This is a genomic window from Rhizobium aureum (assembly GCF_030182495.1).
Taxonomy (GTDB): Bacteria; Pseudomonadota; Alphaproteobacteria; order Rhizobiales; family Rhizobiaceae; genus Rhizobium; species Rhizobium tropici_C.
This window is the reverse complement of record NZ_JAQJCI010000007.1, coordinates 224,137-280,024: the sequence shown is the minus strand read 5'-3', so window position 1 is coordinate 280,024 and position 55,888 is coordinate 224,137. Positions and strand designations below refer to the sequence as shown.

The 55,888-nt window shown below is 61.5% G+C and carries 54 protein-coding genes and 2 pseudogenes (2 of these 56 running past the window's edge); 16 read left to right on the top strand and 40 right to left on the bottom strand.

Annotated features, from left to right (window positions below; genetic code table 11):
- The 4 genes from PH552_RS19145 to PH552_RS19130 form a co-directional block, all read left to right on the top strand.
- Window positions 1–1,047, top strand: partial view of an adenine deaminase gene (locus tag PH552_RS19145; protein WP_113250865.1) — the 3' portion only. The gene continues 831 nt to the left of window position 1, outside the view; 1,047 of the gene's 1,878 nt are visible here — the last part of the coding sequence; the start codon falls outside the window, past its left edge; the stop codon is at window positions 1,045–1,047.
- A gap of 226 nt (window positions 1,048–1,273) precedes the next feature.
- Window positions 1,274–2,110 (top strand): sugar phosphate isomerase/epimerase family protein, encoded by an 837-nt coding sequence (locus PH552_RS19140; protein ID WP_285166240.1) that lies wholly within the window; start codon window positions 1,274–1,276, stop codon window positions 2,108–2,110.
- A gap of 334 nt (window positions 2,111–2,444) precedes the next feature.
- Complete coding sequence (locus PH552_RS19135) at window positions 2,445–3,233, top strand: EAL domain-containing protein (protein ID WP_113250867.1); 789 nt, start codon at window positions 2,445–2,447, stop codon at window positions 3,231–3,233.
- A 211-nt stretch (window positions 3,234–3,444) separates the two neighbouring features.
- Complete coding sequence (locus PH552_RS19130) at window positions 3,445–3,894, top strand: Ros/MucR family transcriptional regulator (protein WP_285166239.1); 450 nt, start codon at window positions 3,445–3,447, stop codon at window positions 3,892–3,894.
- A 109-nt stretch (window positions 3,895–4,003) separates the two neighbouring features.
- On the opposite strand, the gene PH552_RS19125 is transcribed toward PH552_RS19130, so the two are convergent.
- A complete protein-coding gene (locus PH552_RS19125; RefSeq protein WP_113250869.1) occupies window positions 4,004–5,611 on the bottom strand; it encodes an inorganic phosphate transporter in 1,608 nt (535 codons plus the stop codon).
- A gap of 238 nt (window positions 5,612–5,849) precedes the next feature.
- Here PH552_RS19125 and PH552_RS19120 point away from each other — a divergent pair, with 238 nt between their 5' ends.
- On the top strand, window positions 5,850–6,152 hold the full coding sequence (locus PH552_RS19120; RefSeq protein WP_113250870.1) for a GCG_CRPN prefix-to-repeats domain-containing protein: 303 nt from the start codon (window positions 5,850–5,852) through the stop codon (window positions 6,150–6,152).
- Between the two features lie 48 nt (window positions 6,153–6,200).
- On the opposite strand, the gene PH552_RS19115 is transcribed toward PH552_RS19120, so the two are convergent.
- The 3 genes from PH552_RS19115 to PH552_RS19105 are packed head-to-tail and all read right to left on the bottom strand — an operon-like array spanning window position 6,201 to window position 7,824.
- A complete protein-coding gene (locus tag PH552_RS19115) occupies window positions 6,201–6,827 on the bottom strand; it encodes a hypothetical protein (protein ID WP_285166237.1) in 627 nt (208 codons plus the stop codon).
- Window positions 6,828–6,861: 34 nt separating this feature from the next.
- Window positions 6,862–7,602, bottom strand: a complete 741-nt coding sequence (locus tag PH552_RS19110; protein ID WP_113250872.1) for a CbtA family protein — start codon at window positions 7,600–7,602, stop codon at window positions 6,862–6,864.
- A gap of 12 nt (window positions 7,603–7,614) precedes the next feature.
- Window positions 7,615–7,824 carry a CbtB domain-containing protein gene (locus PH552_RS19105; RefSeq protein WP_113250873.1) on the bottom strand — a complete coding sequence of 70 codons (210 nt, stop codon included), beginning with the start codon at window positions 7,822–7,824 and terminating at the stop codon, window positions 7,615–7,617.
- 244 nt (window positions 7,825–8,068) lie between these two features.
- Here PH552_RS19105 and PH552_RS19100 point away from each other — a divergent pair, with 244 nt between their 5' ends.
- Complete coding sequence (locus PH552_RS19100; protein ID WP_112341795.1) at window positions 8,069–8,635, top strand: histidine phosphatase family protein; 567 nt, start codon at window positions 8,069–8,071, stop codon at window positions 8,633–8,635.
- 61 nt (window positions 8,636–8,696) lie between these two features.
- Here PH552_RS19100 and PH552_RS19095 read toward each other — a convergent pair whose 3' ends face one another.
- The 5 genes from PH552_RS19095 to cyoA form a co-directional block, all read right to left on the bottom strand.
- The gene (locus PH552_RS19095; RefSeq protein WP_113250874.1) at window positions 8,697–9,461 is read right to left on the bottom strand and encodes an SURF1 family protein; all 765 of its coding nucleotides are present in this window, start codon (window positions 9,459–9,461) and stop codon (window positions 8,697–8,699) included.
- Window positions 9,462–9,649: 188 nt separating this feature from the next.
- Window positions 9,650–10,054, bottom strand: a complete 405-nt coding sequence (gene cyoD / locus PH552_RS19090) for a cytochrome o ubiquinol oxidase subunit IV (protein WP_285166236.1) — start codon at window positions 10,052–10,054, stop codon at window positions 9,650–9,652.
- A complete protein-coding gene (cyoC, locus tag PH552_RS19085) occupies window positions 10,051–10,680 on the bottom strand; it encodes a cytochrome o ubiquinol oxidase subunit III (RefSeq protein ID WP_113250875.1) in 630 nt (209 codons plus the stop codon). The genes cyoD and cyoC overlap by 4 nt, the downstream gene beginning before the upstream one ends.
- Before the next feature lie 4 nt (window positions 10,681–10,684).
- The gene (gene cyoB, locus PH552_RS19080) at window positions 10,685–12,688 is read right to left on the bottom strand and encodes a cytochrome o ubiquinol oxidase subunit I (RefSeq protein ID WP_113250876.1); all 2,004 of its coding nucleotides are present in this window, start codon (window positions 12,686–12,688) and stop codon (window positions 10,685–10,687) included.
- Between the two features lie 47 nt (window positions 12,689–12,735).
- The gene (gene cyoA / locus PH552_RS19075; protein WP_113250877.1) at window positions 12,736–13,854 is read right to left on the bottom strand and encodes a ubiquinol oxidase subunit II; all 1,119 of its coding nucleotides are present in this window, start codon (window positions 13,852–13,854) and stop codon (window positions 12,736–12,738) included.
- Window positions 13,855–14,246: 392 nt separating this feature from the next.
- On the opposite strand from cyoA, the gene PH552_RS19070 reads away from it, so the two are divergent.
- Window positions 14,247–15,584, top strand: a complete 1,338-nt coding sequence (locus PH552_RS19070; protein WP_112341802.1) for an MFS transporter — start codon at window positions 14,247–14,249, stop codon at window positions 15,582–15,584.
- A gap of 57 nt (window positions 15,585–15,641) precedes the next feature.
- On the opposite strand, the gene PH552_RS19065 is transcribed toward PH552_RS19070, so the two are convergent.
- Both PH552_RS19065 and PH552_RS19060 read right to left on the bottom strand, forming a co-directional pair.
- The gene (locus tag PH552_RS19065) at window positions 15,642–16,346 is read right to left on the bottom strand and encodes an LrgB family protein (protein ID WP_113250878.1); all 705 of its coding nucleotides are present in this window, start codon (window positions 16,344–16,346) and stop codon (window positions 15,642–15,644) included.
- Window positions 16,333–16,740, bottom strand: a complete 408-nt coding sequence (locus tag PH552_RS19060; protein WP_112341804.1) for a CidA/LrgA family protein — start codon at window positions 16,738–16,740, stop codon at window positions 16,333–16,335. Before PH552_RS19060 ends, PH552_RS19065 begins: the two co-directional genes overlap by 14 nt.
- Window positions 16,741–16,838: 98 nt before the next feature.
- Here PH552_RS19060 and PH552_RS19055 point away from each other — a divergent pair, with 98 nt between their 5' ends.
- From PH552_RS19055 to PH552_RS19035, 5 genes are all read left to right on the top strand, one after another.
- Window positions 16,839–17,723: a LysR family transcriptional regulator gene (locus PH552_RS19055; protein WP_112341805.1), complete on the top strand. Its 885-nt coding sequence runs from the start codon at window positions 16,839–16,841 to the stop codon at window positions 17,721–17,723.
- Window positions 17,724–17,842: 119 nt separating this feature from the next.
- Window positions 17,843–18,859, top strand: coding sequence for an iron ABC transporter substrate-binding protein (locus PH552_RS19050; protein WP_112341896.1), 1,017 nt, complete (start codon window positions 17,843–17,845; stop codon window positions 18,857–18,859).
- A 217-nt stretch (window positions 18,860–19,076) separates the two neighbouring features.
- Entirely contained in the window at window positions 19,077–20,630 is a 1,554-nt protein-coding gene (locus tag PH552_RS19045) for an ABC transporter permease (RefSeq protein ID WP_285166242.1), read from the top strand.
- Window positions 20,627–21,688, top strand: coding sequence for an ABC transporter ATP-binding protein (locus PH552_RS19040; RefSeq protein ID WP_113250879.1), 1,062 nt, complete (start codon window positions 20,627–20,629; stop codon window positions 21,686–21,688). Before PH552_RS19045 ends, PH552_RS19040 begins: the two co-directional genes overlap by 4 nt.
- Before the next feature lie 26 nt (window positions 21,689–21,714).
- On the top strand, window positions 21,715–22,896 hold the full coding sequence (locus PH552_RS19035) for a M20 aminoacylase family protein (protein ID WP_112341808.1): 1,182 nt from the start codon (window positions 21,715–21,717) through the stop codon (window positions 22,894–22,896).
- A 107-nt stretch (window positions 22,897–23,003) separates the two neighbouring features.
- Here the strand turns inward: PH552_RS19035 and PH552_RS19030 are convergent, their stop codons facing one another.
- From PH552_RS19030 to PH552_RS19020, 3 genes are all read right to left on the bottom strand, one after another.
- Window positions 23,004–24,788 carry an adenine deaminase gene (locus tag PH552_RS19030; protein ID WP_285166235.1) on the bottom strand — a complete coding sequence of 595 codons (1,785 nt, stop codon included), beginning with the start codon at window positions 24,786–24,788 and terminating at the stop codon, window positions 23,004–23,006.
- Complete coding sequence (locus tag PH552_RS19025) at window positions 24,785–25,708, bottom strand: nucleoside hydrolase (RefSeq protein WP_285166234.1); 924 nt, start codon at window positions 25,706–25,708, stop codon at window positions 24,785–24,787. The genes PH552_RS19030 and PH552_RS19025 overlap by 4 nt, the downstream gene beginning before the upstream one ends.
- Before the next feature lie 132 nt (window positions 25,709–25,840).
- Entirely contained in the window at window positions 25,841–27,229 is a 1,389-nt protein-coding gene (locus PH552_RS19020; protein ID WP_285166233.1) for a M20/M25/M40 family metallo-hydrolase, read from the bottom strand.
- A gap of 197 nt (window positions 27,230–27,426) precedes the next feature.
- Here PH552_RS19020 and PH552_RS19015 point away from each other — a divergent pair, with 197 nt between their 5' ends.
- Window positions 27,427–29,769: a bifunctional diguanylate cyclase/phosphodiesterase gene (locus PH552_RS19015; protein WP_112341812.1), complete on the top strand. Its 2,343-nt coding sequence runs from the start codon at window positions 27,427–27,429 to the stop codon at window positions 29,767–29,769.
- An 89-nt stretch (window positions 29,770–29,858) separates the two neighbouring features.
- Here the strand turns inward: PH552_RS19015 and PH552_RS19010 are convergent, their stop codons facing one another.
- A complete protein-coding gene (locus PH552_RS19010; RefSeq protein ID WP_112341813.1) occupies window positions 29,859–30,275 on the bottom strand; it encodes a MarR family winged helix-turn-helix transcriptional regulator in 417 nt (138 codons plus the stop codon).
- A 439-nt stretch (window positions 30,276–30,714) separates the two neighbouring features.
- On the opposite strand from PH552_RS19010, the gene polA reads away from it, so the two are divergent.
- Window positions 30,715–33,717, top strand: a complete 3,003-nt coding sequence (gene polA, locus PH552_RS19005) for a DNA polymerase I (RefSeq protein WP_113250883.1) — start codon at window positions 30,715–30,717, stop codon at window positions 33,715–33,717.
- 237 nt (window positions 33,718–33,954) lie between these two features.
- On the opposite strand, the gene phnN is transcribed toward polA, so the two are convergent.
- The 15 genes from phnN to phnG form a co-directional block, all read right to left on the bottom strand.
- Window positions 33,955–34,560 (bottom strand): phosphonate metabolism protein/1,5-bisphosphokinase (PRPP-forming) PhnN, encoded by a 606-nt coding sequence (gene phnN, locus PH552_RS19000; protein ID WP_112341815.1) that lies wholly within the window; start codon window positions 34,558–34,560, stop codon window positions 33,955–33,957.
- Complete coding sequence (locus PH552_RS18995; protein ID WP_112341816.1) at window positions 34,557–35,696, bottom strand: alpha-D-ribose 1-methylphosphonate 5-triphosphate diphosphatase; 1,140 nt, start codon at window positions 35,694–35,696, stop codon at window positions 34,557–34,559. Before PH552_RS18995 ends, phnN begins: the two co-directional genes overlap by 4 nt.
- A gap of 15 nt (window positions 35,697–35,711) precedes the next feature.
- On the bottom strand, window positions 35,712–36,398 hold the full coding sequence (locus PH552_RS18990; protein ID WP_112341817.1) for a DUF1045 domain-containing protein: 687 nt from the start codon (window positions 36,396–36,398) through the stop codon (window positions 35,712–35,714).
- 188 nt (window positions 36,399–36,586) lie between these two features.
- A complete protein-coding gene (gene phnE, locus PH552_RS18985; RefSeq protein WP_112341818.1) occupies window positions 36,587–37,933 on the bottom strand; it encodes a phosphonate ABC transporter, permease protein PhnE in 1,347 nt (448 codons plus the stop codon).
- A gap of 8 nt (window positions 37,934–37,941) precedes the next feature.
- A complete protein-coding gene (phnE, locus tag PH552_RS18980; protein WP_285166231.1) occupies window positions 37,942–38,922 on the bottom strand; it encodes a phosphonate ABC transporter, permease protein PhnE in 981 nt (326 codons plus the stop codon).
- Window positions 38,923–39,005: 83 nt separating this feature from the next.
- Window positions 39,006–39,917, bottom strand: coding sequence for a phosphonate ABC transporter substrate-binding protein (gene phnD, locus PH552_RS18975; protein ID WP_285166229.1), 912 nt, complete (start codon window positions 39,915–39,917; stop codon window positions 39,006–39,008).
- Window positions 39,918–40,012: 95 nt separating this feature from the next.
- Window positions 40,013–40,867, bottom strand: coding sequence for a phosphonate ABC transporter ATP-binding protein (gene phnC / locus PH552_RS18970; RefSeq protein ID WP_145645943.1), 855 nt, complete (start codon window positions 40,865–40,867; stop codon window positions 40,013–40,015).
- 224 nt (window positions 40,868–41,091) lie between these two features.
- Entirely contained in the window at window positions 41,092–41,646 is a 555-nt protein-coding gene (locus tag PH552_RS18965; RefSeq protein ID WP_145645946.1) for a pyridoxamine 5'-phosphate oxidase family protein, read from the bottom strand.
- 93 nt (window positions 41,647–41,739) lie between these two features.
- Window positions 41,740–42,357: a DapH/DapD/GlmU-related protein gene (locus PH552_RS18960; protein ID WP_112341823.1), complete on the bottom strand. Its 618-nt coding sequence runs from the start codon at window positions 42,355–42,357 to the stop codon at window positions 41,740–41,742.
- A complete protein-coding gene (phnL, locus tag PH552_RS18955; RefSeq protein WP_113250892.1) occupies window positions 42,354–43,061 on the bottom strand; it encodes a phosphonate C-P lyase system protein PhnL in 708 nt (235 codons plus the stop codon). Before phnL ends, PH552_RS18960 begins: the two co-directional genes overlap by 4 nt.
- A 9-nt stretch (window positions 43,062–43,070) precedes the next feature.
- On the bottom strand, window positions 43,071–43,847 hold the full coding sequence (phnK, locus tag PH552_RS18950; RefSeq protein ID WP_015338361.1) for a phosphonate C-P lyase system protein PhnK: 777 nt from the start codon (window positions 43,845–43,847) through the stop codon (window positions 43,071–43,073).
- Window positions 43,844–44,740, bottom strand: a complete 897-nt coding sequence (locus PH552_RS18945; protein ID WP_169643984.1) for an alpha-D-ribose 1-methylphosphonate 5-phosphate C-P-lyase PhnJ — start codon at window positions 44,738–44,740, stop codon at window positions 43,844–43,846. Before PH552_RS18945 ends, phnK begins: the two co-directional genes overlap by 4 nt.
- Entirely contained in the window at window positions 44,737–45,846 is a 1,110-nt protein-coding gene (locus PH552_RS18940; protein ID WP_285166228.1) for a carbon-phosphorus lyase complex subunit, read from the bottom strand. The genes PH552_RS18945 and PH552_RS18940 overlap by 4 nt, the downstream gene beginning before the upstream one ends.
- Window positions 45,847–45,849: 3 nt before the next feature.
- Window positions 45,850–46,476 carry a phosphonate C-P lyase system protein PhnH gene (phnH, locus tag PH552_RS18935; RefSeq protein WP_113250895.1) on the bottom strand — a complete coding sequence of 209 codons (627 nt, stop codon included), beginning with the start codon at window positions 46,474–46,476 and terminating at the stop codon, window positions 45,850–45,852.
- The gene (gene phnG, locus PH552_RS18930; RefSeq protein WP_112341828.1) at window positions 46,476–46,952 is read right to left on the bottom strand and encodes a phosphonate C-P lyase system protein PhnG; all 477 of its coding nucleotides are present in this window, start codon (window positions 46,950–46,952) and stop codon (window positions 46,476–46,478) included. The genes phnH and phnG overlap by 1 nt, the downstream gene beginning before the upstream one ends.
- A gap of 101 nt (window positions 46,953–47,053) precedes the next feature.
- Between phnG and phnF the strand changes: the two genes are divergently transcribed.
- Window positions 47,054–47,788 carry a phosphonate metabolism transcriptional regulator PhnF gene (phnF, locus tag PH552_RS18925; RefSeq protein WP_183765496.1) on the top strand — a complete coding sequence of 245 codons (735 nt, stop codon included), beginning with the start codon at window positions 47,054–47,056 and terminating at the stop codon, window positions 47,786–47,788.
- 7 nt (window positions 47,789–47,795) lie between these two features.
- Here the strand turns inward: phnF and PH552_RS33770 are convergent.
- The 10 genes and pseudogenes from PH552_RS33770 to PH552_RS18880 form a co-directional block, all read right to left on the bottom strand.
- Window positions 47,796–47,945 (bottom strand): annotated as a pseudogene (locus PH552_RS33770) (type II toxin-antitoxin system RelE/ParE family toxin); the annotation flags it as partial.
- A gap of 69 nt (window positions 47,946–48,014) precedes the next feature.
- A pseudogene (locus tag PH552_RS33765) lies at window positions 48,015–48,091 on the bottom strand (type II toxin-antitoxin system mRNA interferase toxin, RelE/StbE family); the annotation flags it as partial.
- Window positions 48,088–48,378, bottom strand: a complete 291-nt coding sequence (locus tag PH552_RS18915) for a CopG family ribbon-helix-helix protein (RefSeq protein ID WP_112341830.1) — start codon at window positions 48,376–48,378, stop codon at window positions 48,088–48,090. The gene PH552_RS18915 and the pseudogene PH552_RS33765, both read right to left, overlap by 4 nt.
- 99 nt (window positions 48,379–48,477) lie before the next feature.
- Window positions 48,478–49,113: a 2,3-bisphosphoglycerate-dependent phosphoglycerate mutase gene (locus PH552_RS18910; protein WP_112341831.1), complete on the bottom strand. Its 636-nt coding sequence runs from the start codon at window positions 49,111–49,113 to the stop codon at window positions 48,478–48,480.
- A gap of 121 nt (window positions 49,114–49,234) precedes the next feature.
- Entirely contained in the window at window positions 49,235–50,059 is an 825-nt protein-coding gene (dapB, locus tag PH552_RS18905) for a 4-hydroxy-tetrahydrodipicolinate reductase (protein ID WP_112341832.1), read from the bottom strand.
- A 14-nt stretch (window positions 50,060–50,073) separates the two neighbouring features.
- On the bottom strand, window positions 50,074–51,813 hold the full coding sequence (locus tag PH552_RS18900) for an ABC transporter ATP-binding protein (RefSeq protein WP_432421999.1): 1,740 nt from the start codon (window positions 51,811–51,813) through the stop codon (window positions 50,074–50,076).
- A 264-nt stretch (window positions 51,814–52,077) separates the two neighbouring features.
- A complete protein-coding gene (locus tag PH552_RS18895; protein WP_112341897.1) occupies window positions 52,078–53,100 on the bottom strand; it encodes a glucokinase in 1,023 nt (340 codons plus the stop codon).
- A 33-nt stretch (window positions 53,101–53,133) separates the two neighbouring features.
- Window positions 53,134–53,514, bottom strand: a complete 381-nt coding sequence (locus PH552_RS18890; protein ID WP_112341834.1) for a methylglyoxal synthase — start codon at window positions 53,512–53,514, stop codon at window positions 53,134–53,136.
- Window positions 53,515–53,613: 99 nt separating this feature from the next.
- Window positions 53,614–54,672: a penicillin-insensitive murein endopeptidase gene (gene mepA, locus PH552_RS18885; RefSeq protein WP_112341835.1), complete on the bottom strand. Its 1,059-nt coding sequence runs from the start codon at window positions 54,670–54,672 to the stop codon at window positions 53,614–53,616.
- Window positions 54,673–54,829: 157 nt separating this feature from the next.
- Window positions 54,830–55,399 (bottom strand): isochorismatase family protein, encoded by a 570-nt coding sequence (locus PH552_RS18880; protein WP_285166227.1) that lies wholly within the window; start codon window positions 55,397–55,399, stop codon window positions 54,830–54,832.
- Window positions 55,400–55,435: 36 nt separating this feature from the next.
- Here PH552_RS18880 and PH552_RS18875 point away from each other — a divergent pair, with 36 nt between their 5' ends.
- Window positions 55,436–55,888, top strand: the 5' portion of a protein-coding gene (locus tag PH552_RS18875) for a TetR/AcrR family transcriptional regulator (RefSeq protein ID WP_112341837.1). Its footprint extends 183 nt past the window's final position; 453 of the gene's 636 nt are visible here — the first part of the coding sequence; the start codon lies at window positions 55,436–55,438; the stop codon falls past the right edge of the window.

Below are 55,888 nucleotides of genomic sequence, written 5' to 3'. Positions count from 1 at the left end.
GAGGTGATCAAGGGCTTGATCGAGAAAGGCCTGTCCGACTGGTCACAGATCGCCTTCGTTACCGATGATCGCAGCGCCAGCGATACGCTGAAGATCGGTGCGACGGATTATAATGTCCGCCTTGCGATCGAGAATGGATTGGCACCCGAAATCGCCATTCAATGCGTGACGATCAATCCCGCCCGCCACATGCGGCTGACGCCATGGGTCGGCTCGACTGCGCCCGGCCGTTTTGCCGATATCGTGCTGCTGGATGACGTGAAGACGCTATCGATCGCCAAGGTCTGGGCCGATGGCAGGCCCGCATCCGAAGGCAAGACTTTCATCGGCGTCCGGCCGGAGATCGATTGGCCGGATTGGGCGACGCGGACGGTGCGCCTTGATCGGGTCGTTACGGCAGAAGATTTTCGCATCGCCGCCCCATCGGATGGGGTCACGGCCAAGGCTGCATTGCTGCGGCCGTTCCATTGGGCAGATGATTTCATCACCATGGATCTGCCGGTCCGCGATGGCGCCGTGCAGCGCGATCATGATCGTAACGTCACGAAATTCGCGATCGTCGACCGTTTTTCCGGCGAAGCAGAGGTCGCGCGCATGTTCTGGCTGGGCACGGGCCCGCGCACGCCGAATACCGCGCTCGGCTCGACGCTCGGTCACGATAAGCACAATATCTGGGTCGTGGGTTCCTCCGATGAAGCCATGGCCATGGTCGCAAACGCGCTAAAGGAACAGCAGGGTGGCTGGGTGCTGGTTTCGGGCGGAAAGGTCGTCGCCCGTGTCCGTTACGAAGTCGGCGGCCTGATGACGGCGCGCTCGGCCGAGGAACTGGATGCGGAGATGCAGGCGCTCTATAAGGCCGGCGCCGAGATCGACTGGATGTATGAGACGACCTTCTCGCCGCGGTGGTGGCCGGGCTTTCCCGAGCGGCTTTCCTTCGCGACGCTTACCTGTGCGCCCTGGCGCTGGGTTTTGGTTGCTCCCTCCGAGAGGGCGCCGGAGGGTTTCGTCAATGTCGCGACCGGTGAAACTCATCCCATCGTTTGGTGAGGAATATCCACTTTCCTTAATAAGAATATCCGCGCTCAAGCCGCCGCTTAAACGAATCACCTTATCTCGCCAGGTTGCAGTTCGATCGAGCCTTGACGGCTTGAGCATGCTCCTTAATTATCCATTTGGTTACTTGTGGCGCGGTGCGACCATGCGAGAGGACGAGGATAACCGTTGACGCACGTAGGCGGCGCTGTCGGGAAACCAGACGGAGGAGAAAACTGTGGTGGCCGTTGACAACGATGCGCCGCGGATCGTGTCGGCGTTTTCCACGCTGGGATGCGCGGAATTCGAATTGGATGAAGCGCTCGGCTTGGCGGCACGCCATGGTCTGGATGCTATCGAAATCCGTGCTCTTGGCGGCACGATCGATCTTTCTGCTTATTTCACCGAAAGGTTCGGTTCTCCGTCCGGCCTGGCCAAAGTGCTGCAGGCCTCTCCTGTTAGCGTATGCGCTTTCAATACCTCGCTGCGTCTTGTCGGCGCGACATCGCAGGCGAAGGAGGAGTTCCTGCGCTATCTTCCCTGGGCGGAGGCCGCCGGCGTCCGGTCACTGCGGGTTTTCGATGGCGGCGAAACCGGTGATGACGGCGAAATGGCGGAAGCGCTGTCGACGTTGCAATGGTGGAAGGAGACGGCCAGGCGTGAAGGGTTCCGCGCCGATATCATCATCGAGACGCACGATTTCCTCGCGCTGACCGATGCCATTCCCCGGTTCCTTGAAATGGCGCCCGATTGCGTGCTCCTTTGGGACACACATCACACCTGGCGCAAGGGTGGGCAGGATCCCGTCGAGACCTGGAAGCAGGTTCGCAACAATACACAGCATCTTCATGTGAAGGACAGTATCTCCAAGCCGGGGCCGAGGCTGCCGTATCGTTATGTTCTGCCGGGCGAGGGTGAGTTTCCCATGGCTGCACTGCGCGCGGTGCTTGCCGCGGACGATTATACTGGTGTCATGAGTCTGGAGTGGGAAAGACTGTGGCATCCGGATTTGCCGCCCCTGGATTTAGCTGTGCAATCCGCGCAGCATAATGGATGGTGGTTCCAGACGCCGCGGTGAATAGTTGTTGAAGTTTACTAATATTTTAGCTTAGTTTCATATAAGAAGGCGCCGCAGCAGTTGACTTTGCCGCGGCTCGCTAATTAATATATTAGAAATAGTTAAATAATAGCTTGTCGCCGCACGGCGCCGGGTTGATTACGATCGGTGCAACGTTTCCAGCTCGATGAAGGGGACCTCGGTGACATGGGGTTTGTGGGTGTCTGGAAGATGGAAAAGACGGATTTTAGACACCAGAAATCCGACGCTTCGGGGTCACGCGCGCTGTTGCCGGCCGTCGCTTCCTGTTTCCGAAGTTCCGGCCACAGCCGGCTCCCCTGCGAAGGGCTACGCGATGAAGGATAGTCCGAGCCTCGGAGAGGAGGGACATAGAGCCCTGATTTTGAAGGCGATCGCCGAAGGTGGCCTGGGTTTTGCCGCGCAATGGGTCCATGACGTCGCAAATGCCGGCGAAGTCTTCTATGCGGAAAGCCTCGCGCGCGTTACCGATGCGGACGGCACGGTGCACACCGCCGGCACATTTGTCTCCTTCCTCGAGCGGCAGGATCGCTGGTTCGATCTTGATCTGCGTATTCTTGATATGGTGCTCTCTGCTTTGGCAGAGGATGAAAGGCTGGTGCTCGGGGTCAATCTGAATGCGGCTAGCCTGTCCCGCTCCGATCGGTTTTCCGATGTCTTCGGCCGCATCAGCCGCAAACCGGAGCTTGCCCCACGACTCATTGTCGAGATCACGGAAGGCTATCCGGTCATCGGCGCCTCCATAGAGCGCATGAAGATGATCCGCGCTCTTGGCTGCCGCATCGCGATAGACGATTTCGGATCCGGCTTTGCCACGCCGGCGTCGCTGTTGCCGGTAGCCGCCGATATCGTCAAGGTCGACGCCGCCTTCGTACGGGACAACAGGCGCGGTCGCGACGGAAGCGACAGTCTTTCCCATCTTGTCGGCTTTGCCGCCTGCTTTGCGCCCGTCGTCGTCGTTGAAGGCATCGAAACGAGCTCGCAGCTTGACGCTGCGCGGGAGGCTGGTGCAACGCATGCGCAAGGCTTCTTCCTGTCGCAGCCGGTTTCGTTGGCGCAGCTTCGCCGCGGCAAGGGGAAGGCCATTTTGCGGGGGGTGGGATGAGTATTGCCGCCATTATCCCGCCAGGCATGGCAGCAAGGTCGCCTTCGCGGGTGTCGCCGTGATGAAGCAACCGGCCCTTCGCTGACCGGGATTCGAGCGCCTGAAAGACGGCGCAATTTGAAACGGCGGGATGTCCGGCAGCGGGCGTCGCGCATGATGCAATTCGGGCGGGGCGGCGCGCGAGGAACCAGATGAAATTCGGGAAAAGATCATGGATTCTTTTAGCGAGAGAAAAGTGCCCACCCAGCTGCAGCCGCGCCCTCTGTTCGACAGCTGCGTCAAGATTGTTTCGGCCTATGTCAGCCACAACGCGGTTCCGCTTCACAGCCTTCCCAGGCTGATCAAGGATGTCCACGAAGCGCTGCAAGCCTTGGATGCAGGCAGCACGACTGTCGACCGTGCCAATCTGGTGCCGGCGGTGGATTTGAAGAAATCGGTGACGAACGACTACATCGTCTGCCTTGAAGACGGCAAGCGATTCAAAACGCTGAAGCGTCACTTGCGCGTGCATTATGGGATGACGCCGGAAGAGTATCGCCAGAAATGGGGATTGGCACCCAATTATCCGATGGTTGCGCAGAACTATGCGAACCGCCGTTCGGAGCTGGCGAAACTGTCCGGCCTCGGCGCCAATGGCAACAAGAAGGAAAGCGTGCGGTAGGGCTTGTTGCAGTCAGTCGCCGCAAGAAGAATGGCGCCCGGAAAGGGCGCCGTCGCTTTCGGATATGGAGGCCGGATCGCGAAATCGACGTATCGGCCGACATGGCAGGTCAGAAGACCTGACGCAGCGCGATGAACAGCACGAAGGCCAGCGCGATCGAGGCCGGCAGCGTCAGGATCCAGGCCATCAGCATGTTGCGCACGGTCGACCATTGCAGACCGGAACCGTTCGCCGCCATGGTGCCGGCGACGCCGGAGGACAGGACGTGGGTGGTGGAAACCGGAAGGCCGAGATGGTCGGCCGCACCGATCGTCAGCATGGCAACGACTTCGGCGGCAGCACCCTGGCCATAGGTCAGATGCGTCTTGCCGATCTTTTCGCCGACGGTGACCACGATCCGCTTCCAGCCGACCATGGTGCCGAGGCCGAGCGCGAGCGCGACGGCGACCTTCACCCAGAGCGGAATGAACTTGGTCGCATGATCGACGGCGGCGTGGTAGCTGGTCACGGCCTTGAGGTCGTCGGCGCTCATCGGCAGCAGCTTCTGCTTGTCGATGAGCTTCAGCGATTCACCGATCAGGTAGATATCGTTACGAACGTTGCCAACGAGGCCGTTCGGCAGCTTCTCGACGCTCGGATAAGCTGATATCTCGGCGCTGGTGGCGTGGATATAGGCCTGGAGCGCCGGAGTCGTCGCGTCCGTCCAGGTCTTGCTCTTGACGGCGTTGCTGACTGCAGCCTTCGGATCCGCCGGCACGGCAACGCCTGGTTTCACATACTTGCCGAGTACGGTCTCGACCTGCGTCGAGGCAGCCTTGTAAGCTTCGAGATAATTGACATCGGGCGTACGGTTCAGCGCGAAGGCAGTCGGTACGAGGCCGATGAGAATGAGCATGATCAGACCCATGCCCTTCTGGCCGTCGTTGGAACCATGAGCGAAGCTGACGCCGGTGCAGGTGAAGATCAGCAGGCCGCGGATCCAGACCGGCGGTGGCGCATTGCCCCTTGGCGCCTCATAGAGTTCCTTGTTGCGGATCAGCACCTTGGCGACCAGCAGCAGCAAAGCGGCCGCGCCGAAGCCGACGATCGGCGACAGCAGCAGCGACATGCCGACGTTGCTTGCCTGTGACCAGTCGACGCCGCTGGTAGCGGAGCCGGCGGGTGCCAGGAACTGGTTGGCGAGACCGACGCCGATGATGGAACCGACAAGCGTGTGCGAGCTCGATGCCGGCAGGCCGAGATACCAGGTGCCGAGATTCCAGATAATGGCAGCGGTCAGAAGCGCGAAGACCATGGCGAGGCCGGAGCCGGAGCCGACCTGCAGGATGAGCTCGACCGGCAGCAGCGCCAGAATGCCGAAGGCGACCGCGCCCGACGAAGTGAGAACACCGAGGAAGTTGAAGAAGCCGGACCAGATGACGGCGAATTCAGCCGGCAGCGAGCGGGTGTAGATGACCGTGGCAACGGCATTGGCCGTATCGTGGAAGCCGTTGACGAATTCGAAGCCAAGCGCGATCAAAAGCGCCAGACCGAGCAGAATCCACGGAACGGCGGCCGCATCGGCAAGGTCGCTGCCGAGGGCATAGCCGACATAGGCGAGGCCGCCGAGCACGACCAGACCGAAGAGCGGCAGAAACCATTTTGCCGAGGCCCCGGCGCCGTGAATGGGGTGATTGGCGTTGCCACCCTCGGAAGTGGTTGAAGCGAGGTCGACCATCCCAAACTCCTTTATGGCCATTGATATCCTCGGTGTAAGCCTCGTTCATGAAACTCTCGTGACGCGCGAGAGGGCGGATGGCAGCCGTATCAGTGGAAGGCAGGCGCTCTTTACGGACATATGGCTCCGACCTGCCGTCTTGATTTTGCCTCCAAAAGGCCTTTTTCGGTTCAGCCGTCGTTCATACGTCTGGGGGTTAAATCCTGCATGTAAGGGACTTGGATAGAGGGCCATCAAAATGAGATCGTCCGTGATTACCATCGCTGCCTTGCTCGGCAGTCTGGTTGTATCTTCGGCAGAGGCAATGCCTATCCCAGCCGTTGGGACAACGGCCTCCGTGCCGGTTGTGAAAGTGGATTATGCCTGCGGTCGTGGTTGGCACCTGACGCGTTGGGGCGAATGCCGCCCGAACCGCTGGGGCCCGCCGCCGCGGCGTTGGGGTTACTACAGACCGCCACCGCCGCCGCCATGGGGCTGGCATGGCCATCGTCGCCACTGGCGCGATGACTACGGCTGGCGCGATCGGCGAGGCTACTGGTGATCAGGCTGTGAAATGACAAACACCGTCGTGTTTCGCGGCGGTGTTTCCTTATGGATACGGCTGAGGTCGCAATGCCTGTGCCGTGAGCCATAATGCTACGATAACGACGAGCACTGCGGCCACGATGGTCGCAAGGCTCCTGGCGTGCAGGATGATATCGGCGGGCTTCGGGCGGATGAGATCGGCCGTATTGAAGCTCTCGCCGCTGAATTTGCATAAGGTGAGCGAGAGATTGTTGCGCACCAGCGCCGTGTCGATATCCGAGACGATGTCGCCGACCGCTGCCTTTTCGTCCTTCATCGTGCGCATCTGGAGCAGCACCGCCTTCCCCGCTGCAAGATAGGCATGCGAACATTCGTTGAACGGGCTTTCTTCGTCGCTGACGCTGCCAGGCATCATGCCCCAGAGACAATAGGCCCGCTGGATCTGTGCGAAATTCAAGAGGCGCTGGAAGGTTTCGTCGGTGTCGGATGCGCTTTCGGCAAGCGAGATGATCCGCCCGTAATAGGGCGCGATCACAGCCATCTCACCATGGCTGAGGCTAGGTATCGGGATGCCGGCCTGGCGTCCGGAGGAGCCGCCACCATGCGCGGCGGCTGCAAGCGGCCAAGCCGAAATTATGAGACAAACAATTGCAAGCAGGGCGCCGTTTGAACGCCGGTGTTTCCCGCGCATGTTGTTATGCGCGGGATGCGAGCTACGTATAAGGCTAAGTCCGGCGCAGGGACGCATTGCGATAGCGCGGCTGCGGCAGCTGGTGTTCCGCCCAGGCTCCGAAGGCGAGCCCGAGTGTCGTCCAAAGGATGGCATGCATGCCGAGCGAAGTGATGCGGAAGCGCCAGAGCACGACGGCCGAGAATTGCTCGGGCACTTCGTTGATGGGAGGAAGCAGGTATTGGATCAGCGCAATGAAGACGATGTAGCCGATGCCGGCAATAATCACTCCGTTCCAGGAACCATATCGCGCCGCCAGCCGGCGACCGAAGCCCACGGCGATGATCATGCCGACGACGGAGGCGACGATCATGATGAAGAACAGCTCGGTTCTCGCGCCGATCGTATCGGGATTGCCGACCGCCGGCGGGTTCGCCGGATACTTGATGTCGGGCACGAGCGAAATCGTCACGAAGGCGGCGAGCGCAAGCAGTGCTGCCGTGCCGCGCGCGCCGAGAGGGCTGACGCGACCGTAGACGAAGGAAAAGACCAGCGCGAACAATCCGCCGATCGCCGTCGAAAAGATTACCGCGCCGGTGAGAAGACCAGGACCAGCCTGTGTGGCGCGGCTGACGATTTCGGGCTCCGGCGCTTCGCCGGCGGCTTGGGCAGCCTTTTCCTCAAAGCCGATGGCCCAATCGACCAACGGTTCACCAAAGGTATGGGCAAAGGCAAAAACGAGAATACCGGCAAGAGCCCCGACGATCATGCCGCGGAGCAAAAGACGTCCAACCATGTGCTTGACCCCTTAGTGGCAGGGGAAGCCGAGAAGGTGACGGGCATCATGCACGAATTCATGCACATACGTGCCCGAGAAGAGCGAAGTCGCGCCTTCTTCCGCGCCGATGAAATAGATCGCAAGCAGCATCAGCAGGCCGGCAAAAATGGCCCAGGGCAGGATCTGGCCGAGCGGAATCGGCTGCGGAATTGCGGATGCGGCAAAAGTGGTGTCGGACATTGTATTTCCCTCTTTAAGAAAAGCGCGTTCCATTTGCGGAAGGGTTCTTGCGGGAAGGGTCTGGCTCTCGAAGATGGAACTTGTCCGCCTTCGATTACAGTGGCGCGACCGCGCCGGGATTACACCGGCTTCCACACCCGCAAGTGCAAGTTTATATCTATTTGCAAAGATGGTTGTCAATCAAGCGCCACCGCGATGTGAAATCGCGACAAGAGCGCGTCAGGGGATGGAGTTGGGGAGTCTCATGAAAACGCGTTTGAGTTGGATTTGCCATGGGGCGACGCAGGCCAATCGGAATGGCTGCTTTCCCGATGATGAACCGTTGGAGGTCAAGGCCACACAGCAGGCTCAGTCACTGTCCTTCGGCCTTGGTGCGATCGATCGAGTCTGGACGAGCCCCGCCTTGCGTGCTCGCCAGACAGCCAGCGTCCTCGGTCTCGACGCCATTCCGGACGTCGCCTTGCGCGAATGCGATTATGGCGACTGGCGCGGGCAGTCGCTTGCCGAATTGCATGAAAAGGATGCGGAATCTCTGACGTTGTGGATGGCGGACCCATCGGTTGCGCCGCATGGAGGCGAATCCCTGTCGGCGGTCATGAGGCGTGTCGGCGAATGGATGGGAAATCATATCGAGGATGCCGGCCATATCGTCGTCGTCACCCATGCGAGCGTCATCCGCGCTGCCGTTCAGCATGTGCTGCAGGCACCGGCAGCCGCATTCTGGGCAGTCGACGTCGAGCCGTTCGGCGTCGTCGAAATGACGAGCGACGGTCATCGCTGGCAGCTCCGCTTTCCGAAGATGGCGGCATAGAGGAATTCCCGCAAAGTGCGAAGCGGTCCTGATTCTGTTTAAAACGGAAGTGCTCTGGCGATCAGCGGGCCGCCTTTGCCCGCCGCCGTTCGACATGGATGAGATAGGCGGCCATGCCGAAGGTCATCACGGCCAGTCCATACCAGGTGATGGCATAGACGAGATGGCTGTTATGGAAGGTGATCTGTGTCAGCCCTCCTACGGGCAGCCCGCCCGGATTTTTTGCGTCGTCGGCATCGATGAAATAAGGCGCCACGTTCTCTAGGCCGCGGGCCTTTGCGATCGCAGTTACATCGCGTGAATACCAGCGCTCCTCCGCCGGCATGTTCGAACGAAGCAGCGTGCCCTTGGGCTCGTTTATCCGCAGCAGGCCGGTAATGGTGGTTTCACTCTCGATCTGGCCCTCGGGGCGCGTAACCGGACTGCGCTTCTCGGTCGGCACGAAGCCGCGATTGACGATGATGGTCGTGCCGTCGGCGAGCTTCAGCGGCGTCAAGATCCAATAGCCGGGACCGAGCGTGGTCGAGGCATAGACCTGCGCTTCCTTGTCATTGAGGAAAATGCCGCTCGCCTGGACGTGCCTGTATTCGGAGTTTTCGGCGTTGATACCAGCCCATTGCGCCGAACCGGGCGCCTGAACCGGCGGCGCATGCACGCGCGCATCGACCCTGGCGATCAGATCCAGCTTCCAGTGCAGCCGCTTCACCTGCCAGGTGCCGAGACCGATGAGGAGGCCGGTCAGAAGCAGAAGCAGCGATACCCAGACGACCAGCGTCAGCGTCGAGCGCGGTTTGCCCTGAGATGTGCTCGAGGAAATATCGGTCATGGCGCTGGTCTCCGGGGAGGCGCTGCCGCATGATGTCGAGCGGTTCAATTCTCTTCGCTGAAGATCATGCGCGGTCGGGAAGATTTGGCTGCGGCTCCTGGCATTTCAGGCATGCATCGGGCAGCATCCGGCGGAATTTTCGCGCCGGGAAGAGGGCGGGCCCTCGCTTGAAGGCCCGCCGCTTAGTCTTAAGGCATGTTGCGCATCATCTCGGGCGACATGGGCATCATGTTCGCGTTGAGGTGATGCATGACCCAGAGCGAGCCGGAAAGGGCGATGATGACGATCACGATCGTAAAGATCAGCGCCATCATGTTCCAGCCGCCTTCCGAGTGGGTGTTCATGTGCAGGAAGTAGATCATGTGCACGACGATCTGGATCGCGCCGAGGATCATGACGATCGCGCCGGTGACGGCCGGGTCGGGGATGACCTTGGCCATGACCAGCCAGAAGGGAATGGCGGTCAGGATGACGGAGAGGATGAACCCCGTCATGTAGCTCTTGAAGGTGCCGTGTGCCGCCTCGTGGCCGCCATGATGATCGTGGCCGTGGGCGTCGGCGGAATGATGCGAATGGTCTGCGTTCGAGCTCATCCGAGAACTCCCATGAGATAGACGAGGGAAAACACGCCGATCCAGACGACGTCGAGGAAGTGCCAGAACATCGAAAGGCACATCAGGCGGCGCTTGTTTTCCGTGATAAGGCCGTAGCGGCCAACCTGCACCATCAGCGTGATCAGCCAGACGATACCGGTGGTGACGTGCAGACCGTGCGTGCCGACCAGCGTGAAGAAGGCCGACAGGAAGGCGCTGCGCTGCGGGCCGGCACCGTCGAGGATCAGGTGATAGAACTCATAGAGTTCGAAGAAGATGAAGAGGGCGCCGAAGATGCCGGTGATCGTCAGCCAGATCAGCGTGCCCGACTTGTTGTCCTTCTCCATTGCCAGCATAGCGAAGCCATAGGTGATGGAGGAGAAGAGCAGCATCGCCGTGTTGAGGGCGACGAGCGGCAGCTCGAATAGATCGGCCGGCGACGGGCCGGCCGCATAGCTGTGGCCGAGCACGGCGAAGGTGGCGAAGAGGACTGCGAAGATCAGGCAGTCGCTCATGATGTAGATCCAGAAGCCCAGCATGGTGCTGCCTTCCGGATGATGCTCCTCCTTCAGATAGAAGGCGGGTGTTTCGCCGTCCATGGGAGCTTGTGCGGAGTGGGTCGTCATAGTCTTACACCTGTCCTGCGAGCTGCTTCGTACGCTCGTTCTCGGTCTTAACGACCTCGTCGGCGGGGATGTGGTAGTCGCGCTTGTAGTTGAAGGTATGGCCGATCGTGATGACGATCATCGCGACGAAGGTGATGGCTGCAAGCCACCACATGTACCAGATCATACCGAATGCGAAACCGATCGAGAGAACGCCGAGAATGATGCCGGTGCCGGTGTTCTTCGGCATGTGGATCGGAATGAAGCCTTCGGTCGGCCTGACGTAGCCGCGGTTCTTCATGTCCCACCACGCGTCGTGATCGTAGACGATCGGCGTGAAGGCGAAGTTGTAGGCCGGCGGCGGCGACGAAGTGGACCATTCCAGTGTGCGGCCGCCCCAGGGGTCGCCGGTATGGTCGCGAAGCTCTTCGCGCTTCATGAAGCTGACGGCGAGCTGGATGAGGAAGCAGGCGATGCCGATGGCGATGAGGCCGGCGCCGAAAGCGGCGATGATGAACCAGATCTGCAGCGACGGATCGTCGAACTGGCTGACGCGGCGCGTCACGCCCATCAGGCCGAGGATGTAGAGCGGCATGAAGGCGAACCAGAAGCCGATCTGCCAGAACCAGAAGCTCATCTTGCCCCAGAAAGGATCGAGCTTGAAGCCGAAGGCCTTCGGGAACCAATAGTTGACGCCCGCGAACATGCCGAAGAGCACGCCGCCGATGATCACGTTATGGAAGTGGGCGATCAGGAACAGCGAGTTGTGCAGCACGAAGTCGGCCGGCGGAACGGCGAGCATGACGCCGGTCATGCCACCGATGGTGAAGGTCACCATGAAGCCGACAGTCCACAGCATCGGCGGCTCGTAGCGGATACGACCGTGATACATTGTGAACAGCCAGTTGAAAAGCTTCGCACCCGTCGGGATCGAAATGATCATCGTCGTGATGCCGAAGAAGGAGTTGACGCTGGCGCCCGAGCCCATCGTGAAGAAGTGGTGCAGCCAGACGAGGTAGGAGAGGATCATGATCACGCAGGTGGCGTAAACCATCGAGGCGTAGCCGAAGAGGCGCTTGCCGCAGAAGGTGGCGACGACTTCCGAGAAGACGCCGAAGGCCGGCAGGATCAGGATGTAGACTTCCGGGTGGCCCCAAATCCAGATGAGGTTGACATACATCATCGGATTGCCGCCGAGGTCGTTCGTGAAGAAATTCGTGCCGGCGTAGCGATCGAGGGTCAGCAGGGCGAGCGTGGCGGTCAGGATCGGGAAGGACGCAACGATCAGGATGTTGGTGCAGAGCGAGGTCCAGGTGAAGACGGGCATTTTCATGAAGGTCATGCCCGGCGCGCGCATCTTGACGATGGTGGCGATCAGGTTGATGCCCGAAAGCGTCGTTCCGATACCCGCGACCTGCAGGCCCCAGATATAATAGTCGACGCCGACGTCAGGACTATAGGCGATGCCGGACAGCGGCGGATAGGCCAGCCAGCCGGTCTTGGCGAATTCGCCGATGAAGAGCGAAATCATGATGACGATCGCGCCCGCCGTTGTCATCCAGAACGAGAAGTTGTTGAGGAACGGGAAGGAGACGTCGCGGGCGCCGATCTGCAGCGGCACGACGAGGTTCATCAAGCCGGTGACGAAGGGCATCGCCACGAAGAAGATCATGATCACGCCGTGGGCAGTGAAGATCTGGTCGTAGTGATGCGGCGGCAGGTAACCCTCGGATCCGTTGAAGGCGATCGCCTGCTGCAGTCGCATCAGCAGCGCGTCGGAAAAGCCGCGCAGCAGCATGATCAGCGCCAGCACGACATACATGATGCCGATCTTCTTGTGGTCGATGCTGGTGAACCATTCCTTCCAGAGATAGCCCCAGAGGCGGAAATAAGTCAGCAGGCCGAGAAGGGCGATACCGCCGATGGCGACGCCGATGAAGGTCACGACGAGGATCGGTTCGTGATACGGGATCGAGTCGAGCGTCAGCCGACCGAAGATGAATTTATAGAGGTCCGGGTTGGAAAACATGGATTGCCTCTGTCCCTTATGAATGTCTTGTTATTGAGCGCACCGGATCAGTGACCCTGATGCTGCGCCGAACCGGTCGACGAATCGGAAGAAGAGCCGTTGCCCATATCCATGCCCGACATGGAGTTGTCTCCATGCTGCATGGTGTGGCCGGCGCCGCCGTCGGCCTTGACTGGCGTGACCTCGGTCGAGGCGCCATCGCGATTGTCGTAGATCAGGCGCTCGCGGTTTTCGTGGCTTTCCTTGCCGCCGCCGCCCTTGGCGTCGATATGCATCATCTCGCTCATGCACATTTTGCTCGGATCGGCGCACATGTTGAGGATGGCGTTGTAGAGACCATCGTCGACGGCGTTGAAGTACTGCACCGGGTTGCGCTCGCTCGGCTTGGCAAGCGTCAGGTATTCCTGGCGGCCGAGCGCCGTCCCCTGGCTCTTGGCCTTCTGGACCCATTGGTCGAAACCGGCCTGATCCAAACCGTGGAACTTGAAGCGCATGTTCGAGAAGCCGGCGCCGCTGTAGTTGGCGGACAGGCCCTGGAATTCGCCGGGATGATTGATGACGGCATGCAGCTTCGTCTCCATGCCCGGCATGGCGTAGATTTGGCCCGCCAGCGCCGGAATGAAGAAGGAGTTCATGACGGCCGAAGCCGTGATCTTGAAGTTGATGGGCCGGTCGACCGGAGCCGCCATCTCATTGACGGTCGCAATGCCGTATTCCGGATAGAAGAACAGCCATTTCCAGTCGAGCGCGACCACTTCCACCGTCAGCGGCTTGACATCGGCGCTGAGCGGCTTGTCGGCGGCAATGCGATCGAGCGGACGGTAGGGGTCGAGCTGGTGCGTGCTGATCCAGGTCACCGCGCCGAGCGCGATGATGATGGCAAGCGGAGCGGACCAGATGACCAGCTCCAGACGTGTCGAATGATGCCAATCCGGCTCGTAGGTCGCTTCGTTGTTTGACTGGCGGTATCTCCAGGCGAAGAACAGCGTCAGGAAGATCACCGGGATGATGATGATCAGCATCAGCACGACCGAGACGATGATGAGGTCTCGCTGCTGCATGGCGATATCGCCGGAGGGAGCCATCACCACCAGATTGCAGCCTGACAGCAGCAAAAACAAAGGAATGATGGATAAACGGCTGAGAATCTTCGATAGTCTTGGCACGTCTTAAAGCTCTTTTTGTTTCGACCCTACCGCGACTAAAGGACGGCGGTCATGAACGATATGAGGTGTTTCGTCGCACCGCAGCAAGCTCGGGTGCGTTGCGGTATGGAATGCTGTCCCACCTATCCGCAAAACCCTGAGAAATCCAGAAGGTTTCCGCGAGGCTCTTCGCTTTTGTCGCCGCCAATATACCCGGATCGGAACAAATGGCTATCGCCGCCGGTTTCTGCTTAGACGGAATAGGGCGGCAAAAGCGGAAAAGAACCCGATTTGATCGCTAATTTGCGAATTATTTCATGCTCGATACTTGATATGTTCGCAGGTTTGATCGACATTTTCATTACGCGCGAGTTCGTGGAGGAATTCGCGCTCGGAGAGGGAGGCTCCCGCGCATGGTCAGCGTTACGCATGAATCATTGAATCCCACATCTTCAACGCTTGAGAGCGATGCCCGCAGCATGCATGCGGGCGGCACCGTCGCTCCCGGCAATATCGCCATAGGCGTGATCATCGGTCGCACGTCCGAGTTCTTCGATTTCTTCGTCTATGCCATCGCATCAGTCCTGGTCTTCCCGAAGCTGATCTTCCCCTTCGCCGATCCGCTGCATGGCACGCTCCTTTCCTTCCTGGTTTTCTCACTCGCTTTCATCGCCCGTCCGATCGGTTCGTTCATCTTCATGGCGATCGACCGCACCTACGGTCGTGGCGTGAAGCTGACGATCGCGCTGTTCCTGCTTGGCGGCTCGACGGCGGCGATGAGCTTCCTGCCCGGCTATTCGGAAGTCGGCGTCTATGCGATCATCCTGCTTGCCATTTTCCGCATCGGCCAGGGCCTTGCGCTTGGCGGTGCATGGGACGGCTTGGCTTCGCTGCTGGCGCTCAACGCACCGACGAACCATCGCGGCTGGTATGCGATGATCCCGCAGCTCGGCGCCCCGATCGGCTTCATGCTGGCAAGCGCTCTGTTTGCCTATTTCGTCACGAGCCTCACGACGGCGGACTTCCTCGATTGGGGCTGGCGCTATCCCTTCTTCTGCGCCTTCGCCGTCAACGTCGTCGCACTCTTCGCCCGCTTGCGTCTGGTCGCCACCGAGGAGTTCGGCACGCTCTTGGAGCGTCATGAGCTCGAGCCGGTGAAGATGACCGAACTGCTGCGCGTGCATGGTCGCGACGTCCTGATCGGCGCCTTCGTGCCGCTGGCAAGCTTTGCGACCTTCCATCTGGTTACGGTCTTCCCGCTCGGCTGGGTCACCCTCTACAGCGAGCAGACCCCGGGTTCGTTCCTGCTGGTAGAGTTCCTCGGCGCGATCTGCGGCATTCTCGCCATCATCTGTTCCGGCATGCTCGCCGACCGGATCGGTCGCCGCAACCAGCTCGCTATCGGTGCCGTGCTGATCGCCTGCTTCGCTTTCGTCGCGCCATGGCTGCTCGATGGCGGGATCACGGGCCGTCACATCTACGTGGTTCTCGGCTTCACGTTGCTCGGTCTCTCCTTCGGCCAGGCAGCCGGCGCCAGTGCTTCCCGTTTCAGCCAGAACTACCGCTACAGCGGCTCGGCCCTCGTGTCGGATCTGTCCTGGCTGATCGGTGCCGGCTTCGCACCTTTCGTGGCGCTTGCCCTCTCCAGCCAGTTCGGCTTGGTCTATACGAGCCTGTATCTGCTGTCGGGTGTCGTCTGCACGCTGGTCGCGATCTTCTTCAGCAAGACGCTGGAGACGCGCGACAACTAGGTCAGATTCGCGAAATGAAACAAGGCTGCGGCATAAAAGTGCCGCAGCCTTTTTCGTTCAGGCTGAATGCAGGAGCCACGCGATCAGCGGTGCCGCCAGCACGTTCGTCAATCCCACCAGCACCATGACGAGACCGGCGATCGATCCTTCCTCGCGCCCGATCTCATGCGCCTTGGCGACACCGATGCCATGTGCCCCCATGCCGTAAAGTGCACCGCGGGCCATGCCGGACTTCAGCGGCAGCAGCTTCAGCAGTGCCTGGCCGGCGACGGCGCCGAACAGGCCGGTGATGACGACGAAGATGGCTGTCAGGTTGGGGACGCCGCCGATATCGCCTGAAACCACCATGGCGAACGGCGTGCTGATCGAGCGCGGCATCAGGCTGAGCCGCAGGTTCGCATCGAGGCCGAGAAGGCTTGCAAACCCCCAAGCCGAAACCATGGCCGTGGCACTGCCGACGATCACGCCGAACAACAGGACTGGCCAATAGCGCTTGATGAGACCGCGCTGTTCGTAGATCGGTACGGCGAACGCGACGGTCGCAGGCCCGAGCAGGGCCAGCAGCCAACCGCTGTCATGCATATAATCCTGATAGTTCGCATGCAGCATGAGCGCGGTCGCAATCAAAGCCGCCGGTGCCGCCACCAGCGGTGACAGCCAGAGCGAAGGTCGACGCCGATAGAGCATCTTGGAAAGATAATAAAGTCCGATCGTCGCCAGCGGCCAGAACAGGCCGGCTGCCAGACTTTCAATGCTGGGCATGGCTGGGTGCTCCCTGGCGCATCATCAGCCGGTAGCCGAAATCGATCGCTATCGCGGTGACACCCATGACGATGATGGTGCCGGCGAAGATCACCGCAAGCACTTTAAGCCCGATGATGCCGATGAATTCGCCATGATCGAGCAGGGCCAGCACCGCCGGCACGAAGAACAACAGCATTTCGGCGAGAAACCACTCCGCGCCACGCTTCATACTCGCCAGTTTCACCTTGCCGCTCGCAAACAGTACTAGCACCAGCAGCATGCCGACGATGGCGCCGGGTATCGGCAGATGTGCCAGGCGGACGATGGCTTCGCCCGCTTGCCAGAAGGCAAGCAGCAGCAGGATCTGAGCGAGGCAGCTCAATTTCGGATGGTTCTTTGGGTCGATACGCATAGAAAGCTCGGGAAAATCTGTCGGCCCGACAATAGGCGTTTCTGCCCTATGAAGAAAATGAATTGATTTCATAAAACCCAGTCCTATAAGGAATAGTAATGGAACTTCGAACGCTAAAAGCCTTCGTCGAAGTGGTGCGCCAGGGCGGCTTTTCGGAAGCCGCCAAGGTGGTGTTCACAACGCAATCGGCCGTCAGCAAGGCCGTGCGCCAGCTGGAGGACGAGCTTGGCCTGCCGCTGCTGAACCGCATCGGCCATCGCACGACAATGACGGATGCTGGCGAGGTGGTTTATCGTCGGGCAATTGCGATCCTTGCCGGGCGCGACGATCTGCTGGCGGAATTGTCGGAGCTTCGTGGGCTCTCGCGCGGCGCCCTCCGGCTTGGTCTGCCGCCGATCGGCAATGATGCACTATTTGCGCCGGTCTTCGCCGTCTTCCGCAATCGTTATCCGGGCATAGAGATCAGGCTGGTAGAACAAGGCGCCAAGCGGCTGGAAGAAATGGTACTGGCCGATGAGGTCGATCTCGGAGCCTCGCTGCTGCCGATGCCCGATGTCTTCGAGTGGCAGACCGTGCGCTGCGAGCCGATGCATGTCCTCCTACCGTCGGCACATCCGCTCGCCGGGCAGCAAACGGTGCCGCTGGCGGGGCTCAAGGACAACCCCTTCCTCCTCTTCGAAACCGGCTTCGCGCTGAACGGCATCATTCTCGACGCCTGCCGCGCGGCCGGCTTTGCGCCTGACATCGCCGCGCGCTCGAGCCAGATCAATTTCATCATCGAACTGGTTGCTGCGGGCCTCGGTGTAGGCTTCCTTCCGCGGCTGATCGCTGAACAGCGCCAGCGTTCGGGCATCGCCCATGCGCTCGTCGTCGAACCGGGCATGGAGTGGAACATGGCCTGGATCTGGCGGCGCGGCGGATATCTGTCGCATGCCGGCCGTGCCTGGCTCGACCTCGCTGCTGAGATAGCGGCGAAATCTTGACTCTATTCTCAAACTTTTGTGATAAGCGGGAACGACCGTAAACTTGAAATAAGCGGTCAGGAAAAATATAGGCTATTCCAATGCCGCTTCAGGCGGTGACTTTCAAGCGAGAGGACTTAATGACTTTTTCCTTTACTCATCTCACCAGTGCGCTGGCGCTGGCCGCAGGCCTTGCGGTTGCCCCGATGATGGCGAATGCCGCCGATTCCGAAGGCATCGTCGTCTACAATGCCCAGCATGAGACGTTGACGCAGGCCTGGGCTGATGGCTTCACCAAGGAAACGGGCATCAAGGTAACGATCCGCAACGGTAGCGACATGCAGTTCGCAAACCAGATCGTCCAGGAAGGCGCGGCTTCGCCTGCCGACGTCTATCTGACGGAAAATTCTCCGGGCATGGCGTTGGTCGATGCCAACAAGCTTTTTGCCCCGGTCAATGCCGATACGCTGGCGCAGGTGCCGGACACCTTCAAGGCCGCCGACGGCAATTGGATCGGCGTTGCCGCCCGTTCCACCGTCTTTGCCTATGACAAGACCAAGCTGAAAGAAGCCGATCTGCCGAAGTCGATGCTCGATCTCGCCGATCCCAAGTGGAAGGGCCGCTGGGGCGCTTCCCCGGCCGGTGCCGATTTCCAGGCGATCGTCAGCGCGCTGCTTGAGCTGAAGGGCGAGGACGCGACCCGCGCCTGGCTGAAGGCGATGAAGGAAAATGCCAGCTTCTACAAGGGCAACAGCGTCGCCATGAAGGCCGTCAATGCCGGCGAGGTCGAAGGCGCTGTGATCTATCACTATTACTGGTTCGGCGATCAGGCCAAGACCGGCGAAAACAGCAAGAATGTCTCGCTGCACTATTTCAAGAACCAGGATCCGGGTGCCTTCGTCAGCATTTCCGGTGGCGGCGTTCTCGCTTCCAGCCAGCATCAGAAGGAAGCCCAGGCATTCCTGAAGTGGATCACCGGCAAGGGCGGTCAGGCCGTCCTGCGCGATGGCAACTCCTATGAATATGCCGTCGGCAACGGCGAGGCTTCCAATCCGAAGCTCGTTCCACTCTCCGACCTGCAGGCACCGAAAGTCGAGCCTTCGAAGCTGAACAGCAAGAAGGTTACCGACCTGATGACGGAAGCAGGGCTTATCTAAGGCAAAGCCCTTGCCGCGGCGCCTTTAGGGCGCTTTCGGGCGGGCGTGGCTCTTGCATCACTATCCTGTGCCCTGCTAGGGGCATACGACATACGAATGGTCTCAAGGCCGATCGATCAGGCAACCGCCGCAAGCGGCGGTTGCCTTCCTATTTCAGGGCGTGAAAGGCAGCTCGGATTTGCTGCAGAAAAACACATATGCCGGCGAAGCTGCCGCCATGCGAATGCCCCAATTGACGGCCGCTCCCCGCGGGCGCGTTCGGCATGCCTCCGTCGTCGCCCTTGCCTCCATTGTTGCGCTTCTCAGTCTGGTACCGCTTGGCTTCATCATCTGGATCACGATCGACACCGGCTGGGCCGAAGTCATTGCCCTGATCTTCCGCAATCGCGTCGGCGAACTGCTCGTCAACACCGTCCTGCTTGAAGTCTGCACCATTCCGCTTTCCATCCTGCTGGCGGTCACGCTCGCCTGGCTGACGGAGCGCACCGATATCCCCGGCGCCCGCCTCTGGTCCTGGCTGGCGGCCGCACCGCTTGCCGTCCCCGCTTTCGTGCACAGCTACGCCTGGGTCAGTCTCGTGCCCGGCATGCGCGGGCTCTGGAGCGGCGTGCTGGTATCGGTGCTCGCCTATTTTCCCTTTCTCTACCTGCCGGTCGCGGCAGCGCTACGCCGGCTCGATCCGGCGATCGAGGATGCTGCCGCCTCACTTGGCCTCGGCCCCTGGCGTGTCTTCTTCCGGGCGATCCTGCCGCAGCTTCGCCTCGCCATCTGCGGCGGCTCGCTGCTGATCGGCCTGCATCTCCTGGCGGAATACGGTCTCTACGTGATGATCCGCTTCGACACGTTTTCGACAGCCATCGTCGATCAGTTCCAGTCGGCCTATAACAGCCCGGCCGCCAATATGCTCGGCGGCGTCCTCGTTATTTGCTGCCTTCTGCTGCTCGGCATCGAGGTATTGGTGCGCGGCAACGAGCGTTATGCGCGCATCGGTTCGGGTGCCGCCCGACCTGCCGACCGCCGCCGTCTCGGCTGGTTCGTCGTTCCCGCGGTCGCGCTGCCCGTCGTCACCGCCGCGTTGACGCTCGGTGTTCCCTTCGTCACCCTGGCGCGCTGGCTTTATCTTGGCGGTATAGATATCTGGCGGATCGACACGGTCGGCTCCGCCCTGCTGCAGACCATTCTTCTCGCGATCGCCGGCGGCCTGCTCGCCACCATTGCGGCAACCCCCATGGCCTGGCTGTCGGTGCGTGCGCCGGGCCGGCTGCAGCGCATTCTCGAAGCATGCCACTATTATGTCGGCTCGCTGCCGGGCGTCGTCGTCGCCCTGGCCCTGGTGTCGATCACCGTGCGGCTAATCCTGCCGCTCTACCAGACCTTTGCGACGCTGCTGCTCGCCTATGTGCTGTTGTTCCTGCCGCGCGCCATGGTTGGCCTGCGTGCCAGCATCGCCCAGGCACCCGTCGAACTCGAACGTGCCGCCATGGCGCTCGGCCGCACGCCTGCGCAGGCCGTGCGGCAGATCACCATGCGTTTGGCGGCCCCCGGCTTTGCCGCCAGCGTCGCGCTTGTCGCGCTCGGTATCACCAACGAGCTGACGGCGACGCTGATGCTCTCTCCCAACGGCACGGAAACGCTGGCAACCAAATTCTGGTCGCTGACCAGCGAGATCGATTATGTTTCCGCAGCGCCCTACGCCTTCATGATGGTCGTCCTGTCGCTGCCGCTCACCCTCCTTCTTTATGTGCAATCCAAGCGGACGGCCGGACAATGACCTTTCTGGCGATCAAGAATATCAGCAAGCATTATGGCCCCGTGCATGCGCTTGATAATATCGACCTTACGGTCGCCGCTGGCAGCCGCACGGCGATCGTCGGCCCGTCCGGTTCGGGAAAGACGACGCTGCTGCGCATCATCGCCGGCTTCGAGGTCCCCGATGCGGGGCAGGTGGTGCTGGAAGGCGAAACCCTGGCGGATGGGGAGGCGATCGTGCCCGCACATCGCCGCGGCATAGGCATCGTCTCGCAGGATGGCGCCCTGTTTCCGCATCTCAGCGTATCGGAGAATATCGGCTTTGGCATGGAGCGCGGCGCGCGCGACCGTGAGCAACGCATAAACGCCCTTATCGACATGGTCGAGCTCGACCGCGGTATGCTTGATCGCCGCCCGCATCAGCTTTCGGGGGGCCAGCAGCAGCGCGTCGCACTTGCGCGGGCACTCGGGCGCAAGCCGAAGCTGATGCTGCTCGACGAGCCTTTTTCCGCTCTCGATACCGGCCTGCGCGAGAACATGCGAAAGGCGGTCGCTCGCGTGCTGCAGATTGCCGGCATCACCGCGGTTCTAGTGACGCATGATCAGGCGGAAGCCCTGTCCTTCGCGGATCAGGTCGCCGTCCTGCGCGAGGGCAGGCTCATACAGGCTGGGACGCCGCAGGCGCTCTATCTCAGCCCCAGGGATCGCGAGACCGCGCTCTTCCTCGGCGATGCCCTCGTGCTGCCGGCCGATCTCGACAATGGATCAGCCAAATGTGTTCTCGGGCACATACCGGTCGACGCCGGAAGCCAGCAGGGACGCACCGATATCATGCTGCGGCCCGAGCAATTGCGCCTGACCGCCCTTGATGACGCCGGTGCCAATGCAGCATGCATCGGCAAGGTGACTGAAGTCGAATTCGGCGGTGCCGTCTGCGTCGTGACGGTCGTCTTGTCTAATGCCAACGGTTCGGAGACATTGAATATCAAGAGCTCCGGCGTCGGCCTGCCCGAGATCGACAGCATGGTTTCGGTGACCGTCATCGGAAAGGCGCACGTCTTCAGCAAGCTCGGTGCCTGAGCATCATTTAAGCCGAAGGAATTTCCATGTCTTTTCCCGATGAGATCGAGCCGGATCTTCCTTTCCTCACCTCGCTTCGCCGCAACCTTCATGCCCATCCGGAGCTCGGTTTCGAGGAGGAGCGCACCAGCGGCATCGTTGCCACCCTGCTAGAAGAGGCCGGGCTGACAGTGCATCGTGGCCTCGGCAAAACCGGGGTTGTGGGAACGCTGCAGGTCGGCAACGGCACCCGCCGCATCGGACTTCGTGCCGATATGGATGCGCTCGCCATGCCGGAAAAGGCCAATCGCCCCTACAAATCCACCATTCCGGGCAAGATGCATGCCTGTGGACATGACGGCCATACGACGATGCTGCTCGGTGCCGCCCGACACCTTGCCGCCAAGCGCGGCTTTTCCGGCACGGTGCATTTCATCTTTCAGCCGGCGGAAGAAGGTCGCGGCGGCGCCAAGCGCATGGTGGAAGATGGTCTTTTCGAGCTGTTTCCCTGCGATGCCGTCTACGGGCTGCACAATATGCCCGGTCTCGCGGTCGATGAGATGGCCGTTGTGGAAGGGCCGCAGCTTGCCTCGTCGGACAGCTGGCGCATCACCTTCCGCGGCACCGGCACCCATGGCGCCAAGCCACATCTCGGCAAGGACCCGATCACCGCGGCAGCGACCTTCCTGTCTTCGCTGCAGACCATCGTCGGGCGCGTCGTCGATCCGCTGCAGCCGGCCGTCGTCAGCGCCTGCTCGCTGCAGGCAGGCGATCCCAAGGCGCTGAACGTCATCCCCGACATCGTCGAGATCGGCGGCACCGCGCGTGCCTATACGCCTGAGGTCCGCGATCAGCTTGAGGAGGAGATCGGACGTTTGGCGCATGGGACGGCCGCAATGTTCGGGATCGCCGTCGACTATCAGTTCGAGCGCCGCATTCCACCCGTCGTTAATGATGCCGATGCCACGGCGCGGGCGCTGAAGGCCGCGACGACAATCTTTGGCGAGAAGGTGCTGACCCGCTTCCCGCCTTCGACTGCCGGCGATGATTTTGCCTTTTTCGGCCAGAAGGCTCCCGGCTGCTACGTCTGGCTCGGCAACGGCCCGGCCGTCGACGGAGCTTTGCACCATAACACCGGCTATGACTTCAACGACGCTGCGATCGCCTCGGGCGTGGCCTTCTGGACGACACTGGTCGAGCAGGAGTTGGGGGGAGGCGAGCGGACTTAATCTTGGTTGAGACCGCGAGTTTGCCGCAGCTTCGATACCCCTTTGTCACGATAGTGACAGTAGGGGCGCACCATCCACGAACGCGCAGCCGATCGCAGGTGAAGAACTTACACCTCCCCAAGCACCGGCGTCTCCAACACCCTACCGATCGTAACATCGGCAATGCCGCGATCCGTCTGGTGCGGGCCGGCATTGCAGGCAAGCGTTGCGCCGAAGCAGGCCTTGAAGACGAGGTAGGGCGGGTTCCAGTCGACGATGGTATCGATCGCCTCACGGACGGCGCGGAAGGCATTGGCGGCTTCTGCGAGCGGCGCATCGCTGACCAGCCCGGAGAGCGGCAGCGGCAGCAGCGCCTCGATCCTGCCGTCGCGTGCCACCGCAAGTCCGCCGCCGGCCTTAATGACAGCGTTGGCGGCAATCGCCATATCGTCTGCATTGCCGCCGAAAACCGTCAGGTTGTGGCTGTCATGAGAAACCGTGGTGCAGAAGGCGCCGCGCCATTCGCCCCAGCCCGTCAGGAAGCCGACGCGCGGCCGGCCGTCCGCCTTGTCATGACGATGGGCGACGGCAATCATCGCCGTTCCCGCCGGCGGCACGACAAAGCCGTTTTCCACATCGGCTTGCGTTTCGCCCCATTGCGTGAAGCGCGGCCGATCTATGGTCGCAAGCCGGACGCGGTCGCCCGTCGCCGCCACACGGAAATCGTTGTCGCTGAACGATCTCAGCTTGATCGAGTTGCGGAGCGGTGCGGCATCGGCCAGTTCGATCGGACCGATCATCCGGCCGGCCTCGGCGACTGCCGCACCATTGACGATCACATGCCGCGCCTTGAAGCTCGACAAATCTTCGAAAAGCACGATGTCGGCGCGTCGTCCAGCCGCGATCAGGCCCAGATCGCTGCGCCCCAGCCGCATGGCTGCATTGAGGGTCGCTGCCCGCAAGGCCCATTCGGGCTTCAGTCCGTAGCGCACGAGGCGGCGCACCACATCATCGAGACCGCCGCCGTCATGAAGCTCGTCTGGAAAGACGTCGTCGGTGCAGAGCGTCACGGTCTGTGGCAGGAAGCCGAGATCGTTGATGACGTCGACGAATTGCGGCAGCAGATGGTCGTGCGAGCCGCGCAGCTCGATGGCAAGGCCCGCCGAAAGTTTTGCCAAAAGATCGGCGCCGGACGTCAGCTCATGGTCGGAGGAGATGCCGGCAGCCATGAAGGCGTTGAGATCGGCACCCTCGAGCCCGCGGGCATGGCCGCAAACCATCTTGCCCGAAAGCAATCCGGCATTGACGATACCGGTGGCGCGCGGATCGCCGTCGATGACGCCGCGCATGGTCATGACCTCGGCCACGCCGCCGATATCGGGCCATGTCAGCATCTCGGCCATTACTGCCGCGTCGAAATCGGCGCCTGCGATCTCCAGGCCCGGTGCGGAAGGCACACAGGACGGCGCCAGCGGTATCACGCGCAGCGGCAGTTGCCGTGTGGCCTCGATCGCCCAGCGCACGCCATCGAGGCCGTGGACGTTGCCGAACTCATGCGGATCCCAGACGATGGTCGTCACCCCGCGCGGCAGGACGGCTTCGGCATAGATCGCAGGCGCCACCATCGAGCTTTCGATATGCATATGCGTGTCGATCAGGCCGGGCGAAAGGAAGCAGCCCTCGGCATCGACCGTCCGCATCGCGTCGGTACGGGTGCCGGGCGCATGCACGCTTGCGATCAATGGGCCGACGATGCCGATATCGGCGGCGCGGATCTGCCCGGTCACCATGTCGACAAGGCGGCCGCCGGCAATCAGTAGATCGAAGGCTTGATCGCCGCGTGCTGCGGCGACCGCGCGTAAACGCAGCTCCGGAACATTCAGGTCCGCCGGTTCGTCGCCATCCCTGTTCATCGGCCGGCCTCCCGAAGCAGCGCGTCGAATATGATTCCGCGTGCCTGCTCCGCATCGATTTCGGCGGCGAAATGGGCGTTGAACTCGGCATGCGAGGCGCGCATTTCGATGACGGTACGTCCGCGCGTATGCTGCCCGTATAGTTCCACGTCGATCCGGGCGTGCCGAAGCGTTGCGATCCCTGGTTCGACGAAGATGGCCGCTGCCGTCGGATCGTAGATCGCCATCGCCGGTCTGCCGCGGCTGATGGCGATGTTGACGTAGCCTTCCAGCAAATCGGCGAGCAGCTGCGCCTTTTCGCCGGCGATCTCGCGGATGCGGGCGACATCTTTGGGTGAAGCCAGCACCTTCCGGCAGATATCGAGATCAATCATGCGCAACGGCAGGGCATGCGCCAACACGATGGCGAGCGCTTCAGGGTCGGCAAAGGCGTTGAATTCCGCCGATGCCGTGTGGTTGCCGGATGTGACGCCGCCGCCCATCCAGGTCACCTCGTCGATGCGGGCGGCGAGATCCGGCCGTGCCAGTGCCAAGGCGGCGACATTGGTAAGCGGCCCGAGCGCCAGGATGCGCTTCGGCACGTCGCCGTCGGCCAGCCAGTTGCAGAGCGCCGTAAAAGCGTCGCTTGCCGGAAGCGCATCGGCTGGCGGCAGGCTTCGGCCTGTGCTGGGAATGCCGGTCTGGCCGAGAATGCCTTGCGCCGTTTCCAGCCTGCAGAGCACGGGCAGCTCGCGGCCGGTATGGATTGGAAAGGTCCAGTTGAAGACCGCGGCCGCGCTCGCCGCATTGGCCCGGACATGGGGCAGGGGCGCGTTGCCGCTGACAAGCGAAACGCCGTCGATGACGAGATCCGAATGTGCCACCACCAGGATAGCGGCGATGTCATCGAACCCCATGTCGGTATCGATCCAGATTCCCATGTCCTATCTCATTGATCTCGGCCGGAAGACGCGAGGGCAGCCTCACCGCTCGGTCCGGCTGACGGCATGCCGTGCCGTCGAGGCGGGAACAGTGCGGGACGCGCGGAGAAGGCTGCGCGTCCCGCAAATTGCTTAGCCGGCGAGTGCGTCGAGGATGCGGATCCAGGAACGAATGCCCTTGTGATAGGAGCGCAGCTCGTATTTCTCGTTCGGTGAATGGATGCGGTCGTCGGAGAGGCCGAAACCGACGAGCAGCGACTCCATGCCAAGCATCCTCTGGAAGTCGCCGACGATCGGGATCGAGCCGCCTTCGCCGACAACGATGGCGGGGTTCGGCCACTCGTTGGAAAGTGCCATCTTCGCCTTGCTCAGTACGGGCGAGTCGTAGGAAAGCTGAATAGCCGGCGAGCCGCCGTGTTCATGGAATTCCACCGAGCAATCCCCAGGAACTTTCGAGCGCACATAGGCGCGGAAGCTCTCGCGGATCGCCGCCGGGTTCTGCCGGCCGACGAGACGGAAGGAGACCTTCGCCGATGCCTTGGCGGCGATCACGGTCTTGAAGCCGGCGCCGGTGTAGCCGCCGGTGATGCCGTTGACTTCCGCGGTCGGCCGCGCCCAGATCAGCTCCATCACCGAACGGCCCTTTTCGCCCGAGGGAATGGATAGGCCGACCTCGCCGAGGAATTTTTCCGTAGTCATCCGGAGCGTTTCCCAGGAGGCCTTGATATTGGCAGGCGTTTCCTCGACGCCGTCATAGAAGCCGTCGAGCGTTACGCGCCCGGTCTCGTCATGCAGGCCGGCGAGAATATCGGAGAGGATGTGGATCGGATTGGCAGCGGCACCGCCGAACATGCCCGAATGCAGGTCGCGGTCGGCAGCGTTGATGATGATCTCGTCGCCGACGAGGCCGCGCAGGCTGGCTGAGATCGACGGCGTTTCACCATCCCACATGCCGGTATCGCAGACGAGGGCAAAATCCGCCTTCAGCTCGGCGGCATTGGCCTCGAGGAACGGCTTGAGCGAGGGCGAGCCGGATTCCTCCTCGCCTTCGAAGAGGATGGTGATGCGCACCGGAAGCGCGCCCCTGGTTTCCTTATAGGCGCGCACCGCCTCCACGAAGGTCATCAGCTGCCCCTTGTCGTCGGACGTGCCGCGGCCGACCAGAACCTTGCGGTCGTTGCCCAGGTCTTTGATTGCGGGGGCGAAGGGATCGCTTTCCCAAAGCTCGATCGGATCGACTGGCTGCACGTCGTAGTGGCCGTAGAAGAGCACATGCGGCGCATCGGCACTGCCGGCATCGTGATGGGCGACCACCATTGGATGGCCGGGCGTGTCGCGCACGGAGGCTGTAAAGCCGAGCGAGTTCAGATAGGCGACCAGCCATTCCGCCGCCTTACGGCATTCCGCCTTATAGTCCGGATCCGTCGAAATGGACTTGATGCGCAGCAGTTCGAAGAGATTGTCGAGGCTGGAGAGGAGGTTCTGATCGGCGCGATCGAGAACGGGCGATAGATCGGTCATATCCGACTCCTTACATGAGATTTGGAGGGACGATAGACCAAAGCCCGGTTGGTTTCGAGGCGTTAAAATTGAAAATTTACCGCAGCTTGCCGGTTTGGGTTGAGCTCGATCTTATGTGATTAGTTGCGTATGTAGTTTACAAGTTTTTTAGAGTATTAGAAATAACGTGATCCAGAAGAATATTCTGGAGACGTGTAATGTTTTCAGTGATTGCATGCATTCGTGACGATCATGACTTCAGGCTCATTCTCGTTGCGGCAGTCATTTGCCTCATCGGCAGTCTTGCCACCATGCTTCTGTTCTCCCGTGCGCAGGAATGCCAGTCGCATCAGCGTCGCTATTGGATAGCCGCTGCAGCCTTTGCCAGCGGTATCGGCATCTGGGCGACGCATTTCATCGCCATGCTCGCCTATCAGAGCAGCCTTCCCATCTACTATGGTCTTTCGCTGACCGTGCTTTCGGTGGTTCTTGCCATCATAGGCTCCTGGCTTGCTGTTGCCATCGCCTTCGAGTGGGATAACGGCGTTTCCTTTGCTGTCGGTGGCATCCTGATGGCGTTTGGAATTGGCGCCATGCACTTCAGCGGCATGCAGGCCATCGAGGCCTCGGCAGAGCTTTCCTATGACTTGCAGCGCGTCGTCATTTCCATCGCCGTCGGTGCCGTCTTCTCCTCGCTGGCCTTCCTCGCATTTCGCAGCCTTCATGGCCTCAGGCGCATCATTGCCGGCGCCTTTCTCCTGCTGCTGGCAATTTGCTCGCTGCATTTCACCGCGATGAGCGGTGTGACGCTGACGCCGGAAGCGGATATATTCGCCACCATCGTCTCTATCGATCGTAGCATCCTTGCCGGCATCGTCATGGCTGCCGCGACGTGCCTTATTCTCATCGCTCTCGGAGCGATCTTCATCGATCGCCATCTGACCGATCTCCGCGGCTTCGTCAACGCTTCGCTCGAAGGACTGCTCATCGTCCGCGACGGCAGAATCATCGATGCGAACGAGCGCTTCTTTGCCATTTCCGGATGGTCCGCCCAGCAGGTGACGGGCGTCGCGCCCGAAGCCTTCCTGACGCTCGACATGGAGGCTCACGCCGATGCGGCCATTCCACTCGAGACGACGCTTTCGGGTTCAGACGGCAAATCGATCCCCGTCGAAACCGTGCGGCGTTCCATCACCTATCGCGGCCATGAATGCAGCGTACTGGTCGTGCGCGACCTGACGGAACGGCGCCAGGCACAGCAGATGATCGAGCATCTGGCCCATCATGATATTCTGACGGACCTGCCCAACCGCTCGCTATTCGACCAACGCATGCGGCAGGCGCTGCAGGTGGCCGACCGCAAAGGCGGCGAAGTCGCCGTCTTCTGCCTGGACCTGGACCGCTTCAAGGCGATCAACGACGTCTTCGGCCATGCCGAAGGAGATCGCATCCTTTGCAAGGTCGCCGGCATCCTGCAACACATCATCGAAGAGGGCGATACGGTGGCGAGGCTCGGCGGCGACGAATTCGCCATCATCCAGCCCAAGCGCCAGCAGCCCGCAGGCGCCACGCGTCTTGCCGAGCGCATTCTTGCCGAATTCGCCATGGAGATGGACATGGCGCGTGATCCGACGGCCGTCGGTGTCAGTCTCGGCATCGCCATCTATCCGCGTGACGGCGCCAGCGCCGAGCAGCTGTATGCCAATGCGGATACGGCGCTTTATCGCGCCAAGCGAGCTGGCCGGGGCCATGCCTGTTTCTTCGATGCCGAAATGGACAAGGCCGTGCGCATGCGCCGCCAGCTTGAGAACGACCTGCGCCAGGCCATTCTGCGCAGGCAGCTCTTTCTGGAATATCAGCCGATCTACGATGTCGGCAGCGACAGCGTCAGCGGCTACGAGGCACTGCTGCGCTGGGCGCACCCGGATCGGGGCTTGATCGATCCGGAAACCTTCATTCCCATTGCCGAGGAGAGCGGATCGATCGTCGCGATCGGTGAATGGGTGCTGCAGCAGGCATGCCAGGAAGCGATGCGCTGGAGCGAGCCTGCGAATGTCGCCGTCAACCTCTCGCCTCTGCAATTCATGATCCCCACCCTCTATGACCAGATCGAAGGCATTCTGCGAAGAACCGGTCTTGAGCCGCGGCGCCTCGAGCTGGAGATCACTGAAGCGGCCCTGATGCGCGAGCGGGCGGTTGTCATCGCGACATTGCAGCGGCTGCACCGCCTCGGTGTGCGCGTGGTCATGGATGATTTCGGCACCGGCTTTTCCTCGCTCAGCAACCTACGCGCCTTTCCCTTCGATAAGATCAAGGTCGATCGCAGCTTCACCGGCGCACTCGAACACGATCCCGCGGCGCGTTCGATCGTGCGCGCCATCATTGGCCTCGGGCATAGCCTGAACATGCCCGTCGTGACGGAAGGCGTGGAAACGGAAACCCAGCGCCGCATCGTCATCGAGGAGGGTTGCGCGCAGCTTCAAGGGATATTCTTCGGCAAGCCGGACGTCGGGCCCAGTCAGCATCACGCTGTCTTGGTCAAGGCGGTCGGGCAATCCTAGAGTCCCAGGAAACGTGCGGAGCGGTTTTCGTCCGGAATTGCGTGACAACAAAGAGATAGAGCGGCTCGGAGATTGAAAAGCTGAACCCACTAGAGCTGCTTGGCGTTGTCCAGGACGCGCCGGATATATTCCAGCAGAAGTTCGCGCTCGAAATGGCGGAAATCTTTCAGGAGGTCCGTATCCGCGGCCATCGCCGCTTCGATAGCCTCCGCCTCCATCGCCGCCGCCCGGCTCGTCAGGAAGATCAGTTGTGCCCGCTTGTCCGATGGATGCGGGCGGCGCTCCACCAGCCCATCGCGCTCCATGCGCGACAGCGTATTGGCCATCGTCGCCTGCTCGATATCGACCCGTTCCAGCAATTGTTTCTGGGTGAGGCCGTCTTCGGACCATAATTCCAGCAGGATCGGAAACTGACCGGGGGAAAAACCGAGTTTCGCCGCGCGTTGGTGTAACGAGCGAGCAAATCCCTTTGCCATTTGACTGGCAAGGTAGGCGGCGGAGTCCATCCGATTAAATCCCATGATTGCAAATATGCCGACAATTCAGAATCAAGACAATCGGCAATTTCTTGGGTAGAGCTACTCGAAAATCAGCAACTTCAGGCGCTTTTTTCACGTTTTTAGGTTGCATCTTTCGGCATGAAAAAGCCGCCATGGCCTGGAGGTTTGCCATGGCGGCTCGTAAAAGGGGGGACAAAGGCCCGGAGAGGGGATAGGCCTTTGTCCAAGTCTGACATGGCGGGGGACAGGCCGGTTGTCAGACCCTCGGCAAATCAATCGCCGGTGAATATGATTTGAGATTCCGAATGTGGTTTTTCAAGGGAATGCGCAGATTAGATTGATTAAAACTTAGTAACGTTTCGGTGAGAGATTTCGCTCTTTCCACAGGCTGCAAAAGCAGAAGTTTATATGGACGTTGGAAGTGCGCCACGCTATCCATGCTTCCATGAAAAAAGGTGATCATCTTTTCCTCGTCGACGGCTCCGGTTTCATTTTCCGGGCCTTTCACGCCCTGCCGCCGCTGACGCGCAAGTCCGACGGATTGCCTGTTGGCGCCGTCTCCGGTTTCTGCAATATGCTGTGGAAGCTGCTGACCTCGGCGCGCGATACCTCCGTGGGTGTGACGCCCACGCACTTCGCCGTGATCTTCGACTATTCTTCGAAGACCTTCCGCAAGGACATTTTCCCGGAATACAAGGCGAACCGTTCGGCGCCGCCGGAGGAGCTGATCCCGCAATTCGGCCTCATCCGTGAGGCGACCCGCGCCTTCAACCTGCCCTGCATCGAGACCGACGGCTTCGAGGCCGACGACATCATCGCCACCTACGCTCGTCAAGCGGAGGCAGCCGGCGCAGACGTGACGATCATCTCGTCCGACAAGGACCTGATGCAGCTCGTCACGCCGATGGTCCACATGTATGACAGCATGAAGGATAAGCAGATCGGCATTCCCGACGTCGTCGAGAAATGGGGCGTGCCGCCGGACAAGATGATCGACTTGCAGGCGATGACGGGTGACTCGATCGACAACGTCCCCGGCATTCCCGGCATCGGCCCGAAGACGGCCGCCCAGCTTCTGGAAGAGTTCGGCGATCTCGACACGCTGCTTGCCCGCGCCGACGAGATCAAGCAGCAGAAACGCCGCGAAAACATCATCGCCAATGCCGAGCTTGCCCGCATTTCCCGCCAGCTGGTGACGCTCAGGACCGATGTGCCGCTGGAGCTCGCGCTCGATGCGCTGGTGCTCGATCCGCAGGACGGCCCAAAGCTGATCGGCTTCCTGAAGGCGATGGAATTCACCACGCTCACGCGGCGTGTGGCGGAGGCCTGCGATTGTGATGCGGCGGCGATCGAGCCCGCCGTCGTCAAGATCGAATGGGGCGAGGGCGCTCATGGCCCCGATCTCGATGTCGGCGAGAATGTCGATCTCGTCGCCGGCAGCACCGTCGAAGCCGAGGGCGCGACCGTCCCGGCGCCATCGGCCAAGGCGCGCCTGGCTTTGGATGGCACTGCTGCGCCCGAGGATCTCGCCAAGGCCCGCGCCGCAAGTTTCGCAAGCGCGCCGATCGATCATTCGAAATATGTGACCATCCGCGATATCGCCACGCTCGACCGATGGATCGCGGATGCGCGCGAAACCGGCATCGTCGCCTTCGACACCGAAACGACCTCGCTCGATGCGATGCAGGCCGAAATCGTCGGCTTCTCGCTGGCGATCGCCGACAACCGCAACGATCCCTCGGGTTCTTCCATCCGCGCCGCCTATGTACCGCTCGGCCACAAGACCGGTGTCGGCGATCTGCTGGGCGGTGGCCTGGCCGACAATCAGATTCCGGTTCGCGATGCGCTGGCGCGCCTGAAGGATCTGCTTGAAGATGCCTCCATCCTGAAGATCGCGCAGAACCTGAAATACGACTACCTTTTGATGAAGCGCTACGGCATCGAGATGAAGTCGTTCGACGACACGATGCTGCTCTCCTACGTGCTCGACGGCGGCTCCAACGCCACGCACGGCATGGACAGCCTTTCGGAACGCTGGCTCGGCCATAAGCCGATCGCCTACAAGGATGTGGCCGGCAGCGGCAAGTCCAACGTCACCTTCGATCTCGTCGATATCGACCGCGCCACGGCCTATGCTGCCGAGGATGCCGATGTGACGCTGCGTCTTTGGCTGGTGCTGAAACCACGACTTGCGGCAGAAAAACTCTCTGTCGTCTATGAGCGGTTGGAACGGCCTCTGGTGCCGGTGCTTGCCCACATGGAAGAGCGCGGTATCACAATCGACCGGCAGATCCTCTCTCGCCTTTCCGGCGAGCTGGCGCAGGGCGCCGCCGCTCTCGAGGACGAGATCTACAATCTGGCTGGCGAACGCTTCAATATCGGCTCTCCGAAGCAGCTCGGCGACATCCTTTTCGGCAAGATGGGATTGGCCGGCGGCAGCAAGACTAAGACCGGGCAATGGTCCACCTCGGCGCAGGTGCTGGAGGATCTGGCGGCCGCCGGCTTCGAACTGCCGCGCAAGATCGTCGACTGGCGTCAGCTCACCAAGCTGAAATCCACCTATACGGATGCGCTGCCGAGCTATGTCCATCCCGAGACGAAGCGTGTTCACACCTCCTATTCGCTGGCCTCGACCACGACGGGGCGCCTGTCCTCCTCCGAGCCGAACCTGCAGAATATTCCGGTACGCACGGCGGAAGGCCGCAAGATCCGCACGGCCTTCATTTCGACACCGGGCCACAAGCTCGTCTCGGCAGACTACAGCCAGATCGAACTGCGCGTGCTGGCGCATGTCGCCAATATCCCACAGCTCAAGCAGGCCTTCGAGGACGGCATCGACATTCACGCCATGACGGCCTCCGAAATGTTCGGTGTGCCGGTGGACGGCATGCCGAGCGAAGTGCGCCGCCGCGCCAAGGCGATCAACTTCGGCATCATCTACGGCATCTCTGCCTTCGGCCTTGCCAACCAGCTCTCGATCGAGCGCTCGGAAGCCGGCGATTACATCAAGAGGTATTTCGAGCGCTTCCCGGGCATCCGCGATTACATGGAGGGCGCCAAGCAGGCGGCGCGCGACAAGGGCTATGTCGAGACCATCTTCGGCCGTCGCATCCATTTCCCCGAAATCCGCTCGTCCAATCCCTCCGTCCGCGCCTTCAACGAGCGCGCCTCGATCAATGCGCCGATCCAGGGATCAGCTGCCGACGTCATCCGTCGCGCCATGATCAAGATGGAGCCGGCACTGGCTTCGGCCGGCTTGGGCGATCGCGTCCGCATGCTGCTGCAGGTTCACGACGAACTGATCTTCGAAGTCGAGGACGCCGATGTCGAGCGCACCACGCCGATCATCGTCTCGGTCATGGAAAACGCCGCCATGCCAGCGGTCGATATGGCCGTGCCGCTGAAGGTCGACGCGCGCGCTGCCCATAATTGGGATGAGGCGCACTGAAGCTGCATTGGGTGCATCGAGGAGATCAGCCCTCATGGTGAGGTGCGGAGGCTCCTGAGCTTGTCGAAGGGCCGAAGCCTCAAACCACGGGGGCGGGTGAAGATACTCTACCGGGCCACCTCTTGTTTCGAGGCCTTGACGCTTGCGCGCCAAGGCACCTCAGCATGAGGTGGGGAGAGTTTCGCGACCCGACGTAGCTACGAATTCACTGCGATAATCCGGGCGTGACACAACCGCCTACTTCCCAACCAGCGCTTCCAGCACCGAAATAATGGCGCGTTCGGCTTCTTCGAGCGTCCCGCTATTGTCAATATCAACAACGTCGTAGCTGCCCTGGACGGTCAGCGCACTTCTTTCCAGGCGCTTCAGCACGTCTTCGCGGCTCTCGCGTCCGCGCGCCATCAGCCGTTCGGCCAGCACTTCGCGCGTAGCCGTGATGTTGATGACCTTGAGCCGCGGAAATGCGGCCTGGAAGCGGTGCAGCGCCGAGCGCGAGCCGTTGGCGATCACCAGATTGTCGCGCGCAAGTTCCTCGGCGACTTCGGCCGGGATGCCGTATTTCAGGCCGTGGGCTTCCCAGGAGACGGCAAAGGCGCCCGCTTGTTCCATCGCATCGAAATCCACTTCCGAAACGCTTCTATGGTCTTCGTTGCCGGCATCGCCATCGCGGGTGATCACGCGGCGCACGAAGTGGACATCGGGCCGGCCGGCAAAATGCCGGGCAGCCAGATTCATCAGCGTATCCTTGCCGGCGCCGCTCGGGCCGACGACGACAGCGAGCGTGCCTGCTGTCGCTTCCGTCAGGCCGAGATTAGCCGGCTTGATATTGGCGTCCGGGCTCATGCGACCCGGCGTCCTTCCCGCCAAACCGAGCGCGTGACCGGCACGCCGTGATCGCGCCGTACGCGCACGAGATCCGCCCGCAGCCCTTCGGCAATGCGGCCGCGGTCATTGAGGCTGACCGTCCTTGCCGGCGTCGCCGTCACCATAGCAATCGCCTGGGGCAGCGAAATGCCCTCGACTTCGTCCGCGAGGATGAAAGGCGCATGCAGCAGGCTGAGCGGCACGTAATCGGAGGAAAGCACATCCAGTACGCCAAGCTCGGCGAGATCACGGGCCGCGATATTGCCCGAATGCGACTTGCCGCGCACGATGTTCGGCGCGCCCATCAGCACGCTCATGCCGGCGCCATGCGAAGCCTTGGCGGCGTCGATGCTGGTCGGGAATTCCGCAAGGCGAACGCCGTAGTTGATGGCCTCGTCGACATGGGCGAGCGTCGCGTCGTCGTGGCTTGCAACGGTGATGCCACGTTCGGCACAGACCTTGGAGATAGCGTCGCGGCTCGGCTTCGCGTACCTGGCCGATTCTTCCTGACGCTTGGCGATGAACTTGGCAAAGGCCTCGTCGCTGAGCCCGCGCTTCTTCTGATAGTAGAAGATGTACTGATCCATGGTCTGGAACTGGCGCTGGCCCGGAGCATGGTCCATCAGCGAGACCAGGCGGACGTAAGGATCTTTCTCGAAATCTTCGAAATGGTCGAGAACATTGTCGGAGGAGACTTCGCAGCGCAGATGGATCAGGTGATCGGCGCGCAGGCGGTCTTCACGCTGGGCCGCCTGGATGGCGTCTGCCATGTCGCGCATCTCGCCCTTTTCAAATCCGTCATCGGCGTCCGAGCCCATGCGCAGGCAGTCGAATACTGTCGTGATGCCCGAGGTGACGATCTGGGCGTCATGCGCCTGGATCGCCGCCGTCTTGTTCCAGCGCACGCCCGGACGCGGCGAGTAATGGGCTTCCAGATGGTCGGTGTGCAGCTCGACCAGACCGGGGATCAGATAATCGCCCTCGAAATCCTCGCCCATATCGGACTTGCCCTCGGAAATGGCGGCAATGCGACCGTCGCGGATCAGCACGGAGCCCTCGATGATCTTGTCTTCAAGGACGATGCGGGCGTTGGAAAGGACGGTTTCTTTGGTCATATCGGCTCTTTCATTTTAGGCGCCGGCAAGCGGCAGCCATGAACGGACGGTAAAGGGAGCACCCCGCTCTTCTTCGATAAAGACGGCGAGGCCGGAAATGTCGAGCGGCTTGCCGGTATGGTCGGCGAAGCGCTCGCGCAGAACGTCGTGCATCTCGGCCTGGCGCTCGGCAGGGACGCGTCCCGTCAGGGTCATATGGAAACGGAACTCGTCATTGACATAAGGATAGCCCCAACGCAGCAGATTGGCACGCTGCTGCTCGGTCAGGCCCTCCGGCTTACGCCGGGCGATGTCATGGTCCGAAAGCGGTGCGCGAAACGGCTCGAAGGTTTTTACCACACGGGAGGCGAAATCCTGCAGCGGCTGGTAAGCGGAACCGGGAACGAGCGCGAAGAAATGGCCGAGTTGGCCGAGTACGAGCTCCGGAATGGCGAAAGCCTTGGCCTGCGAGGCGAATTCGGCAGCGACCTCGAGAAGATCGCGCTCGGTCACCGAAGCGGCAAGCTCGAATGGTGCCTTCAGCGTGGCATGGAAGCCATAGCGGCGCGGATCGGCCGTCAGTTCGGCATGACCTGCCGGCACGGGGCCGATGGCCTTGTCGGAAAAAATCTCGTCGGAAAATGCATCGCGTCCCAGCCAGCGCGCGGCGAGAGATGTCAACGGATCGTCTTTGGGTGGCGTGAAATAGAGAGCATAGCGCAAGGCTGCATTCCTTGGAAAAATCGGCTGCGCGAGACACTGTTGGGTGATTTGCGACAAACCGCAAGAGCAGCAAGGCAGCAACGGTTCGAATCCGGCTAAAGCCGGTTTGAGCGCTACGGTCTTGCCGGCCTGCGCTACCGGATTCCCGTGACAGAATGATGATGGGAAACGATTTTTTACCGATATTTTTATTTCACCCGCGCGCCCATCAGCCGCGAGCGCAAGGCGTTGGATGCGGCATCGAACAGGAAGACGACGATCAGGATCAACAGCACCATGTAGGCGACGTTTTCCCAGTTGGCATTGGTGCGCATCGCTTCCCAAAGCTTGAGGCCGATACCGCCGGCGCCGACGGCGCCGATGATGGTCGCGCCGCGCACATTCGATTCCCACTGGTAGAGCGTCTGACTGACGATGACGGGCACGATCTGCGGCATGATGCCGTAGCGATGCACGAGGATCGTCGACGAACCGGTGGACTTCACGCCTTCGCGCGGCTTGTTGTCGATGTTCTCCAAGCCTTCGGAATAGAGCTTGCCGAGCGTGCCCGTCTCCGTGAGGAAGATGGCGCCGCTGCCCGCAAGCGGGCCGGGGCCAAAGGCGCGTGTCAGGAACAGCGCCCAGATCAGCATGTCCACCGAGCGCAAGAAGTCGAAGAAGCGCTTCAGTACCTGGTTGAGCAACCGGTTCGGCGTGATGTTGCGGGCCGCCATGAAGGCAAGCGGGAAGGCGGCGAGCGAGCCGAGCAGCGTGCCGAGGAAGGCCATGACGATCGTCTGGAACAGCTTGGTCCAGACGTCGCCATGCTGCCAGGCGCCATTGTTCCAGATATTGTCGAATGCCAGCGAGAGATTGGACTGTGCAGGATCGAGCCGCGGGCCCGAAACGATCAGGCTGATGACTTCGCTTACCGGCTTGTCGAAGAAGGGTGAATGCGTATCGAAGACGAAGTTGGCCCAGCCGAGAAAGCGCTTGCGGATCTTCACGCGATCAGTGGAAATGCTAGCATCGCCCGCAAAGCCGAGATTGACCAGGATATTGTCGTCATAGACGGTCATCCAGCTGGGAACAGGCTCTGAGCCGACGATTTTCGGCACATCGCCGGTAATATCGATCGGAATCGTGATGCCGTGCGCGGTGACGATCGCCTGCGTCTTGGTGACGGTTACCATGCGGCGTGTGCCGCTGACGGAAACGGTCTTGCTGCCGTCGGGGTTGGTCTTTACCCAGTCCGGGTTCGGATTGTCGCCCAGCGGCGAAAAGCGCGGATACTTGATGCTGATCTCATCGCCGGAGATGCGGAATTCCGGCTGCACGTCATAGCTCACCCATTCGCTGAGATAGATGCCGACGCGCTCCCAACGTGCTTCTGAAATGACTTTCGGCAGATCGAAGAACCAGACTGCATAGATGCCGTAGAGGATGATGCCGATGAAAATCATTAGGGCACCGAAGCGCTGGCGGAAGGACCGGTGAAGGATTTCCGGGTAACGCGCTTCGATTTCCTGCATGCGGCCGGCGTCGATGATGGACATGGTCAACCTCAATGCTGCAAAAGGAAGGCATGTTCGCCGATCAGACGGCGGCGGAGCCATGCGGAAAACTGGTCGACGGCGATGATCGTCAGGAAGAGAAGTAGCACCAGCGCCAATGTCTTGGCGCCGAAACCGCGCGAAATCGCAAGTTTCAGCTCCTCGCCGATGCCGCCGCCGCCGACGGCGCCGATGATCGTGGAGGCACGAACGTTGATCTCCAGACGCAGCAGTGCGTAGGACATGAAATTCGGCAGCACCTGCGGCAGGGCGGCGAAGCGGACGCGCTCGCTCCAGCTCGCGCCGACGGCGCGCATGCCCTCGTCGGGCTTCATGTCGATATTCTCTACGACTTCGTAGAAGAGCTTGCCGAGCGCGCCGATCGTATGCAGGCCGACGGCGATGATCGCGGCGATGGGACCGATCGACAGGATCGCGGAAAATAGGCCGGCGATGACGATTTCCGGGAAGGCGCGCAGAAGCTCCATGATGCGCTTCGTTACCAGCCGGATCGGATTGGATGGCGACATGTTGCGGGCGGCGAAGAAGCTCAAGGGCACGGCGAAGACGACGCCGATGATGGTCGATACCAGGGCGACATTGATCGTGATGATCATCAGCTCGAAATATTCGGGGATGTAGAAATCGCCCCAGACATAGACGCGGCCAAGCGGGAAATTGAACTCCTCGCCGCCGGTGCCATTGGCCCCGTTCGGGCTCGGCAGGTCGAAGAGCGCGCGGTAGACGTCAGCCCAGTCCTTTGGAATGAGCCAGCTCAGGAAATCGAAGAGATGCGGCAGGCGGTCAAAGAAATGCCCGGCGTTGTTTTCATCGGCGAAGCGCACCGAGCTGACGAAGGCAATGAGCAGGATCACCAGACCGATGCCGGTGTAAAGACGGCGGCGAGCCACCATTTTGCTCCAGGCGTCGCCGATCTCCTTGGCGCTCTGCGGTGCGCTTTGCATGTTCGGGTGCGTATCGGCGATCGTCATGAAGTCCTGCCCTTGTGAATCGCAAAGGGGTGTGAATAGCAAAAGGGCGGCCGTTGCCGGCCGCCCCATTATCGGGATGCAGATCAGCCGCCGATGGCAGCCTTACGGACTTCGATAACGGCGTTGTAGAAGTCCGGGGTAACCTTGACGTAGCCCTTGAAGTCGCCGCCTTCGATGGCGTTGAAGCACTTGGCGTCGGTGGTCGGCAGCTTCAGGAAGAAGTCGGCGAGCTTGGTCTGCCATTCGGTGCCGAGAGCATTGCGAACGACGAGCGGGCCGTTCGGGATCAGCGGCGAGCGCCAGACTTCGACGAGCTTGTTCGGGTCGACGGTGCCCTTGTCGACGGCCTTGCGGAAGGTGCCGGAGGTGAAGCCATCCTTGAAACTGCCGATGCCCGAGGAGTCGTCGACTGCAACGTCGACCTTGCCGTCGTAAGCGGCAAGCAGGTTGTTCTCATGGCCGCCGTTGAACTGGGTCGAGGCGAAGAACTTGTCGTTCGGGGCGCCGGTGGTCTTCGGAATCTGCGTCAGCGGAACGAGGTAGCCCGAGGTGGAGTCCGGATCGGCATAGCCGAGCTTTTTGCCCTTGGCGTCGGTGATCGTCTTGATGCCGGAGGACTTGAGAGCGAGGCCAATGGAGTAGTAGCCGGTCGCACCGTCGGTCTGCTGCGTGGTCAGGATCGGGGTAACGGCCTTCGGGTCCTTGATGGCGACGGCTGCATAGCCGGAAGCGCCGAGTTCTGCGAAGTCGAGCGTGCCGCCGAGCAGGCCCTGGATCACGCCGTTATAGTCTGCGGCCGGGAACAGCGAAACCTTCTCGAAGCCGAATTCCTTCTTCAGGTGGTCGGAAAGGCAGGCGTAGTTGCGCAGGCGGTCGGCTTCGTTTTCGCCGCCGAGAATGCCGACGCGGAATTCCTTGAGATCAGCTGCGTTGGCAGCAGCGCCGACTGCGAGCGCAACGAGCGCCGTAGCGGCAAAGAGTGCTTTCTTCAACATGGGTTCGTCTCCTGATTAACCGGTGTCCCCGGATGTCTTCGGTCTGATAGAAGAAATACGCCCTTGACGCGGGCCTTCGATCCCGGCCGTCCCTCTCAGAGACCGGCCAGCGCCAGCGGTTGCGGGCCGGCAGATTCTGTCGCCGCGGCTTGCACGGCCGGATCGGCAATGTTGATGGATGTCGACGTCATGGTCTCATCGATGCCGGCGCCGTCCTTGTCGGTGCCGTAGATTTCCCTGACGGCTGCTGCCGTCAGATCGCTCGGCTTGCCGTCGAAGACGACCTTGCCGCCTGCCATGCCGACGATGCGTTCGCAGTAGTTGCGCGCCGTATCCAGCGTGTGCAGGTTGGTGATGACGGTGATGCCTTCGCGCTCGTTGATATCTCGCAGCGCATCCATGACGATCTTGGCGTTCAGCGGATCGAGCGAGGCGATCGGCTCGTCGGCCAGCATCATCTTCGGCTGCTGCATCAGGGCGCGGGCGATGGCGACGCGCTGCTGCTGGCCGCCGGAAAGCGTGCCGGCCATCTGCAGGGCCGTCTGCTCGATGCCGAGACGCTCGAGCGCCGCAATAGCTTGGATGCGCTCCTCGCGGGTGAAGACGGAAAGAAGGCTCAGCACCGTCGAACGATGGTTGAGGCGGCCGAGCATGACGTTGGTGAGCACGTCGAGGCGCGGCACGAGGTTGAACTGCTGGAAGATCATGGCGCAGTCGCGGTGCCAGCTGCGCAATGCACGGCCGCTGAGCTTCGAGACCTCGGTGCCGGCGAAATGGATGGAACCGGAGCTGGGATCGGCGAGGCGATTGATCATGCGCAGCAGCGTCGACTTGCCGGCGCCGGAACGGCCGATGACGCCGACCATCTGTCCCTGCGGTATGTTCAAAGTCACGGAATCGACAGCGAGCTTGTTGCCAAACCGGCGCGAGACATTCCTGAGTTCGAACATAGTGCTTCCCTTTCGCGGCTGCCGGGCTGCAGAAATTTCAGCGGTACCGGTGCTAAGAACGGGCGCGTGCCTCTGTCTCCAAGGGAGTTTCGAAGGGGCTGGCGCCGACCACAAGGCAACCGATTAGTCCCGCTTCATGAAGCTCCAATGTCAGTTTTATGTAACTGCTGTTACAATTCCCGGCGATTTTGCAAAATTAGCCGGCTGAGGGCTTTCCTTGGAGTTTAGCCGTCAAACATGCCTGTCGGCAGGCCGTCCATGCTGAAGCTGTTCTTCTCGCGCCGGTATTCCTCAATGCCGTCGGGACCCTTGGCTTTCGCCCATTGATCAAGGCTCGGCCTCTCGCCTTCATAGGTGAAAAGCGGCACGCCGAAACCGCAGGACGTTTGTACGAGATCGAAGTCCAGCCATACGATCTGCCGCGCCCCGAGCGGCTCTTCGTCCGCATAGTGAGCGTGCAGCAATTCCCGATATTCGGCGGACGAGCGATGGATGATCCGGCCGCGGCCATAGAGGCGTAGGATCATCGGCGGCCCTTCGACGGCGCAGAACATGATGGTCAGCCGCCCGTCGGCCTTCATATGCGCCGCGGTCTCGTTGCCGCTGCCGGTGCGGTCGAGATAGATAGCCGTGTTAGGGGATATGATGCGCAGGCACAGCGTCTCGCGGGGCGAAACATTGACACGGGACTCCGATGTCGCGGACGCCGTGAAGAATATATGTTGCCGCGCGATGAAATCGCGCAGCCGGTCGTCGATGCTGGAAAATTGCTTCGCCATGGAAACTCCTCTCGATCCCGTCCTTGCAAGGATCATCTGAAAGCTGGATCGCTTGTCACCGCCTCGCAAGCCCGATGAGGGTCGAAAGCGTCCTCAGGCGGCGTAGCGATCCAGGAAATCTTCCGCAGACAGGGCGCGGAAGTCGGCAAGCGCTGTGCGCAGGCGGTCGTGATCCCAATCCCACCAGGCAAGCCTATCCATGCGCGCGCCGACCTCGGGCGTGAAGCGCTCGCGGATCAGCTTGGCCGGCACGCCGCCGACGATCGTATAGGGCGCGACATCCTTGGAGACGACCGCGCCGGCCCCGATCACGGCACCATTGCCGACCGTCACACCCGGCAAGATGGTGGCGCCGTGACCGATCCACACGTCATGGCCGATGACGACCCGGTTGTCGCGCCGCCAGGTGAAGAAATCCGTCTCCATATCGGCGTCAGGCCAGTAATCGGCGGCGCGATAGGTGAAGTGATGCAGCGTGGCGCGCCATGTCGGATGGTTTGTGGCATTGATGCGCACGGCGGCGGCGATGTTGACGAACTTGCCGATCGTCGCGCACCAGACCGCGCCATCCTGCATGATATAGGAATAGTCGCCCATCTCGACTTCATCGATGCGGCAGCGGTCGGAGACTTCGGTATAGCGGCCGAGCGTCGAATTGTTGACGCTCGCCGAAGGGCTGATGAAGGGCGTCTCGCCCAATTTGCGGCTCATGCGGCGGCCTTCCGCGGCGAGAATTGCGAGACGTCGAGAACGCGGCTGCCGACGGCCTCGCGCACTTCTTCATCGTGGAAGATGCCGAGAAGGGCGACGCCGGCCTGCTTCTTCTGTTCGATCATATCGACGACGACGGCCCGGTTGCGGGCATCGAGCGATGCCGTGGGCTCATCGAGCAGCAGGATGGCGTGATCGGTGATGAAGCCGCGCGCAATGTTGACGCGCTGCTGCTCGCCGCCGGAGAAGGTGGCAGGCGGCAACTGCCAGAGTTCCTTCGGCAGGTTCAGCTGCGCCAGGAGCTCGGCTGCCCTATCCCGGGCCTCGCTCACGGTCACGCCGCGTGCCAGCAATGGCTCGGCGACGACGTCGATGGCAGCAACGCGCGGCACGGTGCGCAGGAACTGGCTGACATAGCCCATGGTCTGGCGGCGGACGTCGAGCACGGTGCGCGGATCGGCGGTGGCGAGATCGACGATCCTGTCCCGGTGAGTGACCAGGATCTGGCCGCTGTCGACGGCATAGTTGCCATAGATCATCTTCAGCAACGAGCTCTTGCCGATGCCGGACGGTCCGCCGAGCACGACGCATTCGCCCGCGGCGACGGAGAAGGAGACATCGGCAACGACGGGCAGGCGAATGCCGTCGCGCAGATGCATGGTGAAGCTTTTGAAGACTTCGGAAACGACGAGTGGGGTTGCCATGTTTCTTCCTCAGACCTGCAGGATCGAAGAGACCAGCAGTTGCGTATAGGGTTCGCGCGGATCGTCGAGAACGCGGTCGGTGAGACCGTGCTCGATCACCTGGCCGTCCTTCATCACCATCATGCGATGCGACAGGAGGCGGGCGACGGCAAGATCGTGGGTTACGATGATTGCCGAAAGCCCGAGATCGTTGACGAGACCACGGACTAGGTCGAGCAGACGGGCCTGCACGGACACGTCGAGGCCGCCGGTCGGTTCGTCCATGAAGACGAGGCGGGGACCGGTTACAAGGTTGCGGGCGATCTGCAGGCGCTGGCGCATACCGCCGGAGAAGGCGCGCGGCTGGTCGTCGATGCGGTCGGCATCGATCTCGACCCGCTCCAGCCAGTCGATAGCCGTGTTGCGGATGTTGCCGTAGTGACGGTTGCCGATCGCCATCAGCCGCTCGCCGACATTGGCACCGGCCGAAACCGTCATGCGCAAGCCATCGGCCGGGTTCTGATGCACGAAGCCCCAGTCGGTGCGCATCAGGAAGCGGCGCTCGGCCTCGTTCATGCGGAAGAGATCGCGATAGGTCTCGTCGCGCATGTGGTATTCGACACTGCCCGTCGTCGGCAGTAGCCGCGTCGAGATGCAGTTGAGCAGCGTCGTCTTGCCGGAGCCGGATTCGCCGACGATGGCGAGCACTTCGCCGGGCCAGAGTTCGAAGGACACATCGCGGCAACCGATGCGGCTGCCGTAGAATTTCGAGACGTCCTTGACCTTGAGAAGGGGTGAGTCACTCATTCGGCAGCCTCCTTGCTAGCCTGCAATCCATCGGGCGCAAGCATAGGGCCGGCATGGCCGTGGGCGCGGCGATCCTCGCAGAAATCGGTATCCGAGCAGACGAACATGCGCCCACCCTTGTCGTCGAGGATCACCTCGTCGAGATAGACCTGCTCCGCCCCGCAAAGCGCGCAGGGCTTGTCGAAGCGCTGCACTTCGAAGGGATGGTCCTCGAAATCCAGGCTGACGACTTCGGTATAGGGCGGCACGGCATAGATGCGCTTTTCGCGGCCGGCGCCAAACAGCTGCAGCGCGTCCGACAGATGCATTTTCGGATTGTCGAACTTCGGCGTCGGCGATGGGTCCATGACGTAGCGGCCGGCGACCTTGACCGGATAGGCGTAGGTCGTGGCAATGCGTCCGTTGCGGGCGATATCCTCATAGAGCTTCACATGCATGAGGCCGTATTCCTCGAGCGCATGCATCTTACGCGTCTCGGTCTCGCGCGGCTCCAGGAAGCGTAAGGGTTCCGGGATCGGCACCTGGTAAACCAGCACCTGGTTCGGCCCGAGCTTGGCTTCCGGAATGCGGTGGCGCGTCTGGATGATGGTCGCCTCTTCCGTGCGGGTGGTGACAGCGACATTGGCGACCTTCTGGAAGAAGGCGCGGATGGAGACGGCGTTCGTCGTGTCGTCGGCCCCCTGGTCGATGACCTTCAGAACATCCTGCGGGCCGATGATCGCCGCCGTCAGCTGCACGCCACCGGTGCCCCAGCCATAGGGCATCGGCATTTCGCGCGAGGCGAAGGGCACCTGATAGCCAGGAATGGCGATCGCCTTCAGGATGGCGCGGCGGATCATCCGCTTGGTCTGCTCGTCGAGATAGGCGAAATTGTAGGTGGCGAGTTCGGTCATTCGGCTGCCTCCGTCATGGGTTCCATGCCGCGGTCGCGAGCCGCTTCGAAGTCGCGGCGCATGCGCCGCACCAGGTCGAGCTCGGCCTGGAAGTCGACATAATGCGGCAGCTTCAGATGTTCGACGAAGCCCGTCGCCTGCACATTGTCGGAGTGGGAAATGACGAATTCCTCGTCCTGAGCCGGCGCAACGATGTCTTCGCCGAGTTCCTCTGCCCGCAGGGCGCGATCGACCAGCGACATGGCCATCGCCTTGCGCTCGCTCTGGCCGAAGACCAGGCCGTAGCCGCGGGTAAACTGCGGCGGTGCCTTGGCCGAACCCTTGAACTGGTTGACCATCTGGCATTCGGTCACCTGGATGCGGCCGAGCGAGACGGCAAAGCCGAGTTCCGGCACCTCGAATTCCACTTCCACTTCGCCGATGCGGATTTCGCCGGTGAAGGGGTGGGTGCGGCCATAACCGCGCTGCGTCGAATAGCCGAGCGCCAGCAGAAAGCCTTCGTCGCCGCGGGCGAGCGCCTGCAGGCGAAGGTCGCGGGTCATCGGGAACTCTAGCGGCTCGCGCGTCAGGTCGCCGATCTCGTGATCGATGGGCATGGTGCCGTCGCCTTCGATCAGCCCCTCCTGGCCGAGGATTTCCGAGACGCGCATCACGCGGCCATCTTCCGCCGGCCGCTGCATCGGCTCGTCGACAGGTTCGTCGGTCAAAAGGCTCGGGTCGAGCAGGCGATGCGTATAATCGAAAGTCGGGCCGAGAAGCTGGCCGCCCGGCAAGTCCTTGTAGGTCGCGGAGATGCGGCGCTCGATCTTCATTGCTGATGTGTCGAGCGGCTGGGAATAACCGAAGCGCGGCAGAGTGGTGCGGTAGGCTCTGAGCAGGAAGATCGCCTCGATCATGTCGCCCCGTGCCTGGCGAACGGCAAGCGCGGCCAGCGTGCGGTCATAAAGCGAGCCCTCGGCCATGACGCGATCGACGGCGAGCCCCAGCTGCGCCACGATCTGGTCGATGCCGACTGCCGGCAGCGAGCGGTCGCCGCGGCGACGGTCGGCCAGCAGCCGGTGAGCATTGGCGATGGCGGCTTCGCCGCCCTTAACGGCAACATACATATGTCACAACTCCGTTGCGGTGATCTTGGTGGTGCGCGGCAGGCAGAGGAATTGCCGGTCCGCCGTCAGGATGAGATCGACGCCGCGCGGGAAGAGCGCGCGATTGTCGTTCCAGATGCGCAGCAACGCGTCCGGCAGCCCAACCGGGCCGATCATGGTCACATCCTTGATGCCAGGCCCCGAAAGCGCCAGTTCCTTGCCGCCCTCCAGGCTTTGGACTTCCAGAACGATCGTGGTCGACCGATCGGGATATTCCTGGGTGCCGATGCCGAACTGGCTGAAGGAGGAAAGCGCCATGCCGGCTTCGATGAAGGCGAACTGCGCCTCCAGCCGATCCGAAATGACGGGCGCTCCGGTGTGGAAGGCGAGCCATTCCGGCAGGCTTGATCTTGCCAGGCTGTTGGAGAGCCAGACAGGCGTGTCGTGATCACAAAGGGTGAGGCCGATGGCGCCAGCGGCAACACCGAGTGGAGCGGGCGGCGCGACGTCAGCCTCAACGGTCTGCAGGGTGCCCGGACGTGCCATGGCGTCCATTGCCTTCTTGAAGACACTCTGGGCATCGAAAACCGGATCGATGAAGCCGCCGGTCAGGGCTTCGTTGCCGAAGGTTGGGGTGCTGGAAAGGCTCATCAATCTTCTCCGCGAACCATGGTGAAGAAATCGACGCGGGTTGCCGCCGTCTCTTCCGCGCGCTTGCGATCATAGTTTTCGATACGTTCGGTCACGGGCTGCAGAATTGCCCTTTCGACGAACTCCTTCGTGGCCGACTGCTGCCAGAGGGCATCGAAGATGGCCGAAAGCCGGACCTTTTCCCGATCCGTGCCGAGCGCGTGAGCGTGCCCGATTGTATTGGATGCCAGCCTGACGGTGGCGCGTGTCACCGTGACTTCACCGAGGTTAAAGGGGGAGCCACCGCCGCCGATGCGGCCGCGCACCATGACGAGCCCTGTCTCCGGTCCGCGCACCGGCTGTACCGTCGGCTTGCTCGGCAATGCTTCCCAGGCCGCCTCGAGCTCGTCGCGCTCGGCCTGCGCCAAGAGATCGGCGACGCGCTTGCGTTCCCGACGCTCCTGAGCGGCCGCTTCCTGCCTTTGTGCTGAATTCATCGCGCCTTCCTCTAAATGTCTATTGATATAGACAACCATACAAGATAGTTTTATATCTATTAGCGAGTCGTGACAAGCGTGTGACAGGGCGAGTGGGCGAAATGGCAGGGCAGAAGATCCAGAGGCAAACGGGCGTGGCGCTCTGGCGGCAGATCGCCGACCGGATTCGGACCTCGATCAACCACGGCGACTTCGACCAGACGGGCATGGTGCCGCCGGAAACGGTGCTGGCACTGCAGTTCGGCGTCAACAGGCACACGATCAGGAGCGCGCTCGCGGCACTAGCGCAGGAAGGGATTGTCCGCGCCGTGCAAGGACGCGGCACGCTGATTGAGCGCAAGGAGCGACTGAGCTTCCCGATTTCAAGGCGCACGCGATTTTCGCAAGGGATCGGCGACCAGGTACGTGAGACCCGCAGCGTGCTGCTTGCATCGGGCGAAGAGGCCGCGAGTATCGAATTGGCCCGGCAGCTCAAGATCAAGACGGGTACGCCGCTGATCCGGCTGGAAACGCTCGGCCAGGCGGATCATCGTCCGGTATCGCGCGCCACCAGCTGGTTCCCGGCGGATCGTTTTGGCGATATCGCTGAGATCTATCGGGCGACGGGATCGATCACTAAGGCATTCAAGGAGCTTGGCGTGCCCGATTACGTTCGCGTCGTCACCGAGATCACCGCAACGCATGCCGATGAAGGCGATCTCACCGATCTGCAATTATCCCCCGGCGCCATCGTATTGGTTGCCCAGGCGCTCAATGCGGATCTCGACAATATCCCCGTGCAATATTCGATTTCCCGCTTCGCCGCCGACAGGGTGCGCTTCACCGTCGAGAACTGATGCCGCACTAGGGAATCGGCTGAAAATCGTTTGGCGGCCATTGCTGTGCGGCATGCAGAATGCGGATTATGCGCACCGTTTCATCAGCAAGATCATAAACCAGCAGATAGTTTCTGTGCACGACGAGTTCGCGTGTCCGGATACGCGGCCGGGTCGGCCCGTCATTGGATGGGTCATGAGTTGTTTCGACCGTTTGGCGAAGAGTTCGTCCAGCGCGATTGCCGCAGAGGCGTTCTCAGCCTCGATATAAATATAGATGGCGCGTCGATCAGCCCGTGCTTCGGGAGTCCACGCAAGTTTCACGAAGAACGCCCGCTGAGTTTGCGGCGTGTTTCTTCTCGCAAGGCGGCAAATTCAGCATCTATATTGTCGTCAGGAATGAGATTGCCGGCGTTGGCTGAAGCAAGACCGGCCTGAACCTGCTGGCGAAACCATGTGTCATATTCAGCGGCATCTTGCTGGCGCCGCACATAATCGCGCATGAAAGCCCGAAGCAACTGCGCACCGGTTTGATCATGCGCTTTCGCAGCCTCGCTGAAAGCCGCCTTCAACTCTTCTTCAACTCGGAAGGTAAATGTCGCGTCGGTCATGTCAGTCCGTGTGTTACATACGCAGTGCAGTGTAACACTTATTGCGGCATTTCCCACCCCTCATCTCAGGCATATGAGGGGTGGTTTCCGTTCAACAGCTCAATGCGCGCCGGACATGTCGCCGAGGACTTCCTTCGAGGCGACGGTGGAATCGGCCTTGAGCTTGTAGACCATGGGTACGCCGGTCGCGAGGTTCAGCTCCAGGATCTGCGCCTTGCTCAGGCGGTCGAGAACCATGACGAGCGAGCGCAGCGAGTTGCCGTGAGCGGCCACCAGCACGTTCTGGCCGGCGAGCACGCGCGGCAGGATTTCTGTGAGGTAATAGGGCCAGACGCGTGCACCGGTATCGCGCAGGCTTTCGCCGCCGGGCGGCGGAACGTCGTAGGAGCGGCGCCAGATGTGAACCTGCTCTTCGCCCCACTTGGCGCGGGCGTCGTCCTTGTTGAGACCGGAGAGATCGCCGTAGTCGCGCTCGTTCAGCGCCTGATCCTTGATGGTTTCGAGGCCGGGCTGGCCGATTTCATCGAGGATGATCTTCAGCGTGTGCTGGGCGCGCGTCAGCGCGGAGGTAAAGGCGATGTCGTACTTGATGCCGTAGTCGGCCAAAGCCTTGCCGCCGGTCTTGGCCTCTTCGATGCCAAGCGCGGTCAGATCCGGGTCCTTCCAGCCGGTAAAGAGATTCTTCAGATTCCAGTCGCTCTGGCCGTGGCGAACGAGAACGAGAGTGCCGCTCATAAATTTCTCCTTAATGAAGCAATTCCAGGAAAAGTGTGTAGCGGTTTTCCGTCCGGAATTGCGAGACAACAAAAGGCTGGAGCGGATCGGCAGTTCCATGCCGATCCGCTCCAGGATCGGATCAACGTGTGGAAAGCCCGAGAACATCGAGCATGGAATAGAAGCCGGGTTTCTTGTCGCGTGCCCAGAGTGCTGCCTGCAGCGCCCCGCGCGCAAACAGCGAGCGGTCGCCGGCATTGTGCGACAGCGTCAGCCGCTCCCCCTCGCTGGCGAAGATGACGGAGTGATCGCCGACCACGCCGCCGCCACGCAAGGTCGCAAAGCCGATCGAGCCTGCCGGGCGCGGGCCGGTATGGCCGTCGCGCACGCGAACGGAATTGTCGTTGAGATCGACGCCACGGCCCTTCGCCGCTGCCTGGCCGAGCAGGAGTGCCGTGCCTGAGGGCGCATCGACCTTGTGGCGGTGATGCATCTCCAGCACTTCGATATCCCAATCGTTCGAAGGCAGCGCCCGCGCCGCCTGCTCGACAAGCACACTCAAAAGGTTGATGCCGAGGCCCATATTGCCCGACTTGACGATGCGGGCATGCCGTGCAGCAGCCTTGAACTTCGACTCGTCTTCGTCCGAACATCCGGTCGTGCCGATGATGTGCACGATGCGCGCCTGGGCGGCGAGACCGGCGAAGGTGATGCTGGTTGCCGGCGTCGTGAAATCGATGACGCCTTCGGCATGCAGGAAGGCGGCAAGCGGATCGTCGGTGACGGGAACGCCGATCGGCCCGAGCCCGGCGATCTCGCCGGCATCCTTGCCGATGAAGGCGGAGCCGGGGCGGGCGACGGCGGCGTGCAGGGTTACGCCCTCGGTTGCGTGGATGATCCGGATGAGAGCCTGTCCCATGCGGCCCGCCGCGCCAACCACCACCAGCTTCATCGCATCGTCGCTCATGTCGTCTCTATCGTCTATTTGCGGGAACTGCTCGAAATCGCCGGTAGCTGCAGGTTGTTGAGCCGAGCGTAGAGGCCATTGTCTGATGTCGCAAGCGTCTCATGGTTGCCCTCTTCGACAACCCGGCCGTTCTGCATGACGACGATCTTCTCGGCGCGGACAACCGTCGACAGGCGGTGCGCGATGACGACGACCGTACGGCCGCTCATCGCTTCTTCCAGCGCCTTCTGGACAGCTGCTTCGGATTCCGTGTCGAGCGCCGAGGTCGCCTCGTCCAAAAGCAGGATCGGCGCGTTGCGCACCAGCGCGCGGGCGATCGACAAGCGCTGGCGCTGGCCGCCGGACAGCGTCACACCATTTTCGCCGACCGGTGTGTCATAGCCCATCGGCTGCGCCTCGATGAAATCATGGGCATAGGCAAGGCGCGCTGCTTCCTCGATCTCGGCATCCGTCGCGTTCGGACGGCCGTAGCGGATATTGTCGCGGATCGTGCCTTCGAAGAGATAGGGCTGCTGCGAAACATAGGCGAGCTGTTCCCGCAGCGACTGTTTCGTTACATGCGCGATATCCTGCCCGTCGATGAAGATGCTGCCGGCCTTCGGATCATAGAAGCGCGGGATGAGATTGATGACGGTGGACTTGCCGGCGCCGGAAGGGCCGACCAGCGCCGTCGTCTGTCCGCCCTCGGCCGTGAAGTTGACACCGGAAAGCACGGATTCGTCGCCATAGGCAAAATGAACGTCGCGGAACTCGATGCGGGCCTCGGTCACGCTGAGCGGCTTGGCATCCGGCAGGTCGCGCTGGCGCGGCTCCATGTCGAGCAGCTCGTAGATCATCCGCGCATTGACGACCGCGCGCTCCAGCTGCACCTGCAGCTTGGCGAGGCGGCGGGCCGGATCATAGGCGAGCAGCAGCGAAGTGGCGAAGGAGAAGAATACGCCCGGCGAAACATTGTCGTAGATCGACCGGTAGGCGGCATAGGCGAAAAGACTGGCGATCGCGAAGCCGGCGACTGTTTCGATCAGCGGTCCGTTGCGCTCCGAAAGACGGGCGATGCGGTTCTGCCGGTGCTCGGCGGCGGTGATCAGCTTGTTGATCTTGCGCTCGAGCTCTTCTTCCATCGTGAAGGCCTTGACAATGGAAACGCCTTGAATGGTCTCCTGCATCGCACCGAGCACATGGCTGTTCAGGACCACCGCATCGCGTGTGGCCGCGCGCAGGCGCTTGGAAATATAGCGCAGCGCGAAGAAGAGCGGCGGCGCGATGACGACGAACGCAATGCTAAGCACCGGATCCTGGAAGACCATGACGCAGAGCAGGGCGACGAAGGTCAGAAGGTCGCGCGCCGTCGACGTGATCGTCAGGTTCATGACATCACGGATGCCCGAGACGTTCTGGCTGATGCGGGCAGCGAGCTGCGCGGAGCGGGCTTCGCTGAAGAAGCCGACCGACAGCGTCATCAGATGCGAATAAAGGCGGCGCTGATAGCGGGCGATGATGTTGTTGCCGATCTTCGACAGGATGACCGACTGAAAATATCCCGCAAAACCGCGCACCACGAAAACGAGGAAGATGCTGAAGCAGATTTTCCAGGCATCGACGATATCGCGGGCGATAAAGGCGCTGTCGATGACCGATTTGACGATGTAACCGATGTAAGCGGTCGAAAGCGCAACGAGGGTAAGACAGGTAATCGCGATGGCGTAGCCGCGAATGTGATCGCGGCCGTTCTCGGCGATAATACGCTTCAGCATGCCGGTAATGGCTTCGCTGTCGACGCTTTTGCTTTTCGGGTCAGGCAATTTCAATAATCGGCTTCCTGTCTTGAACCAAGCGAGCCGCATCTGGCACGTGCTTCCGCGGCTCTATTAAAGAGTTAGCACGGCTTTGGCTAGACATGGTCTGCCGGGCTGGTTAAGGCCGATCACGGAGCCGGGCCCATTATAGAGAAAGCCGGCGCCTTCAAAAAGGCATGGCACACAGGGTTTCAGCGCGCCATGCTCTACCTGGCAATCCGGTTAACGCCGCCAGCGACGGCCTTCCGTGGCAAGGCCGAAGCTCTTGGGCTTGCGGGCGTAGGTCGCAAGGCCCGAAAGCGCCGCCAGCGGATTGATGACCACATGGGTCGGAATCGTCTTCATCATTTCCGTGTGTGGCGCCTTGTCTTCGAAGGCGGCGCGGAACTCCGGCTTCTGCAGCGCCGGCAGGATCTTTTGCGGAATGCCGCCGGAGAGATAGACGCCGCCGCGCGCCATGAAGACCATGGCGATATCGCCGGCGACGCGTCCGAGATAGGTGACGAACAGCGTCAGCGTCTCCTCCGCCTGCGCATTGGTGCCGGCAAGGGCGTGGTTGGTGATGTCGGCCGGTTCCTTCAGGCTCGGCGCGATGCCGTCAGCTGCGCAGATGGCATGATAAAGGTTCTGCAGGCCGCGGCCGCAGATCACCTGCTCGGCCGAGATGCGGCCTTCGATGGGCTCCAGATGCGGCCAGATCTGCAGGTCGCGTTCCGTGCGCGGCCCGAGATCGATATGGCCGCCTTCGCCCGGCACAGGCACCCATTGATGCTGGGTATGGACCAGGGCGCCCACGCCAAGCCCGGTGCCCGGTCCGAGTACGACACGCGATGCGGTCTTGGTTCCGGATGCTTCACCGATGGTCTGGCGATGCTCGTCGGAAATCTCGGCGATCGCCAGCGCCTGCGCCTCGAAATCGTTGATGACGAGCACGTCCTCGATGCCGAGATTGGCGATCATCGTCTTCGGACGGATCACCCAGTCGCAATTTGTGAGCGGAATTTCATCGCCTTGGACAGGGCCGGCCATGGCGAGGATTGCGGCGCGGGGCCGTGTCTTCGTCTTTTCGAGGATCAGCTTGATCGCATCGTCGATCGTCTCGAAATTCGCCGTCTGCACGACCGGAAAATGCTCCGGCTCGGAGCCTGCATCGACAAGGATCGAGAAACGCGCATTGGTCCCACCAATATCGCCGATCAGAATGGGAAACGGCGGGGGGGCATCGCTGTGATTGAGCTCGGGCATGGACAGGTCCGTGTCTGCCGCCGGCAAGGCGGATTAATGGTTCAGTGTTTTGATCAGCCGCTCGGCGGTGGATTCGTTGAGTGCCATCGGAATGTCGTAGAGAACGGCAAGCCGCGTCAATGCCTTCACATCGACGTCGTGCGGCAGGGGCGTGAGGGGATCGATGAAGAAGATGAGCATGTCGATCTCGCCGGTGGCGATGAGAGCGCCGATCTGCTGATCGCCGCCAAGCGGCCCGCTTTTCAGGCGGGTGACCTTGAGGTCGGGGCAGGCATCAAGCACTCGGCCGCCCGTCGTGCCGGTCGCAACGATCTTCCAATCGGCAAGAGCTGCCTGGTTGCGCCGTGCGAACTCCGCCATCGCATCTTTTTTCTGATCATGCGCGATCAAGGCGATGCATTTGCTGCCGGCCATGAAATCCTTGCTCCACCCAGTGCTTTCAATCGATTTATCCGCCTTCTATACCAAGGAGACCTGTTTTAAAAGGCTGAACCGGCAAGGAGGTTTCCGGCCTCATTGCTGCGGGATTTGGCCGGGCGGCGTGTCGCCGGAAACAGATCCGGAGGCAGGCCCAGAGACAGGTAACGCGTTCGTTTCCGCCGCTGCATCGGCAGCTTTGGCGCCAAAGGTTGCGGCGCGAGCCGATGCGACCGATGGTGCCGCCACTATGGCCTGGCAGGCTTTGGGCAGATCGGAAACCATGACCTCGCGCGGCTTGACCGGAGGTTTCGTGCTCGGCTTCGGCTTCGCCCACGGCTCGGGACCGAACCACCAGGCGAGCGGCTTGTCGCAGCCGTCGCCCGCGGCGACCGGCGCCTGCCCTGTGCAGCCGACGGAGCCGGCTGGGCAACGGAGGCGGATATGGAAATGCGAGTCATGCCCGTATTCCGGCCGCAGCTTGCTGAGATTAGTGCGATCGCCCGTCCAGGTCTCGCACATCTTCTTCTTGATCGCCGGGTTGACGAAGATGCGCTCGACTTCGGGATAGCTCGCCGCCCGCATGAGCAGGCGGGCATGCGCCTGCGTCCAGACCTTGTCGTTGATCGTCAGGAACTTGTCCTTGGCGAGCATCGTGGTGAAGGGCAGGGTTTCGCGCTCTTCCGCCGTCATCTTGTGCCGTGGCATCGGCGTCAGCCAGACGTCGGCATCGAGGCCGATCTGATGCGAGGCATGGCCGTTTGCCATCGGGCCGCCGCGCGGCTGCGAGATATCGCCGACGAGCAGGCCCGGCCAGCCGTCATTCCTGGCCGCATCGCGCGACAGCCGCTCGAGCAGACCGATCATTTCAGGCCGGCCCCAGCGGCGATTGCGCGACAGGCGCATCGCCTGCCAGGTCGGACCGTCCGCGGGCAGCGCGACCGCGCCGGCAAGGCAGCCCTTGGCATAGAAACCGATCGATTGCGGCGGTCCCTGCGTCGGCAGTGTCACAGCTCCGAAGACGGCCTTGGCGCTGCCGGGCGAGGGGGGTGCCTGCTGCGCCAGCGCATCGCCGGCGATAAGACCCATTCCAATCATTGTCGCGAAAGAGACTTTGCCGATTGTTGGAAGGGAGCGAGCCAGAAGTGAAATCATGCATATCCTTGAGCGGCGGTCGGCGTTATCCAAAGTGATTTGGGCCGAAGTGATTTGCCCCGAGATTATCCTGAAAAGCAATGGAAGTTAATCCGCGACATGGCCGGCGGCCGACAAGCGACCGCCTTCTCATGACTGCACTAAGGCTTCGGACCGATCAGTTCGCCAGGATTTCCGCCGTCTTGCGGATGCGCGACAGCCGCGGCAGCACTTTCGTGCAGGCGAAATCCTGCATCTCCTGCGAAAGGGTCGTTACGGCATCTTCCGCGACGATCACGGCATAATTTGCGGCATAGCCGTCGCGTACGGTCGCTTCCACGCCGAAATTGGTGGCGACTCCCGTCACGATCAAAGTGTTGATGCCGCGGCGGCGAAGCTGCAGATCGAGTTCCGTGCCGTAGAAGGCGCTCCATTGACGCTTGACGATGGCCACATCCGGCGTCAGCGCCGCCATCTCGGCGGGCGCTTCCAACGCGGCCGGCGGCAAACCTCCTGGGGGAAGCGTGAAGCTTTCGTCAGTCGGCTGATTGACAGCGTCGGCATAGTCTGCGGAAAATCCGACCGTTACGAAAACGGTCGTTCCGCCATAGGCTTTCAGCCTGTTTGCGATGGCAACCGTATTGGCGACGATCTGCTGGGCAGGATGGGGCGCGAGCGGTCTGGTAAGAACGAGGCCCTGCAAGTCGATGGAAATAAGAGCGGTGGTCTTGGGATCGTAAAGCGGCATCTGGAGCTCCGAAAGAAATATGAGGCTATCCTCACAATGAAAAATATGAGGGAAGCCTCACAAAAATCAAGTGAAGCATTGAAGACACGAACGCCGAAGCGGCAGCGCGGCCATGAGCGCGTCGTCATATTGCTGGAGGCGGCCGCAAAGGTTTTCGCGCGTAAGGGCTACGACGCAGCAACGATGACGGAGATTGCGGCCGAGGCGCATTCTTCCATAGGCTCGCTCTATCAGTTCTTTCCGACCAAGCCCTTGCTGGCCGAAGCGCTGCATATCGAACGCCTGGAGCGATTGAAAGCCGGGCTTCGGGACATGGCGGAACGGAGCACCGGCCTTTCCGCAGCCGATAGCGGCGAGGCGATCTTCGATGCGCTCAGCGCCTTCATGGATGAATATCCGGAGTTTTCGGTGCTGGCGGGTCGCCGCGATATTCCGAAGGAGCGCAAGGCGCGCTCACGGGCGGAGCTGAAGGAACTGATCGCCGGCGTT

Bases quoted from the DNA above. Each gene is read 5' to 3' on its own strand.
- PH552_RS19135 (WP_113250867.1), top strand. From the start codon at position 2,445: ATGAAGGATAGTCCGAGCCTCGGAGAGGAGGGACATAGAGCCCTGATT.
- PH552_RS19130 (WP_285166239.1), top strand. From the start codon at position 3,445: ATGGATTCTTTTAGCGAGAGAAAAGTGCCCACCCAGCTGCAGCCGCGC.
- PH552_RS19125 (WP_113250869.1), bottom strand. From the start codon at position 5,611: ATGGTCGACCTCGCTTCAACCACTTCCGAGGGTGGCAACGCCAATCAC.
- PH552_RS19120 (WP_113250870.1), top strand. From the start codon at position 5,850: ATGAGATCGTCCGTGATTACCATCGCTGCCTTGCTCGGCAGTCTGGTT.
- PH552_RS19115 (WP_285166237.1), bottom strand. From the start codon at position 6,827: ATGCGCGGGAAACACCGGCGTTCAAACGGCGCCCTGCTTGCAATTGTT.
- PH552_RS19110 (WP_113250872.1), bottom strand. From the start codon at position 7,602: ATGGTTGGACGTCTTTTGCTCCGCGGCATGATCGTCGGGGCTCTTGCC.
- PH552_RS19105 (WP_113250873.1), bottom strand. From the start codon at position 7,824: ATGTCCGACACCACTTTTGCCGCATCCGCAATTCCGCAGCCGATTCCG.
- PH552_RS19100 (WP_112341795.1), top strand. From the start codon at position 8,069: ATGAAAACGCGTTTGAGTTGGATTTGCCATGGGGCGACGCAGGCCAAT.
- PH552_RS19095 (WP_113250874.1), bottom strand. From the start codon at position 9,461: ATGACCGATATTTCCTCGAGCACATCTCAGGGCAAACCGCGCTCGACG.
- cyoD (WP_285166236.1), bottom strand. From the start codon at position 10,054: ATGAGCTCGAACGCAGACCATTCGCATCATTCCGCCGACGCCCACGGC.
- cyoC (WP_113250875.1), bottom strand. From the start codon at position 10,680: ATGACGACCCACTCCGCACAAGCTCCCATGGACGGCGAAACACCCGCC.
- cyoB (WP_113250876.1), bottom strand. From the start codon at position 12,688: ATGTTTTCCAACCCGGACCTCTATAAATTCATCTTCGGTCGGCTGACG.
- PH552_RS19070 (WP_112341802.1), top strand. From the start codon at position 14,247: ATGGTCAGCGTTACGCATGAATCATTGAATCCCACATCTTCAACGCTT.
- PH552_RS19065 (WP_113250878.1), bottom strand. From the start codon at position 16,346: ATGCCCAGCATTGAAAGTCTGGCAGCCGGCCTGTTCTGGCCGCTGGCG.
- PH552_RS19060 (WP_112341804.1), bottom strand. From the start codon at position 16,740: ATGCGTATCGACCCAAAGAACCATCCGAAATTGAGCTGCCTCGCTCAG.
- PH552_RS19055 (WP_112341805.1), top strand. From the start codon at position 16,839: ATGGAACTTCGAACGCTAAAAGCCTTCGTCGAAGTGGTGCGCCAGGGC.
- PH552_RS19050 (WP_112341896.1), top strand. From the start codon at position 17,843: ATGACTTTTTCCTTTACTCATCTCACCAGTGCGCTGGCGCTGGCCGCA.
- PH552_RS19045 (WP_285166242.1), top strand. From the start codon at position 19,077: ATGCGAATGCCCCAATTGACGGCCGCTCCCCGCGGGCGCGTTCGGCAT.
- PH552_RS19040 (WP_113250879.1), top strand. From the start codon at position 20,627: ATGACCTTTCTGGCGATCAAGAATATCAGCAAGCATTATGGCCCCGTG.
- PH552_RS19035 (WP_112341808.1), top strand. From the start codon at position 21,715: ATGTCTTTTCCCGATGAGATCGAGCCGGATCTTCCTTTCCTCACCTCG.
- PH552_RS19030 (WP_285166235.1), bottom strand. From the start codon at position 24,788: ATGAACAGGGATGGCGACGAACCGGCGGACCTGAATGTTCCGGAGCTG.
- PH552_RS19025 (WP_285166234.1), bottom strand. From the start codon at position 25,708: ATGGGAATCTGGATCGATACCGACATGGGGTTCGATGACATCGCCGCT.
- PH552_RS19020 (WP_285166233.1), bottom strand. From the start codon at position 27,229: ATGACCGATCTATCGCCCGTTCTCGATCGCGCCGATCAGAACCTCCTC.
- PH552_RS19015 (WP_112341812.1), top strand. From the start codon at position 27,427: ATGTTTTCAGTGATTGCATGCATTCGTGACGATCATGACTTCAGGCTC.
- PH552_RS19010 (WP_112341813.1), bottom strand. From the start codon at position 30,275: ATGGACTCCGCCGCCTACCTTGCCAGTCAAATGGCAAAGGGATTTGCT.
- polA (WP_113250883.1), top strand. From the start codon at position 30,715: ATGAAAAAAGGTGATCATCTTTTCCTCGTCGACGGCTCCGGTTTCATT.
- phnN (WP_112341815.1), bottom strand. From the start codon at position 34,560: ATGAGCCCGGACGCCAATATCAAGCCGGCTAATCTCGGCCTGACGGAA.
- PH552_RS18995 (WP_112341816.1), bottom strand. From the start codon at position 35,696: ATGACCAAAGAAACCGTCCTTTCCAACGCCCGCATCGTCCTTGAAGAC.
- phnE (WP_112341818.1), bottom strand. From the start codon at position 37,933: ATGTCCATCATCGACGCCGGCCGCATGCAGGAAATCGAAGCGCGTTAC.
- phnE (WP_285166231.1), bottom strand. From the start codon at position 38,922: ATGACGATCGCCGATACGCACCCGAACATGCAAAGCGCACCGCAGAGC.
- phnD (WP_285166229.1), bottom strand. From the start codon at position 39,917: ATGTTGAAGAAAGCACTCTTTGCCGCTACGGCGCTCGTTGCGCTCGCA.
- phnC (WP_145645943.1), bottom strand. From the start codon at position 40,867: ATGTTCGAACTCAGGAATGTCTCGCGCCGGTTTGGCAACAAGCTCGCT.
- PH552_RS18965 (WP_145645946.1), bottom strand. From the start codon at position 41,646: ATGGCGAAGCAATTTTCCAGCATCGACGACCGGCTGCGCGATTTCATC.
- PH552_RS18960 (WP_112341823.1), bottom strand. From the start codon at position 42,357: ATGAGCCGCAAATTGGGCGAGACGCCCTTCATCAGCCCTTCGGCGAGC.
- phnL (WP_113250892.1), bottom strand. From the start codon at position 43,061: ATGGCAACCCCACTCGTCGTTTCCGAAGTCTTCAAAAGCTTCACCATG.
- phnK (WP_015338361.1), bottom strand. From the start codon at position 43,847: ATGAGTGACTCACCCCTTCTCAAGGTCAAGGACGTCTCGAAATTCTAC.
- PH552_RS18945 (WP_169643984.1), bottom strand. From the start codon at position 44,740: ATGACCGAACTCGCCACCTACAATTTCGCCTATCTCGACGAGCAGACC.
- PH552_RS18940 (WP_285166228.1), bottom strand. From the start codon at position 45,846: ATGTATGTTGCCGTTAAGGGCGGCGAAGCCGCCATCGCCAATGCTCAC.
- phnH (WP_113250895.1), bottom strand. From the start codon at position 46,476: ATGAGCCTTTCCAGCACCCCAACCTTCGGCAACGAAGCCCTGACCGGC.
- phnG (WP_112341828.1), bottom strand. From the start codon at position 46,952: ATGAATTCAGCACAAAGGCAGGAAGCGGCCGCTCAGGAGCGTCGGGAA.
- phnF (WP_183765496.1), top strand. From the start codon at position 47,054: ATGGCAGGGCAGAAGATCCAGAGGCAAACGGGCGTGGCGCTCTGGCGG.
- PH552_RS18915 (WP_112341830.1), bottom strand. From the start codon at position 48,378: ATGACCGACGCGACATTTACCTTCCGAGTTGAAGAAGAGTTGAAGGCG.
- PH552_RS18910 (WP_112341831.1), bottom strand. From the start codon at position 49,113: ATGAGCGGCACTCTCGTTCTCGTTCGCCACGGCCAGAGCGACTGGAAT.
- dapB (WP_112341832.1), bottom strand. From the start codon at position 50,059: ATGAGCGACGATGCGATGAAGCTGGTGGTGGTTGGCGCGGCGGGCCGC.
- PH552_RS18900 (WP_432421999.1), bottom strand. From the start codon at position 51,813: ATGCTGAAGCGTATTATCGCCGAGAACGGCCGCGATCACATTCGCGGC.
- PH552_RS18895 (WP_112341897.1), bottom strand. From the start codon at position 53,100: ATGCCCGAGCTCAATCACAGCGATGCCCCCCCGCCGTTTCCCATTCTG.
- PH552_RS18890 (WP_112341834.1), bottom strand. From the start codon at position 53,514: ATGGCCGGCAGCAAATGCATCGCCTTGATCGCGCATGATCAGAAAAAA.
- mepA (WP_112341835.1), bottom strand. From the start codon at position 54,672: ATGATTTCACTTCTGGCTCGCTCCCTTCCAACAATCGGCAAAGTCTCT.
- PH552_RS18880 (WP_285166227.1), bottom strand. From the start codon at position 55,399: ATGCCGCTTTACGATCCCAAGACCACCGCTCTTATTTCCATCGACTTG.